This window comes from Pseudoalteromonas sp. AWH4_217 (genome assembly GCF_056161105.1).
Genome location: NZ_JBSWYM010000007.1, coordinates 173,015 through 230,685, shown reverse-complemented (window position 1 = coordinate 230,685; position 57,671 = coordinate 173,015). Strand labels below are relative to the sequence as shown.

Here is a 57,671-nt window from a genome sequence, read left to right as displayed (position 1 = left end):
CATCAGGATATACAAGAGGCCTTCACCGATGCACTCATAGAGGCGGTTGCAAAACTGGTGGTTGGTGACGGGTTAGAGGCGGCTACAGATATCGGGCCGCTGATCAACGCCAAAGCCAAAGACAAGGCGCAGAAGCTGATTGAGGACGCGCTTAGCAAAGGGGCTCAACGGATTTATAAGGGAGTGGATGGAGCCGGAAACTTTATGGCTCCGACCATTTTGCTTGATGTGACCGAAAAGATGGACATTTACCATCAGGAGATTTTTGCGCCGGTTGTCAGCATCATTGCATTTGATGATGAGCAGGGTGTGATACGTCAGGCCAATGGGGTTCATGAAGGACTTGCCGCCTACTTTTATTCTCAGGATGTGTCGCAAATTCATCGGGTCGCAATGGCACTCGAATATGGCATGGTGGGGATCAACGAAGGCGCCATATCAAATCCGGTAGCGCCTTTTGGCGGGGTAAAGCAATCCGGGCTGGGGCGCGAGGGGGCCAAAGACGGGCTGCAGGAATTCCTGGAAACGAAATACCTGTGCCAGAAGTTCTTAGAATAATTGTTCCGCAATATGGAACGTTCTGTTCATTTTTGAGAACCTGAAGCGGATAGAAGTACGATTTTATCCGCATTAAAAATCTATTTTATTCAATTTTATCAATTCTTTATATGTTAATGCGCGGGCGTTGTTCAGCGTTTTTAACATGTACCTGTTATCTCACTTTTTACAACGACTTTTATTTTGTGGCGAAGCTATGTACACTAGCCGTTTAAATTTTGATTGGCTGGAAATTGTCTATGTACACTGGGAAGGAACCGACTCTGGTGATCCTGGCTGCGGGCCTGGGGAAGCGGTTTGGCGGTAACAAGCAAGTTGCGGTATTGCCAGACTTTAACTGCACCATTATGGAACTGAGTATTCAGGATGCACATGCAGCCGGGATCCGTCACGTCGTGCTAGTCATTAACCAACAGGTTAGGCCTCTGATAGAGCAGGAAATTTTACCGCGGCTCTCGTGCGAACTGCAGGTTGAGCTTGTTGAACAAGCCATCATGGATGTGCCACCGCGCTTTAACGGCAAAGCACAATTACGTCAGAAGCCCTGGGGAACCGGCCATGCACTGCTGTGTGCAAAACCTCATATCCCAGGCACCGCCATTGTGATAACGGCAGATGACTATTACGGTCCTGGTGCTTTTAAGCAACTGGTTTGTCACTTTGCAGAGCCAGAGCAAAGTGATATGGCTATTGTCGGCTACCCATTAGAGCAAACCTTGTCACACCAAGGTGGCGTAAATCGAGGAATATGCCAAACTCACAATGGCTGGTTAACAGAAGTCGTTGAATATCTGAATATTCAGCGGGGTGCTGAAGGTCTGTCGGGTAATTCTCCTGAGGGCAGGCGGGTTATTTTACCGACAACTGCGCTGGCATCGATGACCTGTTGGGGCGTAACGCAGACGTTATTAACCCAGCTTGAAGCCGAGTTTTTTCGGTTTATAGAAAATTATGACAGCGATGTCAAAAGCGAGTATTATTTGCCTGACTGTATCCAAAGCTGTATGCAGCAGGGCCTGCTCAGAGTTCGTGTGCATCGTGCCTGTGATCGCTGGTTTGGTATCACTTACAAAGAAGAATTAGAGAGTGTCTCAGGATTATTATATGAAATACGTCACGGATGAGCCTATCACCTGTCACAGTATTGAGAGTGGCAATGAGGTTACAATGAAAAATCGCGCAATTGCAGAAGTCTTGTCGCAGCAATTTGGTTTGCATGGAGAGTCTGTTTCTCTTCGTCCTATCGGCAATGGACATATCAATACAACGATGTTGCTAAAAAGTAAGCAACGCGCTTTGGTTGTGCAAAAACTCAATACAGTTGTTTTTCCAGAGCCTGAGCAGTTAGTCAAAAATGCGAGAAAAATCGAACAGCATCTGGAAAATAAGGCCAAAGATGGAGGCTATGAGTTAGCTATCATTCGTCATGTATCTACAGTCGGTGGGGACTACCTGGTGGATATTGAGGGCGAAGTCTGGCGGGCGTTAGAGTTTATTGGTGGCAGTTACAGTGAAGATGTCGTCGACAGTGAACAGAAAGCCGCAGTTGCAGCGAATGCTTTTGGTCAGTTTGCATCTGCATTAGATGATTTTGATGCAACCCAGCTCCATCATGTGATCCCCGATTTTCACAATCTGGCAATGCGCATTGAGATGTTTGAAGACATTCTCAGTCGCGATCCGCAGGGACGTGCAGCCATATGTCAGGAAGAAATTGCGTTCTGTCGCGCGCAATTCTCACTTGCACAAGAAGTGGCCGATGTGGAAGCGCAATTACCATTGAGAGCTTGTCATAACGACACTAAGATCAACAATATGCTGTTCTGTTCAGAATCAAACAAAGCACGAGCCGTCATTGATCTCGATACCTGTATGCCGGGTTACTGGCTTTATGATTTTGGTGATATGGTCAGAACCTTCTGCTCTCCGGAAGCTGAGGATTCGACTAACCTGGCAAACGTTAGGGTGCGAGAAGAGATTTTTGCTGCGCTGGTGAAAGGTTATAAAGGACCTCTGTCAGCAAGCCTGACTGATACAGAAAAGCACAGTTTTATTCTTGGCGCGAAAGTTATGCCATTTATGATTGGTTTACGCTTTTTGACAGACTACCTGGATGGAGATAATTATTTCGCCACTAAGCATTCTGAGCACAACTTACAGCGTGCAAGAAACCAGTTTGCGTTGTATCAGGATATCGTCGCGAAGCAGGCTCAGCTGAGTCATATTATTGATGCCGCTTGAATGTTTAAAAGATGGGAAAAGCGCCGCAAGGGCGCTTTTTTTACGCCTGGAACACGTATCGCGCCATTGTGGTGATCTTGAACATCGTTTTGTACCGATTAGATATCTGTTTGTCGCAATGCTTTTGCAACCCTGTGTACAATCCGTTAGCGTTCAGGGGAAGTATCTTCGAGGATAATAATAATGACAAATTTAAATCGCCGAGATTTTCTCAAAGCTGCCGGGGTTGCAGCGGCCGCAGGTGTCGTTTCTGGGTGTGCGCAAAGCAAAGCGGACCCGTTGCAACATGTACCAGAGCGACAGGGTAAATCAGTGATTGGCTTGGTAGCGCCAAAAATGGACATTGTTCGTGTCGGTTTCATTGGCGTGGGCCAACGGGGGTATGGTCATGTTAAACGCATGAGTCATATCGACGGGGCTGAGATAGTTGCCCTGTGCGATACGCATGATGCCGTTCTACAGCGTTCAGCAAACTACCTCGCTGAGCGCGGTGCAAAAGCGCCTGCGCTGTATCAGGGGTCTGAATTTGCGTATCGGGAAATGCTTGCCCGGGATGATATTGACATCGTTATCATTTCAACTCCGTGGCGTTGGCACGCACCTATGGCTGTGGATACCATGGAAAGTGGTAAGCATGCCTTTGTTGAGGTGCCATTGGCTCTGACAGTTGAAGAAATGTGGCAACTGGTTGACACCGCAGAGCGTACCCAGAAAAACTGTATGATGATGGAAAACGTCAACTATGGCCGTGATGAACTGATGGTGCTGAATATGGTGCGTCAGGGCCTGTTTGGTGAACTGTTACATGGTGAAGCGGCTTATATTCATGAGCTGCGCTGGCAGATGAAAGAGTTGGAACATAAAACCGGCTCCTGGCGCACTGAATGGCATACCAAGCGTAACGGCAATCTCTATCCTACCCATGGTCTGGGACCGGTTTCTCAGTATATGAACATCAACCGGGGCGACCGGTTTGATTATTTAACCTCAATGAGCTCACCGGCACTGGGCCGGGCAGCTTACGCAGCGCGTGAATTTGCGCCGGACCATCAGCGCAACCAATGGCAATATGTGGCCGGTGATATGAATACAACCTTGGTAAAAACGATAAAAGGACGCTCTATCATGATCCAACATGATACGACGACACCGCGTCCTTACTCCCGACACAATCTGATCCAGGGCACCAATGGCGTGTTTGCCGGGTTCCCTAATCGCATTGCGCTGGAACACGGTGGCACTAAATCGTTTCATGAGTGGGATGAGGATATGAGTGCCTGGTATGCCAAATATGATCACCCCTTGTGGCTGAAGATGGGGGCAGAAGCTGAGCGCAATGGCGGTCATGGTGGCATGGACTTCTTAATGTTCTGGCGGATGATTTATTGTTTACGCAATGGTGAGCCGCTGGATCAGGATGTTTATGATGGCGCGGCCTGGTCAGTGATCTCGCCCTTGTCGGCCCAGTCAGTTGCAAATCGCAGTGAGTCAGTCACTATTCCAGACTTTACCCGGGGTGCCTGGGAAAGTGCAAAACCATTGGGGATTGTTGGCGCATAGTTGCTTGCCAACACAGATCATCCAATCCGGGTGTGGTATCATTTCGAGGTTGACACCTGATAGATACCCACACTCGGAGGTAGGTTTGCGCGGATCATTTAAAACTCATGTCTTTTTGTGTCTGATCTTATTGATCACTATGCTGGCTATGGGCTGTGGTATGACCCCAAACAGCGCCCAGCAAACACGCCATCTCAGTAAGCTTCACCAGCACATAAATAACTACATCGCGACCTATCAGGCGCGCCAGGACTTTGAACACTTTTTATCTTATTATGCCGATGATGTGCAGCTTGAAGACATGATATATGGGTTTGCCGTCAAAGATAAGCAGGGGCTTGCTGAGTTTTTTAACTGGTCAGCGGGAAATGTACAAATTCTGGATGGCTCACAAACCTTTACACTGGACGAGGTCATCGTCAATGAGCAGCAAAGACGTGCTGTTATTCGTGGTACCTACGTCCGCTTTATGTATGAAGGGCGAGAAATGGGGCCCTGGCGGTTTACAACCGTATTGCATTTTAACTCGGACAATAAGATTTCCTATCAGCAGGATTGGATCAACTACCGCCCTCTCACATTGACGGACGGTGGCAGTAATTTAAACCTTCTAAGCAACTAACACCTTTATAACTCTGGCGAGGACTCTGCTATGCAACTCTCTGTTGAGATCAGCAAATACCCATTACACTCGGACTATATTCCGTTTATCAAAGATTTTATTGAGCGGCTGAATCAACATCCGGAACTCAAAGTGGTAACAAATACCATGTCTACCCAAGTGTTTGGCGACTATGATGTGCTGATGGCGGTATTATCTAAGCAAATGAAGCACTCATTTGAACAGTTCGGTAAAATAGTGTTTGTCTGCAAATTTATCAGTGGCGATCTGTCACCTCAGTCATGATGCAGTGGCTTACTGAAACTCTGGCTGGGTTTACCGCTATGTCAATGTGGGAGTACCTGGCAGTTATTTTATCCGCGGCATACTTGCTACTGGCAATTCGGGAAAACTCCTGGTGCTGGCCAGCGGCGTTTGTCAGTACATTTATCTATACCGTGATGTACTGGAATGGTGCATTGCTGATGGAGTCGTTGCTGAACTTTTACTATATGTTTATGGCGGTGGTGGGCTGGTGGATGTGGCGCAGTGGTCGGCAGGACAAGTCACTGCCTATCGTGTCCTGGTCCTTGTTACGCCATGCGGTTATCATTCTGAGTACCTTAGTTGTGGCATTGGCGATAGGGTATGTAATGGACAATTATACTCATGCTGAACTGGCCTATCTGGATAGCCTGACGACTTGCTTTGCTGTGGTTACAACTTATCTTGTTGCCCGCAAGGTACTGGAGAACTGGTTATACTGGGTGGTGATTGATGCCGCCTCTATGTATTTATACTATCTCAAGGGCTATTATCCCACGCTGGTGCTGTTCGGCTTCTATACTGTGATGGTCTGTTGGGGCTATGTACGCTGGTATGAGGTCTATCAAAACAAAGAGGGTAAGCCGCTTGCCGCTTTGTAATGCCCAACTCAAAGGTTTGCTCAGGCAGGCCTTTGAAGATGTTTCAATCCGTACGCTGCGACCACTCGATAAAGGATTAAGTAATAAGAATTACTACCTGGAGGCAGGGCAGCAGAGCTATCTGCTAAAGTGCTACTCCAATGCGCTGCCCACACTGGCATTGGATGCGCAACGTCAGCTGGCAAAGATTGGCGTGGCGCAATCTCCGGTCGCCTATGATGCGCACACCCGGCTGGCCTTATTTGACTTTGTTACGCAGAACGATGAGGCTAATTGTCTCAATGAGGCACTATTAACGAGGCTACACACATTACATCAGTTTGCTTTCCCTGAGATCGGACATCTGAGTTTGAATGCTGCTCTGGCAGAGGCGGGTCAGGTGCTGACACAGTCTGCATATGCTGCACAACTGTGCTCGAAGTTGGCGCAGTTTGAGGCGGATATCTGTTTTTGTCACAATGATTTGGTCAGGGACAATATACTGGCAACAGCTCAGGGACCAGTATTTATCGATTTTGAATATGCGCAGTATAATGATCGGTATTTTGATTTGGCGGCTCTGTGTACGTCATTTTCACTGACCGTACACCAAGGTAATGCCATGCTGAATCAGTATTATACACTGGCGGACATAGCTATGCCTGCTTATGCCCAAGACAAGCTCAAGTGCTATGTTCAGGTTTATCTGTTACTTAGTATCGCCTGGTATCAGCAGCGTGGACTAGAACAGTATATAAGCCCTTTATTGGTACAACAAATAGCCTGGCGGGATTAGTTGCTTCGCTCAGGCATGTCAGCCCGAAACCATTCGGGCAATAAAACAGGCTGAAAACGAAGCAAATGGGAAGAAATGATGGGGCTGCCTTTCGCGGGGCTAAATACCTCCCAACCGTTGTGCCAGTTCTTTGTACTTTTCTACATCTTCTTTATCAAAAATCGGTTCGCCCTGGTCGTCCTGTTGTTTGGCAACCAGCAGGTTTTCGCGTGCCAGTCGTCTGACGCGCTCCACTTTAACATCTAAAAATTCAGCAACTTGTTCAGTGGTCATTGGAGTCATAATACGGTCCTCTCAGATGATGTCATGTTAATACAGGAAGACCAATTTCCCTTGTATTAACAGGTCGTCATTATTGTTATTGTTTTAAGCATAGTTAAATATCGCGAATTTCGCTCTATGTGAAGTCTTTTTTCCAGTTTTAGGCCATAAATTAAGCATATAGACAACAATGACTAGTATTTGCCGTCCGATATGATTATTATTGGCACCACTAAGATGTTGCTCTCGTGGTGAAATGGATATCACGTGGCCCTCCGGAGGCCAAGTTCTAGGTTCGATCCCTAGCGAGAGCGCCATTTTGTGTTGCTTTCTTTCTATCTTCATATCAAACGCTTAAATCCACTTTCTACGTTTAAACAGTATCGCAACTGCGACGGTTAACACCACCAGTGAAATCACAAAGACAGTAAATGACCAGGGGTTCTCTGTGCCGGGGATACCACCAATATTGACACCCAACAAACCCGTTAAAAAGCCTAATGGCAAAAATAAGGCCGCGACAACAGACATGATATACATGCGCTGGTTTAGTTGTTCATTGAGCTGGTTGGCGATGCTTTGTTGAAGAACCTGCGCGCGCTCTATGCTGGCTTCGAGTTCTTCAATATAGCGGCTCAGGGTATTATTGGCTTCACCCAATAACCGCCTCTGCTCAAGGCTGAGCCAGTTTACCTTAGTATCGATCAGGTCATAGATAGCCTGACGCTGAGGTTTAATATAGCGCTTTAACGAAATCACCTGGCGCCGCAGCAGGGTAATCTGATGGTAGTCAGGCTGAGATTCTTCTTTATCCAGCTGCTCTTCAAATTCGTCCAGCTGTTCTTCAACCTGCCATAGTGTATCTTGCATACGGTGTGTCAGACGATCAATCAAAGCACAAGTCAGGTCGCTAATTGTGTGCGCACCTGCACCATCTAGTAGGGCATCACGTAAATCTTCGATAGAGATCAACACTCGCTTACGACAGGTGATCAACAGGTTTTTACTGACAAAACAGCGGACTGAAACCATGTCTTCGGGATTTTGCCTCGGGTTTAGATTAACGCCCCGTAAAAAAAGTAATAAGCCCTGACTGGCCCGGGTCACGCGAGGGCGGGTTTCTTCGGCAAGTAGTGCCTGCCATTCCCACTCCTGTAAGCAATCTAGCTGGCTGAGAAAGTGTTGTACAGCCTCACAGGTATAGTCGAAATGCAACCATATTGGTTGTTCGTCTTGGAGTGCCTGTGCCAGATCAGTGACAGGCACAGCGCCACCCTGACCATTGAGGCTAAGCGCATGAAGTAAGCCTTCCATATTCAATCCCTACAGGTAAACAGGTATGTTTATCATTGGTTAGCAGAGGTGTTTTGGCAAGTGCCACTACAGTATTTTACTGAGCACCTGATTAACCGTTCGGATCACCTCATCACGACATTGATTAATGAAAAAGTGATCGCCATGGAAGTAGTGAATATCAATTGTATGGTCACTGAGGTCTTGCCAACCATGCAGTTGTTCAGAGCTGATATCACTATCCTCATATCCGTGAAATACGGTGATTGGGCAGGGCAGGGCAATTGCTTCGCCCTGATAGCACTCGGCAATCTGAAAGTCGGCTCTGAGTAAGGGCAGCAGCAACTCCATCAGTTCTTTGTGTTCCAGCAGCTCCTTAGGAGTCCCGTTGAGCTTATATAACTCAGCTACAAAGGCGTCGTGAGGCAGGTTGTGGATCCGCTCTTTATCTGAGGACGTATGAGGAGCGCGGCTGCCTGAAGCAATGAGGTGACGTGGCAGAGGCGCATTTCGCTTAGCCAGGTGTTTAGTGGTTTCAAAAATAACCCGGCTACCCAGGCTGTGACCCATCAGAACATAAGGTTTTTCGGTCAGAAACGCCTGATGTGCAAGTAGTTCGTCGACTTTACGCTGCATGTCAACATGGGCCGCTTCTCCCATTCGAGCGCCCCGGCCGGGGAATTGAAGCAAAACCAGCTCTACATCGGGGTGCAGTTCATTACTCCAGGGCATGTATATCGCTGGAGAGCCCCCGGCATAGGGGAAACAGAAGAGTCTGAGTTTTGCATTGGGATTCGGTTTAGGTATTACAAAAAGCTTGTTGTTCATATCGTTATGTCTTTTTCTGGAATTGGGAACTATCCTACCAGACGATATTCAGCCGCGTCATTTTATTCAAAAAATATTCACATAATACTCAGACTTTCAGATGCACAGGACAGAATTGACCTAGTGTTGCACGAAATCCTGATTGAACTTGCCTTCATTGATTGTTAAAAGTGCCAAGATCGGCGAAAATAGTGCACGATTAAAAATGAACCCGCCGGATGACCCTGCAAAGTGTCGTGCGCACACTTTGCGCAGCATGTATGGATCCGCGTATAACCAAAAGAATTGACTAATGGCAGATCAGACTTTCCTCAATGAAATAAATAAGCGACGTACTTTCGCTATCATCTCACACCCGGATGCGGGTAAGACCACCATCACAGAAAAAGTATTGTTGTTCGGTAAGGCCCTGCAACAAGCGGGTACGGTTAAAGGTCGTGGCTCCAACCAGCATGCAAAGTCAGACTGGATGGACATGGAAAAAGAACGTGGTATCTCAGTGACGACCTCAGTCATGCAGTTCCCGTACAACGACAGCCTGGTAAACCTGCTGGATACGCCGGGACACGAAGACTTCTCGGAAGATACTTATCGTACCCTGACTGCTGTGGACTCGTGCCTGATGGTAATTGATGCTGCGAAAGGTGTTGAGGATCGAACTCGTAAGCTGATGGAAGTCACCCGCCTGCGTGATACGCCAATCGTGACCTTCATGAACAAACTGGACCGGGATATCCGTGACCCGATGGAGTTGCTGGACGAAGTTGAGACCGAGCTGAACATCATGTGCGCGCCCATTACCTGGCCGATCGGCTGTGGTAAAGAGTTCAAAGGGGTTTACCACATCCACCGCGACGAGACCATTTTGTACCAAACCGGTCAGGGCCACACCATTCAGGACGTCCGCACCATTAAGGGGCTCGACAACGCCGACTTAGATACCGCCATCGGCGAAAGCCTGGCTGAGCAGCTGCGTGAAGAGCTGGAACTGGTGATTGGTGCCTCACATGAATTCGACAAAGAACTATTCCTGAGCGGCGAACTGACGCCGGTGTATTTCGGTACAGCATTGGGTAACTTTGGTGTAGACCATATGCTGGATGGCCTGACAGAGTGGGCACCGTCGCCGCTGCCGCGTCAGACGGACGAGCGTGAAGTGAGTGCTGACGATGAGAAGTTCACCGGCTTCGTATTTAAAATTCAGGCTAACATGGACCCGAAACACCGCGACCGTATCGCCTTTATGCGTATCGTGTCGGGTAAATACACTCAGGGTATGAAAATGAACCATGTACGCCTTGGTAAGCAGGTGAGCATTTCCGATGCCGTGACCTTTATGGCCGGTGATCGTGAGCGTGCACAGGAAGCTTTTGCCGGTGACATCATTGGTTTGCACAACCATGGTACTATCCAGATTGGTGATACTTTCACTCAGGGTGAAAAGCTCAAGTTCAGCGGTATCCCGAACTTTGCCCCTGAGCTGTTCCGTCGTATTCGTCTTAAAGATCCGCTCAAGCAAAAGCAGCTACTGAAAGGCCTGGTACAGTTGTCGGAAGAAGGTGCGGTGCAGGTGTTCCGTCCGCTGATCAACAACGACCTGATTGTAGGCGCCGTTGGTGTGCTGCAGTTTGACGTGGTTGTGGCTCGTCTGAAGTCTGAGTACAACGTCGATGCCATTTATGAAAGCATTAGCGTACAGACGGCGCGCTGGGTGCACTGTGATGACGAGAAGAAGCTGGCCGAGTTCCGTCGTAAGTGTGAGCAGAATCTGGCGCTGGATGGGGGCGATAACCTGACTTATATCGCGCCAAGTCGCGTTAACCTGAATCTGTCGATGGAGCGTTATCCGGACGTACAATTCCATCAGACACGCGAACACTAAACACTGTGGGCTGTTAAATGCCCGCAAAAGTAATGGTGCGGGTTGATTTGAGCTATGGGCTTACCTTAAGCTGGTGAGTCAGGCCCGCCCGTTCGCTTAACTGAACGAGCCGCGTTTTATGCCGGCGCCTGAGGGCGCCGATGATGTTTGCTCAGTGCACACGCAGGCACTGACCCAAAGGAAACACAATGAACATTAAAAGTATTCTGATTGAAAAAGCTCTGTCTGCGATGGCCGCGGCAGGGATCCCTGAAGGCACCAACCCGGCGGTCACGCAAAGCACCCGCGCACAATTTGGTGACTATCAGATCAACGGCGCAATGGGCGCTGCGAAAGCACTGAAAACTAACCCGCGTGAGCTGGCACAGAAGATCATCGACAATCTGGATGTCAGCGACCTGGCGGCAAAAACCGAAATCGCCGGTCCGGGTTTTATCAATATCCACCTGAAGCCTGAGTTCCTGGCAACCAGCCTGGAAGCGGCCAATCAGGATGCCAAACTGGGCGTAGCTGAACACGCTCAGGCGCAAAATGTGGTGGTGGACTTCTCATCGCCGAACCTGGCCAAAGAAATGCACGTAGGTCACCTGCGCTCAACCATCATTGGTGATGCGGTGGTACGCGCCCTTGAGTTCCGTGGTGACAAAGTCACGCGTCAGAACCATGTAGGCGACTGGGGTACTCAGTTTGGTATGCTGATCGCCCACCTGGAAGATATGTTGGCGCAAGGCATTGACCTGGAAAATGTGGCCCTGGCCGATTTAGAAACTTTCTACCGTGATGCCAAGAAGCGTTTTGACGACGAAGAAGGTTTCTCAGATAAAGCACGTGACTACGTGGTTAAACTGCAAGGCGGCGATGCGCACTGTCAGAAGTTGTGGCAGCTGTTTATCGACACTTCGGTTAAGCACTCTGAAGAAGTGTACAAAAAGCTCAATGTAACGCTGACGCGCGACGACATCATGGCCGAAAGTGCCTACAACGATCGTCTGGCCGGTATTATCGAGCTGCTAAAAGAGAAAAACATTGCGGTTGAAGATCAGGGCGCACAGGTGGTGTTCCTGGATGAGCTGGCGAACAAAGACGGCGAGCCGTCGGTGTTTATCGTGCAGAAATCCGGTGGCGGCTTCTTGTATGCCACAACGGATCTGGCAGCCTGTGACTATCGTTCCAATGAGCTGGGTGCCGAGCGTATCCTGATCTTCGTCGATGCGCGTCAGAGCCTGCACTTTAATCAGGTTGAATTGACTGCCCGCAAAGCGGGTCTGCTGCGCGACGAAACCAGCTATGAGTTCTGTCCGTTCGGTACTATGATGGGTAGCGATGGCAAACCATTCAAGACCCGTACCGGCGGTACGGTGAAGCTGGCGGAGCTACTTGATGAAGCCGTCAGCCGTGCCAGCGAAAAACTGGCCGACCGCGCGTCTGAGCTGAGCGAAGAAGCCCGCGCTGAAATCGCCCGTAAAGTGGGCATTGGTGCGGTAAAATACGCGGACTTGTCGAAGCATCGTACCAGTGATTACATCTTCAACTGGGATACCATGCTGAGCTTTGAGGGCGCTACGGCCCCTTATTTGCAGTATGCTTACACCCGTGTGCGCAGTATCTTCCGTAAACATGGTATGGATGATAGTACGGTAGCGCAGTTGAAAGGCAGCATCAGCATTGTTGAGCCACAGGAAAAGGCGCTGGCGCTCAAGCTTCTGCAACTGGAAGAAGTGTTAGATCTGATGATCGGCGAAGCAACACCGCACGTATTGTGTGGTTATCTGTACGAGCTGGCGAGTCTGTACATGACCTTCTACGAAGCCTGTCCAATCCTCAAAGATGATGTGGCTGATGATGTGCGCCAGAGTCGCTTGTTACTGTGTAACCTGGTTGCCAAAACACTACACACCGGTCTGGAGCTGCTTGGCATTGAGGTGATGGAGCAGATGTAAGCTCCGGGTGAGTTCATACAGCTCATGCAGCGTATTACATGTTAGACTAAGGCCGCAATATTGCGGCCTTTTGTGTTATATAAGGAATGACCACCATGAAACTTGATGATATTCGTCGCGAATATACCAAAGACGGCCTCTCCCGCGAGAAGCTGGATGACAACCCAATTGTGCAGTTTGAACACTGGCTGCAACAGGCGGTGGACGCCAACCTCAGCGATCCGACTGCCATGGTCGTGGCCACGGTGGATGAACACGGCCAGCCGTCGCAGCGTATTGTGTTGCTCAAGCAGGTGGACGATAACGGCTTTGTGTTTTTCACCAACACCGGGTCGCGTAAGGCACAGGAGCTCAAAGGCAATAACAAAATTTCATTGCACTTTCCCTGGCACAATCTGGAGCGTCAGGTAATTGTGTATGGTGAGGCCGAGCCGCTGCCAACCACCGCAGTGGCGAAATACTTTCTGTCTCGTCCCAAGGAAAGCCAGCTGGCCGCCTGGGCATCACAACAGTCGCGTCCGGTGTCTTCGCGTCAGGCTCTGATGCAAACCTTTAACAGCATGAAAGCCAAGTTTGCCAAAGGCGATATTCCGCTGCCGGATTTCTGGGGGGGCTACTGTGTTAAACCCCACCAGATTGAGTTTTGGCAAGGGGGCGAGCACCGTTTGCACGATCGCTTTATGTATCGAAAAGACCCAAGCGGACAGTGGCTGGTTGAGCGTCTGAACCCATAGTGCCGTGCCTTATGCGCTTTATTGATACCCACTGCCACCTGGACTTTGATGAGCTCAGAGACCAGTTGCCACAGCATTTGGCTGATGCGCAGGCGCTGGGCGTTGAGCGCTGTGTGGTGCCGGGCGTGACCTTGGCGCAGTGTCGCACCTTGCCTGCTTTTGCACAGCAGTACCCAGGCGTCAAAATCGCTTTTGGGTTGCACCCGTATTTTATGGCGCAGCATAAAGCGGGTGATATGGCGCAACTGGCCGAGCTCGCACATCAGCATTATTCTGAGCTGGTGGCCATCGGTGAGTGTGGAATTGATGCCATGGTGGAGGATATCGCCGCGCAGCAGCAATGGTTTATTGAGCATATTGCGCTGGCCAATGCGCTTAGGTTGCCGCTGATTGTCCATCACCGCAAAAGCCATCATCTGCTGGCAGCAGCCTTTAAGCAACTGCCCCCTCAAAACGGCGGCGTTATTCATGCCTTTTCCGGCTCACTGCAAGATGCCAACACGTATCTGAAACTGGGGTTTAAACTTGGCGTGGGGGGCACCATCAGCTATCCGCGGGCGGCGAAAACCCGTACTACGCTGGCTCAAGTGCCGTTAGACTCGTTAGTATTGGAAACCGATGCGCCTTCTATGCCGCTTGCGGGTTATCAGGGCGAGCCGAATGTACCTAAACGGGTCGTGGAGGTGTTTGAGCATTTGTGCGCCATTCGCGAAGAATCCCCTCAAGACATTGCAGAGGTAATTTACCAGACGTCGCAGGAAATATTAAGCCTATAACGGCCAGGATGAATATGTTAGCACTGGGATTTAGCTGCACAAATATTGATAGGTTTGATTGTTGCAAAGAGGGGGGCACCCCTCTTGTGAGACTTCATGTGTTGTCTTAGTCTGTTACACAATGTCTGCCTGGCTCAGTATTACAGTTAAAGTCAGACTGTCTGTTACCGCACCAGTATCGACAAGAAACAGGGCGAGTTTCAATAGTTCCGCCTGCCACATTTGGCGTTGCCTGAGCATCTAAATTACGTAGATTAGACAGCACCTTCATATTTTTCTTTTTGATCTGTAATTTCATTTAATTTTCCTTAAACTTGAAATTGTGCCAACGCCGAATTTAATTGCTCGGCGCGGTATGTTAATTACCCATTCTGGTAACTTACAGTTAAAAGTTATTTTAATTTCAATCTGATGTCAACAGTTTTAACTTTTTGTTTTTAAGGTGGTTTGTTGTTCATACAGGTTTTAGGGTTACTGGCAATGCTATTGCTCATCAGCAACGCTATTGCGGATCTGACGTTTCACTTCCCAGCGTTTTAAAGCCCGGCCAATCTGCCAGGTAAAAATACAAGCAATAGCCAGCATCAGCAGCACCACGCGACCCAGCTCGTGGAAATGGCGGTGACTTTCTGCCATGGCAGATTCGGTTAAATACTCGACGCTGACAAAACCTAGGGGCTGTTGCTCCGTATCATAAATGGGCTCAACAATCGGCTGCTTAGACTGAGTCAGCCCAGCTAAATGGCGGGGCAAGTCGGTTATTTCTGGTGGTGCATCCTGGCCATCGTTGCCGATAATAAATTGGCCTTGTTGATTGTAGAGCCTGACTGACAGTACAAATTCGTCACTGGCGAGGTGGTTACACAAAGCCCTGAGCTGTGGCGTATCCATGCGGCTGAGTGGCAAAGCAGCATTCAGCGCCAGTTGTTTAGTCAGGCTACGACCTGTGTGATCAGCATTGGTGTGTAACAGCTGATGAGAGCGAAAGCTGGTATTAAAGGCCAGCCAGGTAACGGTTAAAAAGCACATTGCCGCGACCAGCAGACGCAGTAAACGGCGGTTGCGTGACGAGGAGAGATATTCAAGGGCTTGTGTATTTTTCATAGATCTTGTTTGCCTGCTGACATGCCATGATTAAGATGTTACAAAGGGCGCATACCGTTACCAAACAAGTACTAATACATCGGTTCAGAAGAACCGGATATGACCCCAATCAGGAGTATCCATGTCAAAGTCACTCGCGTCAATCCAGTTGCGTGCCATCGCTGAGCCTGCTCAGCAGCTTCTTACCTTAGCAAAGTGGTACCAGATTGAAAACGAAGATCACCTTAAGCCTGGCGCTTGTTCATTGTCAGAAGGCGGTCAGTACTTGTGCTTCTTTGGTGATGAGCTCAGCGAGGAGATTGTCCTGGAGATTTTAGGCCTGTGCCAGCGTGCCGATATTGAAGTCACCAGGTTAGCGCTGTATCAACCCACAGCTGACATGGTACCCGGACTGGTTTTATATACCCAGTCGACACGCGATGTGCGCACGGCCATTCGCGCATTAGCGGCACAGTGTGGCCTGCAAGGTGCCGCCATCAGCCAGCCGCCGAGCTTGCGCAAGCCCGGTTTACTGGTGATGGATATGGACTCCACGGCAATCAAAATTGAGTGCATTGATGAAATTGCCAGACTGGCCGGGGTGTATGATGAGGTTGCTGCCGTCACCGCACAGGCGATGGCCGGGCAGCTGGCGTTTAACGACAGTCTGTATCAGCGTGTTGCTAAGCTGTCCGGCGTCGAGTTGCCGCTTATTCAGCAACTCAAAGATAACCTGCCGCTGATGGAGGGCGTTGCCCAGTTGTGTGCGGTACTGAAGGCCCATCACTGGCGTCTGGCGATTGCCTCAGGGGGTTTTACCTGGTTTGCCGAGGCGCTCAAAGCGTCGTTGCAGCTGGATGCTGTGTTTGCCAATACACTGGAAATTGCCGATAACAAGCTCACCGGTAAAGTGTTGGGAGAAGTGGTTGATGGCAATAAAAAAGCCGAAGTGCTCAACACTTTGGCTGAGCAGTTTGATATTTCGGCCAATCAAACCGTGGCTATGGGTGATGGTGCCAACGATTTAATTATGATGGCCGCTGCGGGCTTAGGCGTGGCTGTGCATGGCAAACCTAAGGTAGTCGAGCAGGCGGATGCCGCCATTACCCAAGGGTCTTTGACTCAGCTGCTTTATTTAGTGGCTGTACCGGTGTAATCTGTCCAAATTGTTAGGTTGGTATGCTTGTTGGTACATCATAAGATAGTGAAGGAAATACGTGATATGAGAGCTGTTTTACTGGTGTTTTCCGCTGTTTTGTTATCTTTTTCGTCGGCCTCGTTTGCTGCTGGCTGGACTGGATACGGCAAGGTGAAGGAGTTAGGACAACAACCTAAAAACGCGCCCACTGATATTGTGGTTGTTGCGGATATAGCGAGTAATAGCACCAAATGTGCCGTGAAGGACAAGTTTTTGTTTGATATCCAGGATAGTCGTGATGAGCGGGTTTACAGTACTTTGCTAACGGCACTTGTGGCACAGAAGGAAGTGCGCTTTTTCTTAGAAGACGATTGTTCTGTGTGGGATATGCCAAAAATTACTGGGATATATATCCGTTAGGTTATTGGTTAACCCCACTAGGTTTGGCTTTGAAGCGCATTTTAAATAGCAGCCATAGCGACTTAATGAAGTCGCTATGGCTGAACTAGATCGATATGGAGATCATTAGCGCTCAGTTATAAGTGTGCTTAACTCTCCTGCCAGATCTCCCGATAGTGTCTGTCTTCCAGCCACTGGGTAAAGTAAGTATCAAACAAACGTTCCCAGTCACCCAGCGTGATGTCATAGCGCTCCGTCAGCGCGATAAAGTTGTCCTTATCATACGGGTCCATCGGCATAAAATAGGCTTCAAACAGGTACTCGTCGTAGCCGGGACGTGATGACAATAAGCCCTGCATAATGACCTGCTCTTTGCCTTCACGTTGGGCCGCGTAGGCTTCACAGGCACCAATAAACTGCGCTTTATCGGTGTGCGTAAAGTGTAATCCTCGCTCAGCGGCAAAGTCATAAAAGGCCTTTATGCTCAATGGCGCTGGGTTAGCCACGTGATAGACACGATTGCGCTTTTGTGGGTCACTCATGCCAGCGACAATATAGGTAGCTGCGCGGTCAACCGGAATAATATCCAGCATGTAGGGGCTCTCAGTCGGGCGCACCTCTATGCTGAGCATCATTTTCAGAATACGGTGGAAGACATCATCCGTGTTGCCAATGCCGGTTTTAGATGACCCCGAGATTTCTGAAAAACGATAAACCGTGTAGGGCACACCTATGTGTGATGCCTGGCGAATGTTTTCTTCCTGCACCCATTTTGACTGACCATACCCGCTGCACAGCAAGGCTGCTTCGTCTTGTGGAATAAAGGATTCACGCGGATTAACCGAAAAGTGCGAGTCTTTGATCTGGGTGCTGGCGGTGGTGCTGGAGACAAAGTGGATCATCTTCAGCGTGTCCGTGCAGCACAGTGTTAGCAGGGCATTGGTACCAGCCACCGACTTTTTAAAGGCAAAGTAGGGCTGGATATGGTTCACATACGAGGCTGTATGCACTACGTGTTGGATGTCCCGGCACAGCAGTGCCCAGTGCTCATCGGATACGCCTAATCGGGATTGCTCCATATCTCCCGGGACAGGCACGATGCGTTCCAGATCCAGAGTCAGCGCATACTGTTTAGCATTATCGGCAATACGAGTGAGGGCTTGCTCTGTGTTGTTGGCGCGTACCAGACAGTATATTTTGGCTTTGGTGGTGGCCTGCAGCTCTGCCAGCAGGTGACTGCCTAAAAAGCCGGTTGCTCCGGTGAGTAGCACATGACGAACATCGCCTTCATAGGCATGCACTATCTCATCGGGCAGCGTCGGCAAGTCAATGCCCGCATCGACAATAAACTCAGGTAACGACGGGTCGTCCTCATGCTGAACCTGGCCATGGGCCTTGTCGATTTCGTCGATCAGTGCCTGAATGGTATTCATGTTCTTAAAGGCATCGGCCTGAATATCAATATTGAGCCGGGCTTTGAGCTGCTGGAAGGTTTTCAGCAATGAGATGGAGTCAAAGCCGTAATCATACAGATCGCAATTCAGATCCAGCTCATCGGGGGCTATTCCCAGCACCTGGCCAACAATGCTTACCACAGTGCCAGCGATATCCTGAGGTGCGTCAGGCGTGTCTTCCGATACTTGCTCCAGACGCGTGTGCGTCAGGCGCTTGCGCTGTAATAGTGCTGCTGTGTTATGCACGATGCGCTCCGGCTCTGTGGTGCAGATGGCAGCCAGGGTACTGCGCTTGGTGCTGAGCAGCTTGGGCAGTTGCGCAAAGGCATTCGACATTTGGATCAACTGATAGCCCTTTTTCTCGGCAAAGCTGTTTTCAATGCTTTTTAGCGGATCATTTGAATGCCAGTAGCCCCAGTTAATTGCCAGGGTCTGACCATAACGCTGCCGCTTATTCACTTGCTGGTTTCGGGCCCGGGCAAAGGCATTCTGAAAACCGTTGGCGTATGAGTAAGACAGGTGATTCAGGCTGCCAAACACGGCCATGGAAGAGAACAGCACGAAAAAGTCCAGCTCACAGCTGCTGAGCAGAGCGTCCAGCTGCTGCGTGCCTTGTACTTTGACCTGCATTGAGCGGGCAAAGTCGGCCCAGTTGTTTTCTTCTTCCGTGTAGGTGGTGCCGAGGTGAAACACGCCGTTGAGCTCTAGTGACTTGTCGTTCAGTAGGGCACTGAGTAGTGCCAGCTGTTGGGCGTCGGCAATATCACACGCCAGGTAATGCACTGTGCCTTTACCTCTGAGCTGAGTCAGTTGTGGCTGTACGGCTTGTTCATCGCGCCTGCCCAGCAAAATGAGGGTCGCAGCAAAGTCTTCCAGCAAGTGCTGGCTCAGTGCCATGCCCAGTTCGCCCAGTGCCCCTGCGATCAGATAAGTACCGCCGTGCCGTATTTCATACTCAGGCTGAGTTGTGTCGCTTGCGTCTGGCAGTTGCGTTAGTTGCAGTGCAAAGCGCGCACCATCGCGGTATTGCACCTGATTTGGCTGATGCTCAGATGTGTTTAGTAAGGTACTGGCAAACTCCTGCAGCAACAATTCGCCCAGGCAAGCAGCCTCATCGAGCTGCTCGACTAACGTCCAGCTATGCTGCGGATTGCGCAGGTTGTAGCAACGCAGCAGGGCACTCAGATCGTCTCGGGTTTCAATTTGCGAGTCGGTCTGAGTGGCATAAAACAGCTGCATCGCGTGAGTGTCGTGACGGGCGGTGAGCTGCATCAGCTCGAACAGGGGTTTTATCTGCTGCTGCGGCTCAATCAATGAACCACTGCCCAGCACAAAAATGGTATCCGGCAGATCTTCTGGATCCAGCGCTGAGTGGTCCAGTTGTTCAAAGCACAGCGAAGTCACCTTACAGCCACTTGCGTGTAACGGCTTACTGAGGGTTTCAAATTCGGCCTGGGTGTCTGAGACCAGCAAAATATGCCTGTGTGCCAGCTGTGCAGTTAGTGACGTTTGCCAGTCCTCCGGCAGAGTCAGAGCAGCCGGTTGAAATTGGTTGTCGAGCAGCAGCCAGGGACTTATTTGTTCAGCCTCAACCGCGTTTTTGCTGATAAAAGACGTACCAGGCAGGTGCAGTTTTGGTAAAGGAGTCGGGTAAAGTGGTTGCCAGCTCGATACCTGGCCGGATTGCCACAGACGCACAATGGCTGCATATTCCTGGGTTTGATGCAAAGTCAGCAACTGCTCTGCTGTTAGCTGCTCGCTGGTGTTATTGCTGATCTTGGAAGCCTGATCAGGCACGGCCTCGCTCAGGGCTGCGCGCAGCTCGTCCAGTGAGGACACTACCCAGCCGAGTCTGTATGCCTGAGCGGTGCGGCCCAGCGCTAAGGTCGCGGCCAGCTGCGTCAGTATTTGTGGTGTGTCTGGCAAAGTCGCGATGTGATTGGCAAGCTCAGCGACTTTTTGTGCCAGTGCTGCTTTGCTGGTGGCCGAGAGCACCACCATCGCCGGGGCGTCTGGCAAAGCTGTGTGTTGCTCAGTGATGTTCGGCTGATACTCTTCGAGTACCACATGAGCATTCACGCCACTGATCCCAAAGGCGCTGACGGCAGCTCTGCGCGGCGTATCGCCGTGCTCCCAGGGCTGCGCCTGGGTTTGTACCGCAAGCGGCGTATCTTCAAGTGCCAGATAGGGGTTAAGTGCCTGCACATGGAGCGACGGCACCAGGGTCTGATGCTTAAGTTGCAAAACAACCTTGATAAGCCCTGCGATACCGGCGGCAATTTCGGTATGACCTATGTTGCTTTTCACTGAGCCCAGCGCACAGTGGGCTGGCCACTGATGTGTATTAAAGGCAGCCTTGAGCGCATCCAGCTCAACCGGATCGCCAAGCGTGGTGCCGGTGCCATGGCATTCGATATAGCTGAGTGTAGCCGGGTCGATGTTGGCGTTGCGCCAGGCTTTGTCCAGCAGCTGAGTTTGTGCTCGGGCGTTTGGTACGGTAAAGCCCTGTGATTTTCCGCCATGATTAACCGCCGACCCCAGCAAGGTGGCGTAAATGGCGTCCTGATCGCGCTCGGCTGCCGAGCGCTTTTTCAGCATGATCATGCCAACGCCCTCACCCCGCACTATACCATCTGCATCGGCTGCAAAGGTTTTGCATCGCCCGTCCGGCGACAGCGCACCTATCTCCTGCATCGCCACAGAGGCGGTGGGGGTGTCTATGATATTGACGCCGCCAACAATGGCCTGCTCACACTCTCCCATGCGGATCGCCGCCATGGCCTTGTGCACGGCAACCAGAGATGAGGAGCAGGTGGTATCTACCCCTTCGCTCGGGCCGTGCAGGTCGAGGAAGTAGCTCATGCGGTTTGGCGCAAATGCCGGGGAGGTGATCAGCCCTTCGTGATATCCAGACTGACATCCAATAAATAACCCGGTGCTAGTGCCTGCCAGCGATTTGGGATCGTATCCGGCATTTTCAATACACTGCCAGACATGCATCATCAGCAGGCTTTCCTGCAACTGAATGCGCTCACACTCTGCCGGGGCAATGTTGAAGAATAAAGGGTCGAACTCGGTGTCGCGTCGCAGGCGGCCCAGCCAGTTAATTTCGCCGGGCCAGCTGAGCTCACTGTCTTGCGGCTGTGGCCAGCTGTGGCGGGTCACACAGTCTTTGCCTGTGCTCAGGTTGTGCCAGAATTCGTCGAGGTTACTCGCCTCGGGGAAGGCGGCGCTGATCCCGACAATGGCAATCGCTTCGTCATTTGAGGCATTCACCGGGGCTTGCTTTGCTAATGTATCTGTTGAGCTTGTTTGTGTCTCGTTAGTCGTGGCGATCAGCACATCGCCATACTCGGCGATAATATGGGCTCTGAGGCTGTTCAGGGTCGAGTGCATAAACAGCACGCTGGGTGACAGCTCAAGCTGATAGCGGCTGTTGAGCTGATTGATAAAGGTAATAAAGGCAATGGAGTCTGCGCCAAACTCGCCCAGATCGGTATCTCCGTCCAGTGTATCCGGTTGCACGCCAAGTAAAGCCGCCACCATAGTGCTCAGCTGCTCTGTCAGCGCAGCGTCCAGCGCGGCTTCACTGGTAAACTGGGCTGCTGGTGTAGCGGTGTCACTGACTTGCTCATGGTTTGTGTCCGCCGGGGTATATTGCACCAGCGTCTGAGGCTGTTGCAGTGCCCGGTAAAAAGCGTCTATGCCACTGTTGGTGGGCATGGCCGCATCCGTATGGGCAAACTGGGCATTGCGCTGCATACCGCCGTCTTGCCAGAAAGGCCAGTCAATACTGGCGCTCAGGCCATGGCGCTTACCGCTGGTAACCTGGGCATGACGCTGTTGCATATAGCTGTCGAGAAACGCATTGGCCATGGCATAGTCGCCCTGAGAGGCCGCGCCCTGTACGCCACTGAGCCCGGCAAAACAGGCGAAGAAGCGCAGCGGCATATCCGCAGTGGCCTCATCCAGCGCCACCACGCCCGTGACCTTGGGCGCCAGCACTTGCGCAAAGGAGGTCGGGGTTTTGTTGCACAGCAAAGTATCCTGCACTATGCCGGCCGCGTGGATCACGCCATGGAGCGCGCCAAATTCGCGCACTATGTCGCGCACCAGCAACAAGGTATTCATCTTCTGCGCCACGTCGAGCTGACGATAAACCAGCTGAATCTGACCCTGCTGAAGGTTGCGCAGCTGCGACTCGACCTGAACGTCATCAGCGGCTCGGCGACCTGTCACGACCACTGTGGTGGCAAACGGCAAAGCGGCAAGTTCGGCAATAAAGTGACGACCAATTCCCCCGAGCCCGCCGGTGATAAGATACACGCCATCGGGTTGCCAAGCACTGACCGGGTTCATATCGCTCACAGGCTGATAGCCCAGTACTGTGCGGCTTGTACCCTGATAAGCAATGACGGAGTCGGGCGCATTGCGGTTATTGGTCAGCAGAGTGTGCAGCGTATCTGAACTCAGTGTCGGGTCTACCAGCAACAGCTGTGTGCGCAGCATAGGGTGTTCAATGCTGGCGGTTTTCAGCAGGCCGTGCAGGCAACTGTTGAGGTTAGCCAGCGGCTCGGCCTGAGTGTTGCCTATCACCAGCTGTAGCAAGGTCGGCTGTCTGGTTTTCGCGAGCGACTGTATGATGTCGAGCAGCTGAATGCCGTAGTCACTGACTTGCTGCTCCGGTGCGTAATGGCTTGAGCTAAGCACCTGGGTGATAGCACCGGCGACTTCCAACTCCGGCAGGCCGCACAGCACCACACAGTGTGACGCAGTGCTGTCGGGCGTAGCTGTCTCACTGTCTGTAATCACAGGCTGGGGGCGCCACTTGGGTACACTCAGCGTGCATGGGGCCAGCTCTTCTGATTGAGTCTGGCTCAGGCCGAGCGTGTATGGCTTTAGATCAAAGGGGTAAGTGGGCAGGCTCAGTTTGCTGATTGCCTGACCCTGATACATAAAGCCCCAGTCCTCAAAGCCGCTGTCCAGCCAGTGGCTCAGAATAGCCTGATAGTTGCCCTGTGCCAGCCAGCTGGCCGGTGTACCTGTGGGAACTGGGTTCAAAGATGTTTGTTCACTACTTGCCTGGTAATGCGTCAACTGAGTTTTAAGCTCGTTCAGAGAAGACACCACAAAGCCTGCGCGATGCGCCATCACCTGGCGACCGGTTTGCAGGGTGTAGGCCAGGCTAACTCTCAGCGCATCATCGCACAGGGTGCGCTCAAGCCAGTTCAGCAGCTCGCTCACCTGACGTTGCAGTACTTCTGGTGTTGCTGCCGACAGCACTACGATAGAAGGCTGGCTGCTTAACGCACTCTGTGTTTGCACCACCGGAGCTTCTTCCAAAATGGCATGGGCATTGGTGCCGCCAATCCCAAATGAGCTGACTGCGGCCCGCCTTGGTAACAAAGGGGTTTCCCATAAGCGCGTGCTGTCGACGACATAAAACGGCGAGTTAGCCAGGTCCATATGTGGATTCGGCTCACTGTAGTGCAAGGAGCCAGGCAGCAGTTTGTGGTGCAGCGACAAGCTGGTTTTCACCAGTCCGGTAAGCCCTGCCAGGGTATCTGTGTGGCCCAGGTTCGATTTTACGGCACCCAGCCCACAATATTGTTTTGCTTCGCTATGCGGCTGATAAACCTGTTGCAGCGCAGCAAATTCAATGGGGTCGCCCAGCGCGGTGCCGGTGCCATGGGCTTCGACATAACTGATACTCGCCGGTGAAACATCGGCGCTTTGCAGTGCCCGGGTGATCACCTGCATCTGGCCTTCCGTGCCCGGGGCAAAGAAACCGGCCTTGTCGTTGCCATCGTTGTTCACCTTTACCGCCTTAATCAGGCTGTAAATGTGATCGCTATCCTGGGTTGCCTCATCGGCCCGTTTGAGTACCACCACAGACACGCCATTGCCGCCTATCATGCCATCGGCTTGGGCATCAAAGACTTTGCAGCGCGCATCGGGGGCAAAGTTGAGGCCTTTTTCTATTTTGTATCCTGTGCTGCGCTGCGGGAATAAACAGGCTGCGCCGACAATGGCATAGTCAATGTCACCGGCTTTGAGTGCCGAACAGGCCAGTGCCAGTGCGCTCAGGGATGAAGAACAATTGGAATGCACAAACAGACTTGGGCCGGTCAGACCCAGATGATAGGAAATACTGGTTGCCAGCGTGCCGGGCTGATTCAGCGTCGATGCAACATAGTCCTCGGCATTAAGCACAAACTCCCCGTTGCTGAACTTATCGTGCAGGTTAAGATCGGTCAGGTCGCCGCCTGAGGCGGAAATATACACGCCGGTGTTGGGCATTTGGTCACAGCGATAACCGGCGTCTTCCACCGCTTTCCAGGTATGCAGTAGCAGCTGGCGCTGTGCATAGCTCATGGTGCGGGCTTGTTTTTCCGAGAGACTAAAAAAGCCGGGGTCGAATGCATCCTGACCCTCTACCCAGGTATCGAGCCAGATCATAGATGAGTCTGACTCGGTGCGCTGGCTGTGGCGAACCAGGTTGTTGCCTTCAATGAGGTTTTGCCAGAATGTCTGCGCGTCGGGGGAGTCCGGGTAATGACAAGACAAGCCTATCATGGCAATGGCCTGACTGGCGGTTGTCTGCTTTGCAGAGCCCACCGGCTCTGGTGCTTGAGCAGGCGCTGCAATCGGGCTGGTAACTTTGGTCGATAAATAGTCGCACTGGGCGTTAATGGTGCTGTACTGAAACACCTCAGTCAGCGGCAGGTCGATATTGAACCTGGTGCTCAGTTTGGTGGCCAGTACATTGGCCAGCAGGGAGTCGCCCCCAACCGTGAAAAAGGGCGCATCCGGCGCAACCTGACTCACGTCCAGCACCTCACACCAGACGGCCGAAATCTCGGCCTGTAAATTTCGCTCTGGTACGGCTGCGCTGAGGTTTGCTTCCAAAGTTGAAAGCCCGGCCTGCGCGGTGTGTGAGTTAAACGGCAGCTGGCTGAGCAGCGCCTGTTTATCCACTTTGCCATTGTTGGTCAGCGGCAACGCGGGCACTGAGACAAAATACGCCGGCACCATGTACTCGGGCACAAGCTTTAACAACTCGCCACGAATGGCTTCATCGGAAAGCGGCATTTGGGTGACCAGGTAAGCCACCAGTACGTTACCATGACGTTTGCTGGCAGCCAGCACGCAGGCATCCTCAATGGCCGGGTTGCTCAGCAGGGCGTGTTGTACTTCGCCAAGCTCTATGCGGTGTCCACGGATCTGAACCTGATCGTCGCAGCGGCCCAGATATTCATACTGACCCTGTGCATTCAGGCGTGCCAAGTCGCCGGTACGATAGAGGCGCTCCTCGCTTTGCCCGGCAAGCGGATTAGGAATAAAGCGCTCTGCGGTCAGTACCGCTCTTTGATGATAACCCCGGCTGACGCCGCAGCCTCCGACATACAACTCGCCGGGCTGACCCGCCGCGACAGGACTTTGCTGTTCATCCAATAAGTACAGGCGGTAGCCAGGCAGTGGCTTTCCAATGATGCTTTTACCCGGGTTCTGTTCGACCAGCTCGCGGGTAATTTCCATCTCTGTGACGTGTACTGTGGTCTCTGTGATGCCATACATGTTGACCAGCTTGGGTAGCGGCTGTGCTGCCTCAAACCAGGGCGTGAGCTTACTCAGCTCCAGTGCTTCACCGCCAAAGATCACAGTACGCAGAGAGCGTGTCAGCGCGGGGTGTGCCAGCAAATGCGTCATCAGCGGATAAAACGCCGATGGCGTCTGATTTAAAATGCTTACCTGATTGTCGTGAATAAAGCGTGCGAATGCAGCACTGTCTTTTTTGCAGGCATCGTCTACGATCACCAGTTTGCCGCCATGGGCCAGCGCGCCCCAGATCTCCCAGACCGAAAAATCAAACGCAAACGAGTGGAACAGGCACCAGGTATCCTGGGCATTAAACCCAAACCCAGGCTGGGTGTTGTTCAGCAAAGCGGTAATGTTGCTATGCTCAACCAGCACCCCTTTGGGCTGACCCGTTGAACCCGAGGTATAAATGATATAGGCCAGCGCCTGAGGTGCCAGCGCTATGCCCGGAGCGGTAACGGGTGCAATCGTGCTGCTTTGCAGGCAGTCACTGAGGCGATATACCTGGCTGTGCGCGACAGGCAGTGTTAGCTCGTCGCTCATTAGTACCAGCGCCGGATCGGCATCGGCCAAAATAAAGCGGGCTCTGTCCTCTGGTGAGCTGGGGTCCACAGGTACGTAGGCACTGCCGGTTTTCAGCACCGCCAGCATGGCAACTATCATCTCCACACCCGGGCGCAACAGCAGGGCAACCCGGCTGCCGGGCCGCGCACCTTTGGCGATTAAGGTATGGGCCAGCTGGTTGGCCTGCTGCTCCAGTGCCTGATAACTCAGCGTGGCACCGGCATACGATAGTGCCGTCTGGGTTGGGTGCTGCGCGGCCTGTGAGGTAAAGCTGTCAACCAAAGTGGTGGCTTTTGCAACTGGTGCCTGTGGCAGGCCATCGGGTGGTAAGTCACCGCTAAGCAGCACATCTTCCAGTAGTTGCAGATAATTATCTGCCAGGGTTTGCACGGTATGACGTTCATAAGCGCGGGTCGCGAATTTAAAGGCCAGCTGATGGGTGCCACCCAGCGGGGTAACCTCCAGGCTCAGGTCCAGCTCGGCATCTTGCTGGAATTCCTGCCACAGAGCCCCCAGCAGTGCCTGATTGTCCTCTACCCAGTCGGCCTGAATAAAGTTATGACAGGCATAGCCTATCTGAAACAGCGGGTGAACACCCGGTATACGCGGCGCATTGACGGCGCTGAGCAGCTCAGACAAGGGCAGGGCGCTGTGACTGATCACGGCGTCCAGTTGTGTCTGATTCGCCCGTGCCTGGCTGACAAAATTTGTGCTGCCATTGCGGGTCAGTGGCAGTGGTAATTGATTCACAAACAGACCCAGTGACTGCGCCATACTGGCTTTGGGTCGTTGCATCACAGGCGTACCCAGTATCAGCTGATTGCGACCAGTGAGACGGCTCAGTAACGCCTGAAACACGGTTAAGAAAAACACTGAGGTGCTGAGTTTGTGACGGGTTAAAAACTGCCCGAGTTGCTGCTGCGTGCTGGCTGGCAAATTGAGCGTCACGCGCGCACTGTTTGGCTCGTCCGGGCTTACTTGCGTTGTGCGTTTTCCGGGCATGGCCAATGGCGCTTGCACAGGGTTCAGTGACTGCTGCCAGAAGTGTTTCAGCGTGTCTGCACTTGGGCTGGCCAGCAGCTGCTGCTCCCAGTCAAGGTAGTCGAAAAAGCCCTGGTCGGGCGCTGCCGTTGGTACGCCTTCATGATAGGCCTGCCATAGCTGAGACAGCAGCTGGGTGGCGGAGACCCCATCGATGATCAGATGGTGCAGCACGATCACCATCACATGGCGTGACTGAGCGCCCGACGCCACTTGCCACGCACTTGCGCGCAGCAATGGCCCTGACAGATCAAAAGGCACTGCAATAGTCTGTTGTATTGCATCAGTCAGGGCCGCCTTAGAGGTTGGTGCCAGAGACGTTTGCTCAATCCGGATTGTGTCCGGGTGGATCTGTTGCGTGGGTCGGCCATCCGTTTCGTGAATACGCAGGCGCAGCACCGGGTGGCGCTGACAAAGACTGTCCAGCGCTTGTTGCATACGGGCAACATCCAGACTGGCAAGCTCGAATACCAGCGGGATATTGTAGCTGCACAGCGTCGGGTTTTGCTTGTGCAGCAGCCACAGACCTTGCTGGGCTTTTGATAGTGGCAGTTGCCCTAATGGCGCTTGTTGGCTGAGCGGCTCTTCGTGTGTTACCTGCACCGTGGCGATATTGGGTTGCTGTTTAACAAGGTAAGCATGCAACTGGTTGAGGGTTTTCACCTCAAATAACAATGCTGGTGGCAGAGCGTCCAGGCCAAGCTGAGGATCGGCCTCAAGCTGCTGTACGACGGACATCAGCATAATGGAATCAAAGCCCATATCCCGGAAGTCGAGGTCGCTGTCGAGTTCTTCCATCGGCAGTTTACTGACTTGCGCCACCACGGCTTTAAGGTGGTCCATTAACGCACTATCACTCAGCGCAGCCATGTTATGTGATGCCGGTATCTGGGTGTCAACCTTGGCTTGCGGGGTTATCCAGCGAGTGAGCTTGTCCGGGTTACCGTATAAAAAGCACTGTTGTGCGTGGGGCTTGGCATACAGCTGATAAAAGGCTTTCAAACCTATGTTATCAGGCATAGCAGCAAGGCCCTGCGAGCGCAGCAAACTTTGCTTAACGGCGTCCATTTGCATGCCGCCTTGTGCCCACAGCGGCCAATTTACTGACAGGCTTAGACCATGGCGCTGACCTTGCTCACCCCATTGCTGACGCTTGAGCATATAGGCGTCCAGGAAGGCATTGGCGGTGGCATAATCGGCCTGACCCGGGTTACCAAAGCACGCTGCAATGGATGAAAAGCAGATAAAGAAGTCCAGCGGAAGTGCTTTGCTGGCCTCATCCAGTGCCATCACCCCGCAGACTTTAGGTGCCAGCACGCGCTGGACCGCCTGCGGAGTTTTGCTCGCAATCAGTTGGTCTTCAATCACACCGGCGCTGTGCAAAATTCCGGTCAGGGCACCGTGCTGCGCACCAATGCGGTTAAGCAGCTCAGCACACTGGGTTTGAGTGCTGATATCGGTTTGGTAATAATGAATTCGGCTTGTATCTCCTGGCATCCCGAGCGATTCAGGCGCGGTGCGACGACCTGTGATAATCACCTGAGCATGGCGGGTTTGAGTCAGGAGCTCTTTGGCAAAGCACTGACCCAGCTGGCCAAGGCCGCCGGTGATCAGATACAAGCCATTTTCTTTCCACGGCATCAAAGCGGGCACATCGCTGTGTTGTGGCGTCAGCGTTTGTATCTCGCACTGACCCTGAATAAAACGCAGTACTTTGTGTTGGGTATACTGGCTTGCCTGAACAAGGTGCGCCGCAGATTGTGCAGGTGTATCGCTTAGTATCAGCTGCACATTCAGCAGGTGATGTTCCAGTGCGGCGGTTTTCAGCACCCCTGCCAGCGCCATCAGCAGCGGTTCGCTTGCTGGCACGAGCAGCTGGATAAGCAAAGGCTCAGTGGTGCTGGCAAGCTGTTTGAGGTGTGCAATCAGGGCGATGGTCAGCGCTTCAATACGCTGTGCTGTGTCACCCGATGTATCTTGCAGCACAATGGCATCTGGCATGTCGTTGTGTGGCGCCAGCGCGATGACCTGGCGTTTGCCAGACCAGCTTGCCTGTGAAGTCACATCCAGCGGTTGCCACTGCGGGATGAGGTGTAACAATGAATCTTCTGCGATGGTAGTCGGGGCCGGTTGCGGGTTCACCTGGGTGAGTTTGGGTGCCCCGCTGAGCCAGAATGGTGTGCTGGCAAACGGATAGGTCGGCAGGCGCAGTAAGGTCGGCTGAGAGGCGTAAAATGCAGACCAGTCGAGTTCGGCACCGACCACCCATAAAGCGAGTAGCTTGTTCAGCTCACCAGCTTGCGTCCAGCGGTTAAAATCGTCTTTATCCAGCGCCGCTAAAATGGCTTTACCTTGTTTACTGTTGCCCTGTTTATAGGTACCGGCTTGTTGATTGGCAAAGTCACTGAGCTGGGTGTGCATCTGGGCCAGCGTGTGGGCAACAAAGGCCATACGACAGTCCATAGCTTCGCGCGCACTTTGCAGCGTATACGCCAGCGCTTCAAGCGCGCTGTCATTCAGTTGCGCCTGAGCGAGCCAGTCCGCCAGTTTACGGGCTTTGTCGCGCAGCACCTCGGGGGATTTGGCCGATAAGGCAATGATCACCGGCTTAGCGCTGCCTGCTTGCACTGCGGTTTTTGTCGGTTGATATTCTTCGAGGATCAGGTGGGCATTGGTACCACTGAAACCAAATGAACTGACACCGGCGCGCCGTGGCTGGCCATCCGGCACGCTCCAGGGTTGGGTTTCCTGGGCGACGTAAAACGGCGTATCCTGCCAGTCGATATGGCTGTTACCCTGCTGATAATGCAGTGAAGCCGGAATGGTTTTGTGCTGCATGGCCAGCACCGTTTTGATCACACCGGCGACGCCTGCGGCGGTCAGGCAGTGGCCGATATTGGTTTTGACCGATCCCAGAGCACAGAACTGGCTGCGCGGAGTTTCCGCACGAAATGCCCGGGTCAGGGCCTGAAATTCAATGGGGTCACCGAGCTTGGTCCCGGTGCCATGAGCTTCAATCAGGCTCAGAGAGTCAGGGGCAATATCAAATTGCTCATAAATGCGGCTATGTAACTGTTGCTGAGAAACTGAGCTAGGCGCGGTGATCCCGCTGGTGGTGCCGTCCTGATTAGTGGCAGAGGCTAAAATAACCCCAAGAATGTGATCGCCATCACGCTCTGCATCACTCAGGCGTTTTAACACCACCACACCGACACCTTCACCCGGCACAAAGCCATTGGCTCTGTCGTCAAAGGTATAGCAGGTGCCATCGGCACTGAGCATGCCCGCCTTACCGGCATGTTGTGAGAACTGCGGGGTGCACAAGGTGGCAACGCCCCCGGCCAGTGCCGCGTCAATTTCGCCGTTTTTCAGCGCCTGACAGGCACTGTGTATGGCCACCAATGACGACGAGCAGGCAGTGTCTATGGCCAGCGCCGGCCCCTTGAAGTTCAGGTAATAAGAAACCCGTGCCGGGATCACTGAACCGGCATTGCCCCAGAACAACTGCGCTGGAGCATCCTGGGGTGCCAGCGAGGCGTAGTCGCCCTGCGCGCAGCCCAGATAAACCCCGGTATTGCTGCCCGCGGCCTTAGTGATCATATTGGCGTCTTCCAGCGCCCGGTAGGCCTCTTGCAAAAACAGTCGCTGCTGCGGATCCATCACTTCAGCTTCTTGCGGTGTGATGGAGAAAAACGGCGCGTCAAAGCTGGCGATGTCATCCAGCAGGCTGGCGTAGCGACACCAGTTTTGTGCGTCGGGCGATAAGTCGCTTAAATCCCAGCGCTGCTGCGCACGCACCGAGGTACGTTTGTTGCTCAGCATCTCCCAGAACTCGTCGACATTGCTGGCATCACCAAACTGACCACTCATACCCACGATGGCAATTTTGCCTGCGTTGTTATGACTGGCTTTGTGAGCCGGTTTTACTTCATCTGTAGCGGGTTGAACCGACTTTGGCGCAGCCTGTTGCGAAGTCGCCATGGCTGGCTGCACTTTGTGCATGAGAGCCATTGCCTTATCGCTGTGCTCAGCCACTATGTGTTTACTCAGCGTCGCGATGGACGGAAAATCGAACAATAAAGTTGGCGGCAGACTTAGGTTGAAGTGGGCATTGATCTCATCGAGGATCTGAATGGCCAGGATCGAATCCACGCCGTAATCGGCAAATGAATCATCCGGGTCTAATTCATCCGCCGTCATGCTCAGCGCCTGGCTGGCGATCCCCGCGAGGGTTTGGGCGACGAAATCGCTCAGGGTTGCGTTGTCTGTTGCTGGCTGCGAGTCGGTCTGTGTCTGTTCGGGTTGTTGCATTGCCGTATTGTGGTTTGAAATTGGTGTTGTTTGTTGAGCCGGTTTTGCGTGTTGCTGCACCAAACGGCCATTGCTTTGCGCGCACAGCACTTGCTGTGGTGATTGAGCGTCTGTGGCAGAGGCTGCCAGCGCGAAGCCATTGCTGCTCAGTAACTGTTGCCAGCGTGGCTGCGACAATAAAGGAGAGCCTGGCAGGCGCAGTGTGGTGTCTTTGCTCAGCCACCAGCCTTCGAGCAGGCCAAAGGTCAGCTGAGTAAACAGCGACGGCTGAGTGACTTCGTTGATCAACAGCAGGCCACCGCGCTTCAGGCAGGCCTTGGCGTTGTGCAGTGTGGTTAACATGTCTGCGGTGGCGTGCAGCACATTGGTGGCAATCACCACGTCATAGCTGGCTAAGTCAATGTGTTGCTCAGAAAGTGGCTTGCTGACGTCAAAATAGGCGGTCTGCACAAAAGGATAGTCTGGCTGAAATTGCGCTTTGGCATGGCTGAAAAAGGCCTGCGACAAGTCGGTGTAAGCGTATTCAGTGACATTAAAATCACGCAGTGCGGGCAGTACAGTGCGCGTGGTGCCACCGGTGCCTGCGCCAATCTCCAGAATCCTAATGGGCTGCTCACCTAAACTTGCCAGATAGTGGGTAAGCTGAGTAACCAGCGCCTGATTGGCGTGCATGGCCACCGGGTTATCCCGGTATACCGATTCAACCAGCGCCAGTGAGCCGCCGGGAAACAGCACATCAGTGGCTTTACGCTGGCCGGATAAGATCTCGGGCAGCGTCGTCAGTGCCGCGTTGAGCAGCGCATAGTCATCCTGTTCCAGTACGGTCAGATTGGCTGGTGGCTCGGGCAGAGCCAGCACATCGTCTTGTAGTAAACCGGCCTCGCTCAGGTAGCGCGCGGTTTCCTGCCACCATAATTCAAAGTAATCCGGCAAGGCTGATAGCGCCTTGGAGCGCTCAGCCGGATGCTGCCAGCCTGCACTGATAAGTGCCTGGCACAACGCATAAAAGATCTCGGTGTCAGCAGGTTGGCTATTGAGTGCCAGCGCAGGAGCAGTTTGTTCAGACTGAAATGCGGTATAGCTGGACTCTGAAGAATAACTGCTACGTACCAGCGCCGCCTGTGCCCGCTCTGGTGTCATTTTCACTACACCGACCTGCGTCAGCGTTGAGGACATGAACTTTGCCAGTGCCGCCATGCCTGATTGCGCGTCGACAGAGCCAATCCCGACCTGGCGCATTTTTCGCTGATAATACGGGTCGCTGACCCGGCCAACGCCGCCCCAGTAACCCCAGTTAACCACCTTGATGGGCAGTTCAGTACTGGCGGAGCGGGCCAGACTGTCCAGATACTGACAGCCCGCAGCATAGTTACTCTGGCCGGGGGCAGGCGAGAAAGACTGCATTGAAGAGAACAGCAGGACGAAGTCGAGCGACAGGTCTTTACACACGCTAAGCAGAGTTTCACCACTGGCCTGTTTGGCCTGATAAGCTCTCAGGAACTGGGCGTCGTCCATGTTGGCCAGGCTCTGATCTTCCAGGTGTAAGACGGAATGCACCACGCCATGGAGTTGCCCATAGTCTTGCTCAATGGTGTGCATCACGGCACGCATGGCCGCTTCATCGCAGGCATCGGCCGGAATATACTGCGGTGCAGGGCCCAATTCACCCAGCCGCGCGATGGCCTGCTCAATGTCTTCATTCAGCGCACGGCGGCCAACCCAGACAACTTGTGCCTGATGCTGGCGGATCATCCATTCACTCCAGACCTGACCCAGGCCCCCTGCGCCGCCCAGCACCAGATAGACGCCATTCTTGCGATAGGCTGACTCACCAGCATCCAGGTAGGTGTGCTCGCAGGCGCTGAAGGTGTGCCAAATGTCGCTACGATGTGCATAAAAGCCCGCAGGCAAGCGCGTCGCCTGTTGCCAGTGGCTTGTGTCTTCTTTGCATTCAGCACTCAAGTCGACAATGCGCACATGCCAGCGCGGATATTCCTGGGCCGCGCTTTGTAGCAATCCAATCAGTCCGGCGCCGTGTGCCTCAACCGCTTCGTCATACACTTGCTGCGTCTGGAAGGTAAGTAAAGTGATGGCCAGCGGCTCTGTGCCTTTACCTTGTTCGATCAGGGTTTTTAGGTGAGTAAACAGCTTAAGTGGATCTGCGTACTCGTCCTTGGCGGCCCACAACAGGTGATCAGCAGGCTCCGCTGAGTCTGTGCACCAGGCTGGCATAAGTGACGCAGGACCCTGATAATCAAAGCGGTATTGAGTCGTTTCAGCAGGTGGCAGTGCTGTCAGATGCTGCCAGCCAGGGAGTACGGAAAACAGCTGGGTCGTATCGGTATCGTGCGCCATTGAGCGGGTCGAAAAACCGCGCAAACGTGCATACACCGCACCTTGTTCATCGCAGATATCGACATCAAACTTCTGGCTGCTGGCATCAGCATGGGTGGTTTGAGTCGCACAGGCTATCAGTGTTTTACCCGATGGCAGCGGCGTGAGTAATTCAGCCTGTTCCAGTGCAAAGGGCAATCCCGGGCGGGCATCTTGTGCAAAACCCAACAGGGTATGCAGGGCGCTGTCGAGTAGCTCGGGGGCAAAGGCAAAGTCGGGGGCAATAACCGGGTTGAGCTCGCCTTGTGCCTGTTGGTCTGCCACAGATAATGTAGTGATGCGCTGAAAAGCCGGGCCATAGTCAGCGCCTGCGGCGCTAAATTGCTGATATAACTCAGAGGCTGCGACTGTGCGGGCGTCAGACTGTGCTTCGATGGCGCGCGTTGTGACGCTGTGCTCTGTAACCTCAGCCTGGCCGCTGGCATACACCTGGCGCGCATCGTGTGCTTCACGGTATAACTCAAATGTTACCCGATCACCGGTTTGTTTTAGCGACAAATAAACCGGGCCGCTCTGCGCGTCGACGGTCACCGGTCTGCGCCAGTTCACCTGACTCAGGCGCAGCGACTGGTTATCCGCCAGCTGGCCCGACAAGGTCATGGCGGCATGGACCATTTCAAGCGTACAGACGCCGGGCAGCATAGCCTGGCCCTGCACCTGATGGTCACGTAAAAAATACTCATTGCCTGTAAAGTCACTGACAAAGATCAGCTCACCCAGCGCCGGTATACTGCGATGCAGCAGCGGGTGCAGGTGTGAGGGCTGCGCTTGGTCATCTGTATCGAGCCAGTAAGGCTTATGCTCAAACGGGTAGGCAGGCAGACTAATGCGTTGCGGGCAGAGGTTGCTATAGCTGGCCTGCCAGTCGATGATATCGCCCTGTACCCAGCCGGTTATGCGCGCGGTGAGTGTTTCGTGAGTGACTTCGCTTTGCTCTGCAGTAGCGGCAACTTTACTATAGTGCCAGTCGCCAGCCTCACTTGAGACAAACTTGCTCAGTTGTGCTTTGACAGAGGCCAGCGAGTTTGCCGCAAATCCCATCCGGTGTCTCATCGACTCCCGGCCCTCCGTGAGCGTATAACTTAAATCCAGCAGCTCAACCGGGTTATCCGACTCAAGGTAGGCAAGCAAGTCTGCGGCGCGCTGCGTGAGCGCGGTCCGGGTTCTGGCCGACAGCACTATCGGCAGGGCGGAGTCTAACGCTGGGCGCTCTGGGTTGAGGTATTGTGGTGATTCTAAGATCACATGGGCATTCACCCCGGCAAAGCCAAAGGAGGATATGCCGGCAAGGCGCTGCTCGCCTGCCCATGGCATACACTCGGTAGCTAACTTAAATGGCGATTTCTCCAGAGAGATTTTCGGATTCAGCGTCTCAAAGTTTTGCAGCGGCGGCACCTGTTCATGCTCAAAGGCCAGCAAGGTTTTGATCACCCCGGCAATACCGGCGGCTGACTCTAAATGGCCGATATTGGTTTTCACGGTGCTGAGATAGCAAGGCGCATCGGGCGTTTGCTGTTTACTGGCGCGAAAGGCGCGTTTCAGGCCCTGGATCTCCAGCGGATCGCCCAGTACGGTGCCGGTGCCATGTAATTCGACAAAGCCAATCTGATCAGAGCCAACTCGGGCATGGTCGATGGCCTGCTGGATCACCCGCGACTGTGAAAACGGGCTCGGTGAGGTCAGGGTATTGGTTTTACCTGAGTGCCCCACAGCGCTGCCCTTGATGATGCCATAGATGGTGGCATTCAGCGCTTTGGCGGTCTCTACCGGCAGCAACAACACCATGCCAACGCCTTCGCCACGGACATAACCATCGGCCTCGGCATCCAGGGTTTTACAGCGCCCCTGCGGTGACAGTACGCCCAGCTTACTAAAGCTGACATAGCGGTTTTTGGTGATCAGCAGATTAACGCCACCAACCAGCGCGGCACTTATTTCGCCTGAGCGAAAGTCATTCATGGCCTTGTGAATGGCCACCAGAGACGAAGAGCAGGCGGTATCGACGGTTTCACTGGGCCCCTGAAAATTAAAATAGTGCGAGATGCGGTTAGCAAACACCCCGGTCGACATGCCGGTCAGAAAGTGCGGGTCGATATTACCGGTCGAAAACTCCTGATAGTCGGTATTACTGCACCCCAGATACACACCTGTGGCAGTATTTTTAAACTGCGATGGCGTGAGCCCCGCATCTTCAAAGCAGGCCCAGGCCAGCTCCATACTCAGGCGCTGCTGGGGATCCATGCTCTGCGCTTCCTTGGGTGAGATAGCAAAAAAGCCGGCATCAAATCCGGCGATATCGCCAATAAAGCCGCCCCATTTGCTGATGGACTTTTGCGCCTGTTTATCAGGCTTTGGGTCGTAGTATTTTTTCCAGTCCCAACGCTCAACGGGCACTTCGCTGATACTGCTGATTTTTTGACTGAGGTTGTGCCAGAACTGATGTTTGTTATCGGCGCCCGGAAAACGCAGAGACAGGCCGACGATGGCAATATCCGGTGTCTTGTCTGGCAAAGAGGGAGTCTGCGGGTTGTGTTTGCTTGTCATGATCTGTCTCGATAAACGTCTAGTCGGGCTGCGCGAACGCTGTTGTCGATGCGTTGCGCGGGTCTTTCTCAATCGGGCAGCCACGTTTATGGCGTGACTGCCACAGGGTTACTTCTCGTAAATGGTGTTGTTGATCACCAGCACATCAATGCCGGACATCAAAAACACCGCCAGCATGTCCTCAACCGAGTGGACAATGGGCTTACCCATAATGTTAAAGCTGGTGTTCAGCAGTACCGGCACACCGGTGATTTCACGGAAGCTGTCGATCAGCTTATAGTATGGCGCGTTCCATTCTTTCTTCACGCTTTGCAGGCGGCCGGTGTTGTCGACATGCACCACGCCCGGCACCTTGTCGCGCACCGCTTCTTTAAACACCAAAGTACGCTCCATATAAGGAGATTCCTGATAGTCCTCAAAGTACTCGTCGCCATACTCATGCAGGATAGACGGCGCAAAGGGGCGGAATTCTTCGCGGAACTTAACCCGGGCGTTCACTGTGTCTTTAATGTCGACCAGACACGGGTTAGCCAGGATTGAGCGGTTGCCTAAAGAACGCGGACCAAATTCAGCGCGGCCCTGTGCCCAGCCGATGATTTTACCTTCAGCCAGAAACTCTGCGGTTTTCTTATAAACATCTTCGCCGTAATCGGTGGCCTTAAGGTGGCTGTAACGGTGCAGTTTATCCAGTGATTTTTGCTTCACCTCAGAGCCGGTATAGGGGCTTTGAATTTGCGTAGAAGGCTGCCAGCTTGGGTTGTCCTGCTGATAGCACAGCAAGGCGGCACCAATGGCATTGCCATCATCTGCCGGGGCTGAGGGTACAAAAATGTTGTCGAATTTGGATTTCGCCAGCGCGGTGCCCATAAAGGAAGAATTCAGTGCGCAGCCGCCGGAAATTGCGAGGTTTTTCGACGGTGCATGCTCGTAGATGGCATCGATCAGATCCATAAAGATCTCACTGAATACCAGTTGTCCGGTGTAGGCAAAATCTTTGTAGGCTTCAATGGACTCGCCCGGCTCACGCGCCATGGCCTTGATCTCTTTCATAATGGCATTGAGGTTTTTCGGCACCACGAAGTTGCCGTTTTTCACCTGCAAAGAGGCGCGCAGCAGGTCGTAGATTTTCTGGTCCTTTTTACCATAAGGCGCCAGGCCCATGACTTTCCATTCTTCGCCCTTGAGCGGATCAAAGCCCAGGTTTTCACAAATAATGGTGTAAAACAGGCCCAGACTTTTGAAAGAGCGCTTCACCTTGATTGGCGCCGGGGTGATCTTGCCATCTTTATAAGTGAAGTAGTCGATACTGCTTTTCTCGCCCATACCGTCTACCACCAGGCAGGACGCTTCGCTGAATGGGCTGTTAAAACAGGCATTGGCTGCATGGGTGAGGTGGTGGTCAAAATAGCGTACTTCAGTGGGCTTTTTATTGCGGTAGTTACCCACGATAAAGTTGCGGCACGAGGCTTCAAAAAAGCGCGACAGGGTACGCCCTGCAGCGGCCTGTGAGGCTCTGGCAAAGTAGAACTGATCCTTGATGTCACGGGTGTTCACGTCGATATTAAACGAGAAGGTTTCGAGAATGCTCAATACTACGTTTTCGAGAATGTTGGTGCTTTTCTCGCGGCCTTTACTCCAGGTTTTGGCTATCACCAGTTCAGTACAGTCGCTGCAATAGGTCTTGAGGACTTCCTCGATGTAATAGGGATTATCCGGCAGGCAGTACAGGCCCCGTTTGTAGCCCAGAAAACGCTCGGCGTCTTCGGCAAAAATCACGTCACCCTGCTGATTGACAATCGCAATGGCAGGATCATGAAAGGAAGTGGCAAGGCCAATATAGTATTTCATCGTTTCAGTCCAAAAGTTGGGTCATTATTCTGTGTCCGGCCTGGGCCGGGGCATATTCTTTCTCTGTTACAGCGCTGTGGCTTCATCCAATGCGATATAGCCCTGCGCGCCTTCCACATACACCGCAGGTCGGTGGCCAAACAGCAACATGGCTGGGGTACGGGTGCGCATTGGCTCGCTAATATGGGCGACTTTGATTGTTGTGCCGACGCCATGCGTTTGATTCCACTGTTCAACCTGCTGTGCCAGCGTTGGGGTATCGCTTTGTGCGTACTCAGCTGCGTGTTGTTTGATCTCCGCCACCAATTTAGTGAGGACCTTCTTCGGGCCCAGCTCGACAAATGTCATGTCACCTTGCGCCAGCAGGTAGGTAATCGTTTCGGTCCAGCGGACTGAGTGGGTCAACTGCGCGACCAGCTGTGACTGGATATTGTTGCTCTGGTGGGGCAGAGCGCTGACGTTGGCAATCACGGGGATTGCGGGGGCTTTAAATTCAACCTCTGCCACGCAGCGTGCAAAGTTTGCCTGCACATCGGCCATATAACGGGAATGGAATGCGCCGCTGGTGTTAAGCCGGATAAACCGCCCGCCGGTTTGCTCTATGGCATGCTGAGCGCGGCTGATGTCGTCGCTCAGGCCTGAGATCACGCTTTGCTGCGGACTGTTCAGATTGGCAATGTCCAGTGCATCCAGCTGGTGCTCTGCCAGAGTCGCTCTTATCGCGGCCTCGTCTAACGCCAATACCGCGGCCATTGCACCGCCACTCACCTGGCTCATCAGGGCGCCGCGCTGTTGCACCAGTCGCAGGCCATCTTCAAAAGACAGCGCACCGGCGGCAAACAACGCGGTGTATTCGCCCAGGCTGTGCCCGGCCATAAAGTCCGCAGGCGCCGGGTCGCGCTGCTGGTGTGCCAAAAATGCCAGCGCACTGACCACATACAGGGCAGGCTGGGTGTACTCGGTCTGGTTCAGTTGTTTATCTGGGTCGTCGAGACACAGGGTTTTAATGCAGTAACCCAGCATGTCACTGGCTGTCTGGGTTTGCTCGGGAAACAAGTCAAACCAGGCCTTGCCCATACCAACGTATTGCGCGCCCTGTCCGGGAAATAAATAACTCTTCATTGTTGCCTCACCTGTGGTTAATCGACGTGTGCTGGCGCCAGCCAGTGCCGGGTTTGGGTTGTCAGCACGGTGGCGGTCTCTGTCATCAGCAGCTGAGCAATATTGGCAACATGGCGCTGTTGCCACGGCTCAAGGTCAGTGCCTTTCACCCATTGATTAAACGCCCCCAGCGCCGGTCCGGTATGGACCTGAAAATTGACCCGCTCCTGAGTGGTTCCGGCAAACGCCAGTTTCATCGAGTGGGCAAAGTACCAGCGAAACACGCGGGCCATCTTGTACTTAGGGTCCTGCTCTGCACGCACGACTTCCTCACTGCGCCCTTGCTGGTGTAAGTACTGACGGGTCTCTTGCCAGATCTCAGCAAAGGTTTTTTTAAATACTTTGTCTTCCAGTTGCGCACGCTGCGCCGCGGGGATGGCATCCAGTGACGGGTAGTGCTGATAAAGCTGGTAGAGCTTTTGCGCCCGGGCGGGAAAAAACACGCCTTTTTTCAGCACCTGTACTTTGGCACCCAGTTCAAACATATCTCCGGCAGGGGCATAGTCGGTGTCCTGAACATTAATGTCCTGCAGCAGAGTTTTCACTGCTGCTGAGGTGTCGGCTTCGACCGTACACTGATTAATTGAGCCGGTCAGGATAAAGTCTGCGCCCATCATAAAGGCGGCCGCTGCCGAGGCAGGCGTGCCTATGCCCCCGGCCAGACCGACGCGCGGTATAATGTTGAAGGCATGCTCAGCGCTGAGGGTATCGCGCAGTAGTTGCATGGCAGGCAGTAGCACCGCTGGCATACCCTGATCGGTATGACCGCCGGAATCGGCTTCCACACACAGATCGTCACACATGGCAATCTGCTTACTCAGCTCGGCCTGCTCTAAAGTGATGTGTTTATCTGCCAGTAATTGGGCAACGATATTGTCCGGGGCCGGACTTAAAAACACACTGGCGACTTCGGGGCGTGACACTTTGGCCATCATCTTATTGGTCGACACTACCTGGCCCTGCTCATCTCGCACCAGACCACGCAGGCGATACAGTACCAGCGCCGGGGTAATACGAATAAAGGCCGCGGCTTCCAGGCAACGAACCTGGCGCTTCAGGCACAGCTCAACCAACGCCGTTTCCTGCTCAGGTTGGGTCAGATTGCAGACCAGGTTCAGGCCAAAGCGTTGGTCTTTTGAGAGCGTGTTTTGTATCTCACTCAGTGCCTGGTCAACGGCATCGACAGGCAAGCCACCCGAGCCAAAAAAGCTCAGCAAGCCGGCCTGTGCCATGGCGATAACCAGCTTTGCCGAGGCAATGCCCCGGTACATGCCGCCGCTGGCATAGGCATAGTTAACGCCATAGTCACGCCGAAACGATGCAGCACCCAGCTGTTGCGCTGAAATGGCTGGAAACTGGTTTGGGCTGGTGCCGCCTGAGAGTGTATGAATCAAGAGTCAATGCCCGAGTATGATAATTACACCGAACCGTAATACATAATTATGAAAACATAATGGAGAAGAAGGAGAGGTTGGAGGAGTTCAGGGTGTACTAGTTTGGCAAAGTGTAAATAGTTATTTTGATTTTTTGATTCTTTATTTACCTTTTGTTATCTTTCGAGTTTCGATTTACATCGATTTCAATTAGGGAAAATGTTATGAAGTTTATTTTTTATGTGGGCATGACGCTCGTACTACTCTTAAACTCTCTCAGTGCTTTATCCAGCGAGGGATTGTACTTTAAAACGAGACTGGGTGAGGAAATCAGGCTGAGCCCATCATACGTTAACGGTGAGCTTGGCAGTATTTCATTTGAAACTTTTTGCTATTCGAACAACGGATATTGTACAACATACGCACATACCAGCGATATAATGGAAGCCTTCGTCGACAGTGTTCTGAACAATAAACTCTATACTTATCGTTATGTGCCCTATGACCCTTGTATGGACCCACGCAATAACTGTGTTCCGTACGGTGTGGAGCCAATTGAAAGTGATGTCAGCTCAGTATCTGCATCGCAACGGGCTATTGAAACACCTAGCAGAAACTATCGTCGACAGCGTTCAGAAGCACCACAGCAGGAAAAGGGACCAGTAGAGACCATGTTGAACAGTGCTGCGCAAGAAATTGGCACCCAGGCTGTAAGAGCGGTCTCAGAGCATCTTATGAAGAAAAATGGTACGTCGAATATCCCCACTATGCAGGTTCATGCCTATAAAAAATCTGGCGGTCGAGAGATCCCCTGGACGGTGTGTGAGGTGAAAGAACACGGGTGTATCACCTATGAAGATGTGGACATCCAGATCGTTCCGCCAAACAAGGTTAAGGTAAAATACAGTGCGGAAGTAAACACAAGACAGCAACACGAGAGGCTTTTTGCATTGGACAACTCATTCCGAAAGTTTTTCGATAATACTGATTACGTCTGTACATTCGGCTATACGGGGACGATTCCTGACCTGCAAAGACAAGTGGTGTGTCAGTGGGTACCCTAACTGACGCAATGAATCAGACAGATGACAAAAATCATACAATAGTAGCGTTATCAAGTTAAATAATGCAACGATCAGTAAAGAGAGGTGATTAACCTCTCTTTACTATTTCTAATCATAGAAACTCACTCAGTATTTGGTCAACGACATCGACAGACAAGCCGCCTGAGCCTAAAAAGCTCAGCAAGCTGGCTTGCGCCATGGCGATAATCAGTTTTGCCGAGGCAATGCCCCGGTACATGCCGCCGCTGGCATAGGCATAGTTAACGGCATAGTTGCGTCAAAACGATGCGACGCCCAGTTGTTGTGCTGAAATGGCTGGAAACTGGTTTGGGCTGGTGCCGCTTGAGAGTGTATGCATCAAGAGTCAAGGCCCGAGTATGATTATTACACCGAACCGTAATACATAATTATGAGAACATAATGGAGAAGCAGGAGGTTGAAGGAGTGTGTCTGCTCATCGGATCAAGTGAGTATGTGCCAAAAACATCACTATACTAGTCTTACGACTGCCTCTTTGGTGATTTGAGGGTTCTTTAAGTATTCGAGGGAAAGTAAATGAGCCTAGTTAGTTGCCCTGAATGTGGCAAACAAATATCTGATTTATCTCCTAGCTGTATTCATTGTGGTTGTCCTCTTAGTAGTAAACCAGAGGTTAAAAACCAAAGTGGTGGCGATCGCCGACGTTCAGAAAAGATGGAAAGTGTGGTTAGGCAAGGTGTAGATGTGCTGTTTGGCTTTATATATATCTATTTGGTGTACATGTTATTTTTTACTGAAAATGAATTGGATACTGAAAATGAAGCTGTCATTTTGGGTTTAGCGATTGGTTTTGCAATACTGTGTTTTGCTCAAACACTGGTGCGTTCAGTGCTCGGCACAATCGCAAAAGCCATTGACGTATTACTTAGCGGTAAACCCTAAGAGCTAATCGATTTTGCGATAGCGAATATTCAGGAGTGGATAGAGGAACAATAATTAATCAAGGAGATGATTAAATTGCAGGGTTGTTAAATTTATTGGTTAAGTGTTAATTTGTTGGTTTGTGGCTTGCGTGGTTTGCTGTTAGATCTCAGCTCGGTAGTAACGCAGTGCCGCAATAACAGGGGCAGTCTATGACTGCTGAAAAACATTGGATCATTTCAAGGACTAGATCATGACAGTATTATCGCGTTTTTTCTTTTTTACGGCACTTTCCTATAGCCAGATAAGCCTGGCAAGCACGCAACTGGTGGATAACGCCTGCAGTACCGCGTTGAGTGAACAGCACGTCTTACAAAGTACACACACCGCCAGTCAAGCTGATTTTAAAGCCGACCCTTCATTACGTTTTCTTGGTTTCGATATCATAGACAAACAGGGCGAACCCCATCTGCGGGCGCGCTTTGCTGCAAGCCAATTGGGGTTTGCTTATTTTGATGTCTATACAGAGCATAGCTACTTGCATTGTGGGACCTTTATGCCCGAGCGTCAGCAAAGTGACAGGCAGGCCTGGGCGGCAGATCTGCCCGTGCGTGAGGCACTGGCGCGGCTACAGGACAGCAATACGCTGGGCATATGGGTAAATAGCGAGCGCTGGGTTGATGGCAAGCTGCAAAATTTTGTAACCGACTTATCTTACAGCCGAACTGCACTGTTGAAGTTATTACAACATCATGATGCAACACGCCTGCCTTATGCTCTGAAAATGCAGCATCCCAGCGACCTCAATCAAGCCTCGTCGGACAATAACATTGTATATTGTCTCAACTCACGGTCTGGGGAATGCGATTACAGCCACCCAGGCTATGGTGAACCTGAACACCTGATCTTGCCTATCAAGGGTGAGGTGATACTGGATGGTTATATCACCCGCTTGTTATTCAACGAGGATATTGTGCAAAATGGACTGGCTGTTGCCGCAACCGACTTTGGTATCTGGAACTGGGAACATCCGGTTTATGAATTGGGGTCGCTGCGTGGTAATGCCAAAGCCTTTTTAGCACCCTTTTTTAAGTTAAGTTACCGAAACGCGCCAGGCTCAAAACAGATACAGACCAAAATTGCCTGGGACATTCCATTGCAGTACGGGGCATTTCTCAACCCGAATACCTATGCCCGCGATTATGAAACTTATTGGCTAATGAGCTTGGCGTTTGAACATAACCCGCTTGGCAGCCCTGAGCAGGCCAAACGCCTTGGTTATTCGGAGGATCACTACCAGAGCCAAACCCAAACCAGCTTTATTGCGTTAACGGGTCTCAATGAGGCAAAGCAGGGCGCGTTTAAACTGGCACCACTAACAGTAACTTATCCTTAACCCCCTAAACTGGCTGGGTCTTATTGGACCCAGCCGAGTAGTTATTGCATGCTGGCAGCTGCCAGACAACCGCAAATTTTGTCAGCATTTATTCAGCTCAATGCAGTTACTTTGCCGTAATGACATATCGATATTTATTACCATTCATTATTCTCGTCCCTGTGCTTGTGAATGCTAAAACCAGCACCTGTTATGGCACAACGGCACGAGGCGCGTTGAGCGATGGGGTCGAGCTACCGCATTCAGGGAATAACTTCGAAGGCTACAGCCGGCTTGCGCGTCTGGCCGGGCGTACCTATGTGCATTCAGAAGTATATGAAATTGTGACAGCCGCCTATCAGACGCTGGAACAAACGCACCCGGATAAAGTGTACAAGTATGCTGAGACAGGTTTTGCCGCAGGCGGACAGTTCAGGCCACATAAAACCCATCGTAATGGTCTATCGGTGGATTTTATGACGCCCGTTATCAATACAGCAGGTGAGTCGGTACACTTGCCAACACATCCATTCAATAAGTTTGGCTACCTTATCGAGTTTGATGAACAGGAGCAGTTTGATGGCCTGAGAATAGACTATGATGCGATGGCGGCGCACATTGTCGCGTTACATCAGCAGGCAATACGTCGCGGTCATGATATCTGGCGTGTTATTTTCGACCCTAATTTGCAACCGAACCTGTTCAGCACGCAGTATGGGGAATATCTGAAAACTCAGGTTCAGTTTTCTAAAAAGCCGTCCTGGGTCCGTCATGATGAACACTATCATGTTGATTTTGACATACCCTGTGAACCAATGACTGAAACCGGATAACGTGGTTTCAGTCATTGTGTTAAATGTGAAATAAATCTATCAGAAGTCAATTAGTGGCATAAAGGTGGCGGATGCCTGCGCAAATGCTTGTGGATCAGATGCCTTTAGCTGCATGATATCGGCCTCTGACATGACCTCTGGCAGGCCATCAAAAGCATCGGTCGTACCGAACAGCACCAGGCTTGCCATAGAGGATGCGTCAAAGTTAAGCCCCTGCAAATCTGCGATACAGCTGGTATCTGGCTGGCTCCAGATATCTTCAATAAAGTTTTGCATGATTGTCGCACCACAGGTGTTGGCGTTTACGTCCCTGGTCTGGCTGACAAAAAGTACCCCATGATGCATCCGCGGCAGCTCAACATAACGCTGATTAATGTTAGTAAACGCGTTTTGGATCAGCGGTATATAGGTATGCGGTGTTTGTGGGTCCAGGTCGCCATTGAGTACCAAGGTCGGCATGTAGTGGTGCATTGGCTGATAGATATAAGGGTCGCTGTAACGATTGCTCCAGATCTGCTTATCTATGTGTATACGATAGCTCATAAAGTCAGGGTAGCAGGCAATGGCATCCTGACAATAAGCCAGCTTGGTTGGCAAATCGCGTTGCACATGATTAATTTCGTTGTGGGTAATAAGTTTTGAAACAACTTGCGAAAAGCCCAAAGGATCTTTTTCCCCAAGTGGCAGCACTTTTTTACCCAGGCCTTTAAAGACAAAATTATGCAGGTTATTCAGGGCCACGACGTCATCGTTATTACACCGGTTCAGGCGATGTAGCGCGGGCAACAATATCTGCTCCACAGAGCGAGACAAGCCGAGGGATGCCAGGATATGCAAAGCCCGGCGGTCAAAGTCCAGTCCGGGGCAGTGCTGGGCGGTAAAAATATCAATAAGGCGCTGTTTGAGCTGCGACAGCGAACTGAAATTTAACCGCGACTGACAGCTTGTATCAAGCTGGCAGTAGGCGAGCAAATCGTCCAGTGTTGCGTTAAAGTTCTCATCCCACAGGTCATTACCAAATTCGGCAGGTGGCAGCACTGAGTCGAGGATAATGGCCTGAGCACCGGTTGGGGCAACCTGACTGAACCTTTGTGCCCACAGCGTGCCATAAGAAACGCCATAGACATAGCTGGGTTGCCAGTTTCGCACCTTACTTTTGCCGATCACATAATCCAGGTCACGTGCTGCTGCTGTGGTATTAAACTCAAACAGACCATCACCCCATTGCTGATGGAGATCATCAAAACAGGTTTGGGCATACTGAGCATAATCGGCGTCAAGCGGATTGCTGCACGCCAGATGAGTAGACCAGCCAACGCCGCGATGTTCCAGCACGTATAAATCATATTGCTCGGTAAAAGGCGACAAAGTGGTATTTAATTGCTGCACAAAAAAGCTGCCAGAGCCACCTGGCCCACCCTGCAACAACCAAATTTGCCCTTTACTGTTTGCCGATTTTGCAGGGTATTTAGAGACCAGCACGGAGATTTTCTTACCGTCTGGCTCCTGCCAGTTCAGAGGCACATCGGCCAGTGTACAGGTGTTTTTACCATCTGTGGATTGAAACTGCGTCGGACACGCGCCCCAGTTAAAATCCAGATAGCGGTTAAAGTGTGATTCTGTGAGGGTGGTGGCCTGACTGGTACTTGCCAGTGTTAGCGCACTCAGTGCGACTATTGATAGCTTCATTGTTTTCTTATTTCCCTTTACTTTTTGTTAGCCTTGTTGGTTTGAAATTAACATTATCTTATTCCCGTTTTGTTGTGTATCGCTTTTTACCTGAAAAAGGTTCAAGTTGATAAATGCAGTTAATGTAGAAACAGGCCGTTCGGGTAAAGCTGGGCATGGGGAGATTGGCTATTAGCTGACCTACTATTAGGGTTTGGGTTTTAGAGTTGGCTGTGTCGTTAAGGATCACTCTATGCGTCATTACACCGAGCCGAACTTTGAAAACGACAGTTAACATTCAGACGCGCTGAGATTATATATCAGTCCGAATTTAGAAACAGGTATCTGAGCTAAGTTGCCTGTTCTGCATGTATGAACATTAAACTCCGTTGCTTTCTAGCTAACCCACAGTTTCTATGTAAATATTCATAAAGAAAGCGCCGAAAAAGCGCTTTCTTTATCAGTTTGGAGTGTTGTTTGTATTTGTTGGTGGGGGGAGTACCTGCGCTTGTGGTGGTAGGTCTGGACTGCCTATTCCACCCAAACCACCGAACACTTTTACTAAGTAGCTGTTATTTAATACCTTCATGTCTTAAATAATCCTCTTCCCTAATTCCAGCTCTTACAGTGTAAGACATCAATGCGATGCAGAGCAGTACATGCAAAGCGAGCATGATATTGTCTCTAAAATACAACTTAAATAGTGCGGTACTAATGAAGTCGTACTTATAGGCTAGTACCTCTAGCCATGTGAGCATGTTTGCTAAACATGACACTGTAATAACTAAAATGATTGAACATTCCTGCGACGAAAGAGCTGTTTTTCTTTCGTACACTTGGCGAAAATAATTGATACCTGTCACGTTGTAACAATGATAGGCAAGGCTCCTACCATAAACGATGGGTAAAACAAACGCAATGCTCATGACTATGCAGTACAAGTAGTAATGTGTGTTCCAGCTTAGTGCCATTGGAAGGAGGTTCAAATCAATCAACTCTAAAACACCATAAGTAAGTAAGAACCAGCGTGCGGTTAGCACTTTCCAGTGCATAATTAACCCCAAGACTATAATACTAATGGGCGTGTATTCCATTATTGAATATACGATATTCATGAGTTACTCCTGCTCCTGTTCTTTATCTGGTGAAGTGCCTTTGGTTTTTCGACTGTGGATTTCGATTAGGGAAATCAAATCTTTACCGAAAACCAAGCACATCTCAAATAGCTGACCATAGGTCATATCGGTTTTACCTGATTCATAATTACTGATGGTGCTTTGATCCACATTCAATTTCTTGGCTAGTTGTTCTTGTGACCATCCCCTTTCAATCCTAAGTACACGAATCGATCTCTGAACGAATCGTTTGAAGCCATCAACTTCAGCCTGTCGCTTAACATGATCATTTTTCACACGTGACAATCTCCCTACCTTTACGTGTGGCTAAAACTAGCAATTAAGAAATATCGCATCAATCTTTTTGTAACAAATGTTTATTTGAGTCATGATTTTATGAAAATAATAATAACTGTCAGGGGGGCATTCGCTGTTTCACACAAAACCTGAGAAAGGAATTAACTTCAATTAGATGGTACGAGGTCAGCAAGATTGGCCTTATTACATTGCTTGATTTGAAGTTTTGTGCTCTCACTTTGATGACTGCCAAAGGAAAAGCATAATTGCGACCTCAAGCTTTCAATACAGGAATTTTTATCAAGTGAAGAAAAAATACATAATTAGATCAAGGGGTTGTGCATTTTGGATCCATGTTATATTTGCTGGTAATTTCTTTGGCATTTAATCCATCGATTTCGTGAAAAAAGAATGGTGCAAAATCGGCACCCCTGAGGTCTTGTTTTTCGGAGAGTACTAAGTTATTGAAAACACTAAATCCACCACCTGATACTGCAAAACATATGAGGGCAGCTTCAAATTCCCGTTTCTTCGCTTGGTCAACTTCCAAATCAGCAAATATTAGATCGATGCTTCGTGCAATTGTGCGTGGTGAAGAAGCGTCGAGGTGAGGTTTATAATACTGGTCTAATTGCTGTAGAAGTAGGTCAGTTCTGCCCGTTACTAAAAATGCGGAACAATATGCAATAGGTACAAGAAGTAAAACTGAGGCTATTTTGAAAAGTCCTCTCGACAACATTATATGATCTTCGATTCAGTTAGTTGCCCCTATATTAACATGTAGAGAACAATAGGCTCAACGAGCTCCACAAAATTCTGTGCTGAAGGACGTCTAAGTTAAGGTACGTATGTACACATACCAATTAATACGGCGTAACTTAATTTTCAAATATGACGGGTCTTTTTCATCTCTATGCTCATCTGGTCTGACCATTTTATTTTCCTTTTTTAAATCATCTAACTTGTATAAAGTTTAGACACTTTGTGATGGCGTTTTTTGAACTACTTTTAGCCGCAAAGCGCCGATTTTTGACAGTTGCGCTTGATTTTGATAACGTAGTGCTCAAATTTGGTATGACCAATTTACCTTTAGGGTTGGCCTTACCGGATCTGTTTAAGTAAAGAGTGAGCTGGATCAGTATCTTGCCGGTGTTTTGGCGGGCAGGAACAGAAACAGCTGGCTTGGGGTTTCACCTATAAACTCGGCGTTTAATCAATGTCTTTAAAGATAAAAGCAGCGAAACTATCAGATGTCATTCTGGAACAACTGGAAAATATGATCCTCGAAGGGTCGTTGATGCCAGGGGAAAAGCTGCCGCCGGAGCGTGAACTGGCCAAGCAGTTTGAAGTGTCGCGGCCATCGCTGCGCGAGGCAATTCAGAAGCTTGAAGCTAAAGGACTGGTTACCCGACGTCAGGGTGGCGGTACCTATGTAAAAAATCAGCTTGAAGAAGGTCTGACTGATCCCTTATTCGAGTTGATCAGTAAACACCCCGAGTCGCAGTTTGATTTGCTGGAATTTCGTCATGCCCTGGAGGGTATCGCAGCGTATTATGCCGCCATGCGTGGCACGCAAACGGATCTCGATAAAGTGGAACAAAGCTTTGATGACATCGCCAGCGTTGGCGATGACCTGGTGCAAAAGGCCAGAGCCATCAATACCTTCCACTTTACCGTAGCAGAAGCCTCACACAATGTGGTGTTGTTGCATCTGATGCGGGGCATGCAGTCTTTACTGGAACAAAATGTATTGCAGAACTTAACGGTGTTAGTGCAAAAGCCGGATGCCAGCGCACAGCTTGCCCATCATCGCGAGGTGTTAAAAAACGCCGTGATCGAAGGTAAGCCAGAGCAGGCAAGACTGGCCAGTAACGCGCACTTAGCCTTTATCGAAGAGGCGTTGCTGGAAGCCGGGCGGGAGCGGTCGCGTATTGAGCGCAGCTTGCGTCGCACCAAAGCACAGTAGTACACAAACAGAGCCATAAGCTAACGCTATAGAATAAATTCGTATTTTAAACATAAGGAACACTCCATATGTCTGAAGTCAATAAATTTGACGTAGACGCGCTAGAAACCCAAGAGTGGTTGCAGGCGCTTGAGTCGGTTGTAAAAGAAGAAGGCGTAGAGCGCGCACAATTCCTGCTTGAGCAGGTACTTGAGCAGGCGCGTCTGGACGGCGTTGATATGCCAACCGGTATTACGACCAACTATGTCAACACTATCCCGGCTGATCAGGAACCAGCCTATCCGGGGGATGTGAATCTGGAGCGTCGTATTCGCTCTATCATCCGCTGGAATGCGATCATGATCGTATTGCGCGCTTCTAAGAAAGATCTGGAGCTGGGCGGACATATGGCGTCGTACCAGTCGTCTGCAGCGTTTTATGAAATGTGTTTTAACCATTTCTTCCGCGCACCGAACGAAAAAGACGGCGGCGACCTGGTTTACTATCAGGGCCACATTTCACCGGGCATTTATGCCCGTGCATTCGTTGAAGGCCGTTTGAGCGCTGAGCAGCTAGACAACTTCCGTCAGGAAGTAGACGGTAAAGGTCTGTCTTCTTACCCGCACCCTAAACTGATGCCTGAATTCTGGCAGTTCCCAACTGTATCTATGGGTCTGGGTCCAATCGCGTCTATCTATCAGGCACGTTTCCTGAAATACCTTGACGGTCGTGGTCTGAAGGACACTGCCGAGCAGCGTGTATACGCCTTCCTGGGCGACGGTGAAATGGATGAGCCGGAATCTCGTGGTGCGATTTCTTTCGCGGCGCGTGAGAAGCTGGACAACCTGTGTTACCTAATCAACTGTAACCTACAGCGTCTGGATGGCCCGGTAATGGGTAATGGTAAGATCATCCAGGAACTGGAAGGTCTGTTCAAAGGCGCTGGCTGGAATGTCATCAAAGTTGTCTGGGGTTCAGGCTGGGACAAGCTACTGGCGAAAGACACCACAGGTAAGCTGCTACAGCTGATGAATGAAACCATCGACGGTGACTACCAGACGTATAAAGCTAAAAATGGCGCATACGTACGTGAGCATTTCTTCGGTCGTTACCCGGAGACCGCGGCACTGGTTGCTGACATGACTGACGAAGAGATCTTCGCGCTGAAGCGTGGTGGTCATGAGCCGTCTAAATTGTTCGCAGCGTTTAAAGCGGCACAAGAAACCAAAGGCCGTCCGACGGTGATCCTGGCTAAGACTGTAAAAGGTTACGGCATGGGTGAAGCGGCGGAAGGTAAAAATATCGCCCACCAGGTGAAGAAAATGGACATGACGCACGTTGAGCACCTGCGTTCACGTCTGGGCCTGGAAGACCTGGTATCTGACGAGCAAATCAAAGACCTGCCTTACCTGACACTGGAAGAAGGGTCTGCAGAGTACGAATATCTGCACGCACGTCGTAAAGCACTGCACGGTTACACGCCGCAGCGTTTGCCTAACTTCACGCAAGCACTGACGCTGCCAGAGCTGGATGCGTTCAAGCCGCTGCTGGAAGAGCAAAAGCGTGATATTTCAACGACTATGGCCTATGTTCGTGCATTGAACATCCTACTGAAAGACAAGGGCGTAGGTAAAAACATCGTGCCTATCATTGCCGATGAAGCGCGTACTTTCGGTATGGAAGGTCTGTTCCGTCAGATTGGTATTTACAACCCGCACGGTCAGAACTACACGCCTCAGGACCGCGACATTGTTTCTTACTATAAAGAAGCGACGTCTGGTCAGGTACTGCAAGAAGGTATCAACGAGCTGGGTGCAATGTCTTCATGGGTGGCGGCGGCAACGTCTTACAGCACCAATGACCTGCCAATGATCCCGTTCTACATCTACTACTCTATGTTCGGTTTCCAACGTGTTGGCGACATGGCGTGGATGGCGGGCGACCAGCAGGCACGTGGCTTCTTGCTCGGTGCAACCGCAGGTCGTACAACGCTCAACGGTGAAGGTCTGCAGCACGAAGATGGTCACTCGCACATTCAGGCGGGCACGATCCCTAACTGTATTTCTTACGACCCAACGTTTGCGTTTGAAGTGGCGGTGATTCTGCAAGACGGTATCCGTCGTATGTACGGTCCTGAGCAGGAAAACGTGTTCTACTATCTGACGCTGATGAACGAAAACTATCATCAGCCTGCTATGCCAGAAGGCGCCGAAGAGGGTATCCGTAAGGGTATCTACAAGCTGGAAAGCTACACTGGCGACAAGGCTCAGGTACAGCTGATGGGCTCAGGTACTATTCTGAACGAAGTACGTAAAGCGGCTCAGATCCTGAGCGACGATTACGGTATTGCGTCAGACGTATTCTCTGTCACCTCATTCAATGAGCTGGCGCGTGACGGTCAGGACGCTGAGCGTTTCAACATGCTGAACCCGGATGCAGAACAAAAAGTATCTTACATCAGCACTGTGCTGGGTGAAGCCCCGGCAATTGCGGCCACTGACTACATGAAGAGCTATGCCGATCAGGTTCGTGCCTTCATGCCAAGCGTTTCTTACAAAGTGCTGGGCACTGACGGTTACGGTCGTTCAGACAGCCGTGAAAACCTGCGTCGTCACTTCGAAGTGAATGCAGGCTATGTCGTGGTTGCTGCACTGAGCGAGCTGGTTAAGCAAGGCAAAGTTGAAAAATCAGTAGTAACAGACGCTATCAAGAAATTTGATATCGACACAACCAAAACCAACCCACTTTACGCATAAGAGGCTAAGTGATGGCAATCGAAATTCATGTACCAGATATTGGCGCCGATGAGGTTGAAGTAACCGAGATTTTAGTCAGCGTTGGCGACACGGTAGAAGAAGAGCAGTCGCTGATCACCGTTGAAGGCGACAAAGCGTCAATGGAAGTGCCTGCTGCGCAAGCGGGTACGGTTAAAGAAATCAAGATCAGTGAAGGCGACAAAGTGTCGACCGGTTCACTGATCATGGTCTTCGAAGCAGCGGGCGATGCGCCTGCTGCTGAGGCAGCACCTGCGGCGGCTCCGGCTGCTGCGCCTGCCCCAGCAACCGCGGAAGTAAAAGAAGTCCACGTACCAGACATAGGTGGTGACGAAGTTGAAGTCACTGAAATCCTGGTTGCGGTTGGCGACAGCGTTGAAGCCGAGCAGTCTTTGATCACGGTTGAAGGTGACAAGGCGTCAATGGAAGTACCTGCACCATTTGCCGGTACTGTGAAAGAAATCAAAGTTGAGATTGGCGGTAAAGTTGCCACTGGCAGCTTAGTTTTTGTGTTTGAAACTGCGAGTGCAGCAGCACCGGTTGCAGCAGAAACTGCGCCTGCCGCAGCCCCGGTTGAAGCAACGCCTTCACTGCAGGAAGTACAAGTACCAGATATCGGTGGTGACGAAGTTGAAGTCACTGAAATCATGGTGGCAGTCGGTGACAGCGTTGAAGAAGAACAGTCTTTGATCACCGTTGAAGGCGACAAGGCCTCAATGGAAGTGCCTGCGCCATTTGCCGGTACTGTGAAAGAAATCAAAGTTGCTGCTGGCGACAAAGTGTCAACGGGCTCACTGATCTTCGTATTTGAAACTGTTGCAGCTACAGCACCAGCTCCGGCAGCACCTGCTGCACCTGCTGCGCCTGCAGCTTCGGCGGCCAAAACGGCTCCGGCAGCGGCTCCTGCGCCAAGTGCAGCCAAAGACGAGTTTGTTGCTAATGATGATTATGCCCATGCTTCGCCTGTGGTACGTCGTCTGGCGCGCGAGTTTGGCGTTAACCTGGCACGCGTTAAAGGTACTGGCCGTAAGAACCGTGTACTGAAAGAAGACGTGCAGAACTATGTGAAAGAGCTGGTTCGTAAGGTTGAGTCTGGCGAGATCAGCAAAGGCGGCAGCACAGGTGGCGGTGAGCTGGGTCTGATCCCCTGGCCGAAAGTTGACTTCAGCAAGTTTGGTGAAGTAGAAGAGAAGAAACTGTCTCGTATCCAGAAGATTTCAGGCGCTAACCTGCACCGTAACTGGGTTCAGATCCCGCACGTGACGCAGTTCGACGAAGCCGACATCACCACGCTGGAAGCATTCCGTAAAGAGCAGAATGTCCTGGCTGAGAAGAAGAAGATGGGCGTGAAGATCACTCCATTGGTATTCGTGATGAAAGCAGCGGCCAAAGCACTGGAAGAGTTCCCGACCTTTAACTCATCACTTTCAGAAGACGGTGAAAGCCTGATCCTGAAGAAGTATGTAAACATCGGTGTGGCAGTTGATACGCCAAATGGTCTGGTTGTGCCTGTCTTCAAAGACGTCAACAAGAAAGGCATCATCGAGCTGTCTCGCGAGCTGATGGACGTATCTAAGAAGGCCCGTGAAGGCAAGCTGACTGCGGCTGATATGCAGGGCGGTTGTTTCACTATCTCAAGCCTGGGTGGCATCGGCGGTACGGCATTTACGCCTATCGTGAATGCACCGGAAGTGGCTATCTTAGGTGTCTCTAAGTCTGAGATGAAGCCGAAGTGGAATGGTAAAGAGTTTGAGCCGCGCCTGATGGTGCCGCTGAGCTGTTCATACGACCACCGTGTTATTGACGGTGCGCTGGCAGCCCGCTTTACTGTGACGCTGGCCAATTACCTGAGCGACATTCGTCAGCTGGTAATGTAAGCCAAAGCAAAACCGCATGACCTCAGGTTGTGCGGTTTTGTCATATTTTTACTGTCCTGTCTGATATTTGGGCGGGACATCTGTGGGTGCGAATGATACACTTTCGCGCAACAAAAAACTCTCTCTGGTTGTTGGTGGCAGCGCTTGCCGATGATCAGGCACAATTGGGTGCGGATACTCACTCGAGTAGAGTCCCGTTCGAATAATAGTTAAGGTAATAACATGAGCAACGAAATCAAAACTCAAGTTGTTGTACTAGGCGGTGGTCCTGGTGGTTACTCTGCAGCATTCCGTGCAGCAGACCTAGGTTTAGAAGTTACATTGATCGAATCTCGCGATACCCTGGGTGGTGTGTGCTTGAACGTAGGTTGTATTCCTTCAAAAGCACTTTTACACGTGGCTAAGGTAATCGACGACGCAGCTGAAATGGCTTCACACGGTGTAACTTTCGGTGCTCCTCAAATCGACCTGGACAAAATCCGTAGCTGGAAAGAGTCTGTAATTGGTCAGCTGACAGGCGGTCTGTCTGGCATGGCGAAAATGCGTAAAGTGAAAGTAGTTAGCGGCTACGGTAAATTCACCGGCTCTAACTCTATCGCGGTTGAAGGTGCTGACGGCACTACGACTGTAAACTTCGACAATGCTATCATCGCTGCGGGTTCTCAGCCTGTAAACCTGCCTTTCATCCCACAAGATGAGCGTATCATTGATTCAACTGGCGCACTTGAGCTGAAAGACGTACCAGAAAAACTACTTGTTCTGGGTGGTGGTATCATCGGTCTTGAGATGGGTACTGTGTACCGTGCACTGGGTTCTCAAATCGACGTCGTTGAGTTTGCAGACCAACTGGTTCCTGCGGCTGACAAAGACGTTATCAAGATTTACCAGAAGTACGTGAAAGACAAGTTCAACGTGATGTTGTCTACTAAGGTTGTTGCGGTTGAAGCGAAAGAAGACGGTATCTACGTTTCGTTCGAAGGCAAGCAAGCACCAGAAGGTCAGGTACGTTACGACAAAGTATTGGTTGCGGTTGGTCGCACGCCTAACGGTAAGCTACTTGACGCAGACAAAGCGGGCGTTGCGGTTGATGAGCGTGGCTTCATCAACACTGATAAGCAAATGAAGACGAACGTAAACCACATCTACGCGATTGGTGACATCGTAGGTCAGCCTATGCTTGCGCACAAAGCGGTTCACGAAGCACACGTTGCTGCTGAAGTGATCTCTGGTAAGAAACACTACTTCGATCCTAAGTGCATTCCTTCAATCGCGTACACAGATCCAGAAATCGCATGGGTTGGTGTGACTGAGAAAGAAGCGAAAGAGCAAGGTCTGAGCATTGAAACTGCGGTATTCCCGTGGGCAGCTTCTGGCCGTGCAATTGCTTCTGCACGTACTGAAGGTCAGACTAAGATGATCTTCGACAAAGAGACTGGTCGCGTGATCGGTGGTGCTATGGTTGGTATCAACGCTGGTGAAATGCTGGGCGAGATCGGCCTGGCAGTTGAGATGGGTGCAGACGCAGAAGACGTGGCACTGACTATCCACGCTCACCCAACGCTGAACGAGTCAATCGGCCTGGCGGCTGAGATCTTCGAAGGTTCAATCACTGACCTGCCTAACAAAAAGGCAGTAAAGAAGAAGTAATTAACGCTTCTTATTGAACTAAAAAACCCGGCTTAAATTGGCCGGGTTTTTTGTGTCTGTTGTTCGCAATATTGTGTGACTTTTACATCATATCATCACATTCAGGAGACCTGGCATTATCCGATTCCATCGGCATACAGTGCTTCACCGTTTTTGGAAACTTACAGATAGCCTCACTGCGTTCCTGTGAGCGACAATACCTGCTAGATCTGCGTGGTGTTTATCCTCAAGACACCCTCACACCAAATTACCCGGTTAAAAACAACACAACATTGTGAGTACCTGGCCAGTATGTTAACGTGGATGGACCTATAAAAATAACTATAACAAGGACTTCGTCATGGGAATTAAGCCGTATTATGCAGGTATTTTGGGGTTGGCAGTGAGCTGTCATGTACATGCAGATAAAAGTGATTTTGATGCCACTTTGGCGTGTTATACGCAAGCTGATCAACCCGGGATCGCCGTGCGTATTGAGCAGGGCAGTAAGCTGTTATACAGCGCTGCAAACGGCCTTGCTGATATCGAAAGTAAGCAGCCACTGCATACTGAGCAGGTGTTTCAGATTGGCTCCATCACTAAGCAATTTACGGCTGCGGCCATTTTGCAGTTGGCTGATAGGAAGAAGCTATCCATACAGGATCCACTGGGAAAATTCATTCCAACATTGCGCTCTGACTATGCCAAACTGACGATTGGCCGGGTACTGTCGCATACGGCAGGTTTACCGAACTACAACGAAGGCCCAGAGATTGGCGCCAAAATGGCACACTATCGTACACTTGATCAGATCCTGGCAGAGATTGTACAAGCACCTGTACTTTACCCTGCGGGTGAAGGGCATAGATACTCTAACACAGGCTATTTGCTGCTAGGTAAGGTCATCGAGCAG

At 51.3% G+C, this 57,671-nt stretch carries 37 protein-coding genes and 1 tRNA gene (2 of these 38 running past the window's edge); 24 read left to right on the top strand and 14 right to left on the bottom strand.

Features of this window, described 5'->3' with window-relative positions; genetic code table 11:
- The 8 genes from ACXAH1_RS10770 to ACXAH1_RS10735 all read left to right on the top strand — a co-directional run.
- A protein-coding gene (locus ACXAH1_RS10770; RefSeq protein WP_475196628.1) for an NAD-dependent succinate-semialdehyde dehydrogenase crosses the window boundary here: on the top strand, positions 1–558 show its 3' end. 879 nt of this gene lie to the left of the window's left edge; 558 of the gene's 1,437 nt are visible here — the last part of the coding sequence; the start codon falls outside the window, past its left edge; the stop codon is at positions 556–558.
- 239 nt (positions 559–797) lie between these two features.
- Complete coding sequence (locus tag ACXAH1_RS10765) at positions 798–1,682, top strand: nucleotidyltransferase family protein (protein ID WP_475196627.1); 885 nt, start codon at positions 798–800, stop codon at positions 1,680–1,682.
- 43 nt (positions 1,683–1,725) lie between these two features.
- The gene (locus tag ACXAH1_RS10760) at positions 1,726–2,799 is read left to right on the top strand and encodes a phosphotransferase enzyme family protein (protein WP_475196748.1); all 1,074 of its coding nucleotides are present in this window, start codon (positions 1,726–1,728) and stop codon (positions 2,797–2,799) included.
- 183 nt (positions 2,800–2,982) lie between these two features.
- Complete coding sequence (locus ACXAH1_RS10755; RefSeq protein ID WP_475196625.1) at positions 2,983–4,359, top strand: Gfo/Idh/MocA family protein; 1,377 nt, start codon at positions 2,983–2,985, stop codon at positions 4,357–4,359.
- A gap of 85 nt (positions 4,360–4,444) precedes the next feature.
- Entirely contained in the window at positions 4,445–4,981 is a 537-nt protein-coding gene (locus tag ACXAH1_RS10750) for a nuclear transport factor 2 family protein (protein WP_475196624.1), read from the top strand.
- A 30-nt stretch (positions 4,982–5,011) separates the two neighbouring features.
- On the top strand, positions 5,012–5,266 hold the full coding sequence (locus tag ACXAH1_RS10745) for a hypothetical protein (RefSeq protein WP_138551093.1): 255 nt from the start codon (positions 5,012–5,014) through the stop codon (positions 5,264–5,266).
- A complete protein-coding gene (gene pnuC, locus ACXAH1_RS10740; protein ID WP_475196746.1) occupies positions 5,266–5,886 on the top strand; it encodes a nicotinamide riboside transporter PnuC in 621 nt (206 codons plus the stop codon). Before ACXAH1_RS10745 ends, pnuC begins: the two co-directional genes overlap by 1 nt.
- Positions 5,873–6,661 (top strand): phosphotransferase, encoded by a 789-nt coding sequence (locus tag ACXAH1_RS10735; RefSeq protein WP_475196623.1) that lies wholly within the window; start codon positions 5,873–5,875, stop codon positions 6,659–6,661. Before pnuC ends, ACXAH1_RS10735 begins: the two co-directional genes overlap by 14 nt.
- A gap of 99 nt (positions 6,662–6,760) precedes the next feature.
- On the opposite strand, the gene ACXAH1_RS10730 is transcribed toward ACXAH1_RS10735, so the two are convergent.
- A complete protein-coding gene (locus ACXAH1_RS10730; protein WP_054015953.1) occupies positions 6,761–6,943 on the bottom strand; it encodes a helix-turn-helix domain-containing protein in 183 nt (60 codons plus the stop codon).
- Between the two features lie 221 nt (positions 6,944–7,164).
- Here ACXAH1_RS10730 and ACXAH1_RS10725 point away from each other — a divergent pair.
- A tRNA-Arg gene (locus tag ACXAH1_RS10725) sits at positions 7,165–7,239 on the top strand.
- A gap of 37 nt (positions 7,240–7,276) precedes the next feature.
- On the opposite strand, the gene ACXAH1_RS10720 is transcribed toward ACXAH1_RS10725, so the two are convergent.
- Both ACXAH1_RS10720 and ACXAH1_RS10715 read right to left on the bottom strand, forming a co-directional pair.
- A complete protein-coding gene (locus ACXAH1_RS10720; RefSeq protein WP_475196621.1) occupies positions 7,277–8,236 on the bottom strand; it encodes a zinc transporter ZntB in 960 nt (319 codons plus the stop codon).
- A 66-nt stretch (positions 8,237–8,302) separates the two neighbouring features.
- On the bottom strand, positions 8,303–9,043 hold the full coding sequence (locus tag ACXAH1_RS10715; protein ID WP_475196620.1) for a thioesterase II family protein: 741 nt from the start codon (positions 9,041–9,043) through the stop codon (positions 8,303–8,305).
- A gap of 292 nt (positions 9,044–9,335) precedes the next feature.
- On the opposite strand from ACXAH1_RS10715, the gene prfC reads away from it, so the two are divergent.
- From prfC to ACXAH1_RS10695, 4 genes are all read left to right on the top strand, one after another.
- Positions 9,336–10,925 (top strand): peptide chain release factor 3, encoded by a 1,590-nt coding sequence (gene prfC, locus ACXAH1_RS10710; protein WP_475196618.1) that lies wholly within the window; start codon positions 9,336–9,338, stop codon positions 10,923–10,925.
- 188 nt (positions 10,926–11,113) lie between these two features.
- Positions 11,114–12,865, top strand: coding sequence for an arginine--tRNA ligase (gene argS, locus ACXAH1_RS10705; protein WP_475196617.1), 1,752 nt, complete (start codon positions 11,114–11,116; stop codon positions 12,863–12,865).
- A 95-nt stretch (positions 12,866–12,960) separates the two neighbouring features.
- On the top strand, positions 12,961–13,599 hold the full coding sequence (gene pdxH / locus ACXAH1_RS10700; protein ID WP_253047825.1) for a pyridoxamine 5'-phosphate oxidase: 639 nt from the start codon (positions 12,961–12,963) through the stop codon (positions 13,597–13,599).
- 11 nt (positions 13,600–13,610) lie between these two features.
- A complete protein-coding gene (locus ACXAH1_RS10695) occupies positions 13,611–14,375 on the top strand; it encodes a TatD family hydrolase (protein WP_475196616.1) in 765 nt (254 codons plus the stop codon).
- A gap of 106 nt (positions 14,376–14,481) precedes the next feature.
- Here ACXAH1_RS10695 and ACXAH1_RS10690 read toward each other — a convergent pair whose 3' ends face one another.
- Positions 14,482–14,673, bottom strand: coding sequence for a hypothetical protein (locus ACXAH1_RS10690; protein WP_475196615.1), 192 nt, complete (start codon positions 14,671–14,673; stop codon positions 14,482–14,484).
- 185 nt (positions 14,674–14,858) lie between these two features.
- Complete coding sequence (locus tag ACXAH1_RS10685) at positions 14,859–15,479, bottom strand: AhpA/YtjB family protein (protein WP_138544733.1); 621 nt, start codon at positions 15,477–15,479, stop codon at positions 14,859–14,861.
- Between the two features lie 121 nt (positions 15,480–15,600).
- Here ACXAH1_RS10685 and serB point away from each other — a divergent pair, with 121 nt between their 5' ends.
- On the top strand, positions 15,601–16,614 hold the full coding sequence (serB, locus tag ACXAH1_RS10680; protein ID WP_475196614.1) for a phosphoserine phosphatase SerB: 1,014 nt from the start codon (positions 15,601–15,603) through the stop codon (positions 16,612–16,614).
- A gap of 66 nt (positions 16,615–16,680) precedes the next feature.
- On the top strand, positions 16,681–17,016 hold the full coding sequence (locus tag ACXAH1_RS10675) for a hypothetical protein (protein WP_010384066.1): 336 nt from the start codon (positions 16,681–16,683) through the stop codon (positions 17,014–17,016).
- A 128-nt stretch (positions 17,017–17,144) separates the two neighbouring features.
- Here ACXAH1_RS10675 and ACXAH1_RS10670 read toward each other — a convergent pair whose 3' ends face one another.
- The 4 genes from ACXAH1_RS10670 to ACXAH1_RS10655 form a co-directional block, all read right to left on the bottom strand.
- Positions 17,145–36,902 carry an amino acid adenylation domain-containing protein gene (locus ACXAH1_RS10670; protein WP_475196613.1) on the bottom strand — a complete coding sequence of 6,586 codons (19,758 nt, stop codon included), beginning with the start codon at positions 36,900–36,902 and terminating at the stop codon, positions 17,145–17,147.
- 108 nt (positions 36,903–37,010) lie between these two features.
- On the bottom strand, positions 37,011–38,750 hold the full coding sequence (locus ACXAH1_RS10665) for a carbamoyltransferase family protein (RefSeq protein WP_046003637.1): 1,740 nt from the start codon (positions 38,748–38,750) through the stop codon (positions 37,011–37,013).
- Positions 38,751–38,816: 66 nt separating this feature from the next.
- Positions 38,817–39,872: an ACP S-malonyltransferase gene (gene fabD, locus ACXAH1_RS10660; protein ID WP_475196610.1), complete on the bottom strand. Its 1,056-nt coding sequence runs from the start codon at positions 39,870–39,872 to the stop codon at positions 38,817–38,819.
- A 17-nt stretch (positions 39,873–39,889) separates the two neighbouring features.
- Positions 39,890–41,305: a PfaD family polyunsaturated fatty acid/polyketide biosynthesis protein gene (locus tag ACXAH1_RS10655; RefSeq protein ID WP_475196608.1), complete on the bottom strand. Its 1,416-nt coding sequence runs from the start codon at positions 41,303–41,305 to the stop codon at positions 39,890–39,892.
- Positions 41,306–41,508: 203 nt separating this feature from the next.
- Here ACXAH1_RS10655 and ACXAH1_RS10650 point away from each other — a divergent pair, with 203 nt between their 5' ends.
- Entirely contained in the window at positions 41,509–42,348 is an 840-nt protein-coding gene (locus ACXAH1_RS10650) for a hypothetical protein (RefSeq protein WP_475196607.1), read from the top strand.
- Between the two features lie 112 nt (positions 42,349–42,460).
- Here ACXAH1_RS10650 and ACXAH1_RS10645 read toward each other — a convergent pair whose 3' ends face one another.
- Positions 42,461–42,586 carry a hypothetical protein gene (locus ACXAH1_RS10645; RefSeq protein ID WP_475196605.1) on the bottom strand — a complete coding sequence of 42 codons (126 nt, stop codon included), beginning with the start codon at positions 42,584–42,586 and terminating at the stop codon, positions 42,461–42,463.
- A gap of 317 nt (positions 42,587–42,903) precedes the next feature.
- On the opposite strand from ACXAH1_RS10645, the gene ACXAH1_RS10640 reads away from it, so the two are divergent.
- The 3 genes from ACXAH1_RS10640 to ACXAH1_RS10630 all read left to right on the top strand — a co-directional run bounded on the left by ACXAH1_RS10640 (position 42,904) and on the right by ACXAH1_RS10630 (position 45,456).
- Positions 42,904–43,269, top strand: a complete 366-nt coding sequence (locus ACXAH1_RS10640) for a zinc ribbon domain-containing protein (RefSeq protein ID WP_475196603.1) — start codon at positions 42,904–42,906, stop codon at positions 43,267–43,269.
- A 232-nt stretch (positions 43,270–43,501) separates the two neighbouring features.
- Complete coding sequence (locus ACXAH1_RS10635; RefSeq protein ID WP_475196601.1) at positions 43,502–44,644, top strand: hypothetical protein; 1,143 nt, start codon at positions 43,502–43,504, stop codon at positions 44,642–44,644.
- Between the two features lie 119 nt (positions 44,645–44,763).
- Positions 44,764–45,456, top strand: a complete 693-nt coding sequence (locus ACXAH1_RS10630; RefSeq protein WP_475196600.1) for a penicillin-insensitive murein endopeptidase — start codon at positions 44,764–44,766, stop codon at positions 45,454–45,456.
- Positions 45,457–45,495: 39 nt separating this feature from the next.
- On the opposite strand, the gene ACXAH1_RS10625 is transcribed toward ACXAH1_RS10630, so the two are convergent.
- The 4 genes from ACXAH1_RS10625 to ACXAH1_RS10610 all read right to left on the bottom strand — a co-directional run bounded on the left by ACXAH1_RS10625 (position 45,496) and on the right by ACXAH1_RS10610 (position 49,275).
- Positions 45,496–47,145, bottom strand: a complete 1,650-nt coding sequence (locus tag ACXAH1_RS10625; RefSeq protein WP_475196598.1) for an alpha/beta fold hydrolase — start codon at positions 47,143–47,145, stop codon at positions 45,496–45,498.
- Positions 47,146–47,696: 551 nt separating this feature from the next.
- Positions 47,697–48,239, bottom strand: a complete 543-nt coding sequence (locus ACXAH1_RS10620; protein ID WP_475196597.1) for a hypothetical protein — start codon at positions 48,237–48,239, stop codon at positions 47,697–47,699.
- A 3-nt stretch (positions 48,240–48,242) separates the two neighbouring features.
- Positions 48,243–48,536 carry a helix-turn-helix transcriptional regulator gene (locus tag ACXAH1_RS10615; RefSeq protein WP_475196595.1) on the bottom strand — a complete coding sequence of 98 codons (294 nt, stop codon included), beginning with the start codon at positions 48,534–48,536 and terminating at the stop codon, positions 48,243–48,245.
- 328 nt (positions 48,537–48,864) lie between these two features.
- Entirely contained in the window at positions 48,865–49,275 is a 411-nt protein-coding gene (locus ACXAH1_RS10610; protein ID WP_475196594.1) for a hypothetical protein, read from the bottom strand.
- Positions 49,276–49,752: 477 nt separating this feature from the next.
- Here ACXAH1_RS10610 and pdhR point away from each other — a divergent pair, with 477 nt between their 5' ends.
- The 5 genes from pdhR to ACXAH1_RS10585 form a co-directional block, all read left to right on the top strand.
- Positions 49,753–50,502, top strand: coding sequence for a pyruvate dehydrogenase complex transcriptional repressor PdhR (pdhR, locus tag ACXAH1_RS10605; protein ID WP_046003630.1), 750 nt, complete (start codon positions 49,753–49,755; stop codon positions 50,500–50,502).
- Between the two features lie 68 nt (positions 50,503–50,570).
- Positions 50,571–53,237 carry a pyruvate dehydrogenase (acetyl-transferring), homodimeric type gene (gene aceE / locus ACXAH1_RS10600; RefSeq protein WP_475196592.1) on the top strand — a complete coding sequence of 889 codons (2,667 nt, stop codon included), beginning with the start codon at positions 50,571–50,573 and terminating at the stop codon, positions 53,235–53,237.
- Positions 53,238–53,248: 11 nt separating this feature from the next.
- A complete protein-coding gene (gene aceF / locus ACXAH1_RS10595; protein ID WP_475196591.1) occupies positions 53,249–55,132 on the top strand; it encodes a pyruvate dehydrogenase complex dihydrolipoyllysine-residue acetyltransferase in 1,884 nt (627 codons plus the stop codon).
- A gap of 222 nt (positions 55,133–55,354) precedes the next feature.
- Complete coding sequence (lpdA, locus tag ACXAH1_RS10590; protein ID WP_010384093.1) at positions 55,355–56,779, top strand: dihydrolipoyl dehydrogenase; 1,425 nt, start codon at positions 55,355–55,357, stop codon at positions 56,777–56,779.
- A gap of 340 nt (positions 56,780–57,119) precedes the next feature.
- Positions 57,120–57,671, top strand: partial view of a serine hydrolase domain-containing protein gene (locus tag ACXAH1_RS10585; protein ID WP_475196590.1) — the start only. 789 nt of this gene lie beyond the right edge of the window; the window shows 552 of its 1,341 coding nt (coding positions 1–552); its start codon is at positions 57,120–57,122; the stop codon falls past the right edge of the window.

Coding starts and splice junctions, on each gene's coding strand:
- ACXAH1_RS10765 (WP_475196627.1), top strand. CDS start 798: ATGTACACTGGGAAGGAACCGACTCTGGTGATCCTGGCTGCGGGCCTG.
- ACXAH1_RS10760 (WP_475196748.1), top strand. CDS start 1,726: ATGAAAAATCGCGCAATTGCAGAAGTCTTGTCGCAGCAATTTGGTTTG.
- ACXAH1_RS10755 (WP_475196625.1), top strand. CDS start 2,983: ATGACAAATTTAAATCGCCGAGATTTTCTCAAAGCTGCCGGGGTTGCA.
- ACXAH1_RS10745 (WP_138551093.1), top strand. CDS start 5,012: ATGCAACTCTCTGTTGAGATCAGCAAATACCCATTACACTCGGACTAT.
- pnuC (WP_475196746.1), top strand. CDS start 5,266: ATGCAGTGGCTTACTGAAACTCTGGCTGGGTTTACCGCTATGTCAATG.
- ACXAH1_RS10730 (WP_054015953.1), bottom strand. CDS start 6,943: ATGACTCCAATGACCACTGAACAAGTTGCTGAATTTTTAGATGTTAAA.
- ACXAH1_RS10720 (WP_475196621.1), bottom strand. CDS start 8,236: ATGGAAGGCTTACTTCATGCGCTTAGCCTCAATGGTCAGGGTGGCGCT.
- ACXAH1_RS10715 (WP_475196620.1), bottom strand. CDS start 9,043: ATGAACAACAAGCTTTTTGTAATACCTAAACCGAATCCCAATGCAAAA.
- prfC (WP_475196618.1), top strand. CDS start 9,336: ATGGCAGATCAGACTTTCCTCAATGAAATAAATAAGCGACGTACTTTC.
- argS (WP_475196617.1), top strand. CDS start 11,114: ATGAACATTAAAAGTATTCTGATTGAAAAAGCTCTGTCTGCGATGGCC.
- pdxH (WP_253047825.1), top strand. CDS start 12,961: ATGAAACTTGATGATATTCGTCGCGAATATACCAAAGACGGCCTCTCC.
- ACXAH1_RS10695 (WP_475196616.1), top strand. CDS start 13,611: ATGCGCTTTATTGATACCCACTGCCACCTGGACTTTGATGAGCTCAGA.
- ACXAH1_RS10690 (WP_475196615.1), bottom strand. CDS start 14,673: ATGAAATTACAGATCAAAAAGAAAAATATGAAGGTGCTGTCTAATCTA.
- ACXAH1_RS10685 (WP_138544733.1), bottom strand. CDS start 15,479: ATGAAAAATACACAAGCCCTTGAATATCTCTCCTCGTCACGCAACCGC.
- serB (WP_475196614.1), top strand. CDS start 15,601: ATGTCAAAGTCACTCGCGTCAATCCAGTTGCGTGCCATCGCTGAGCCT.
- ACXAH1_RS10675 (WP_010384066.1), top strand. CDS start 16,681: ATGAGAGCTGTTTTACTGGTGTTTTCCGCTGTTTTGTTATCTTTTTCG.
- ACXAH1_RS10670 (WP_475196613.1), bottom strand. CDS start 36,902: ATGACAAGCAAACACAACCCGCAGACTCCCTCTTTGCCAGACAAGACA.
- ACXAH1_RS10665 (WP_046003637.1), bottom strand. CDS start 38,750: ATGAAATACTATATTGGCCTTGCCACTTCCTTTCATGATCCTGCCATT.
- fabD (WP_475196610.1), bottom strand. CDS start 39,872: ATGAAGAGTTATTTATTTCCCGGACAGGGCGCGCAATACGTTGGTATG.
- ACXAH1_RS10650 (WP_475196607.1), top strand. CDS start 41,509: ATGAAGTTTATTTTTTATGTGGGCATGACGCTCGTACTACTCTTAAAC.
- ACXAH1_RS10645 (WP_475196605.1), bottom strand. CDS start 42,586: ATGTACCGGGGCATTGCCTCGGCAAAACTGATTATCGCCATGGCGCAA.
- ACXAH1_RS10640 (WP_475196603.1), top strand. CDS start 42,904: ATGAGCCTAGTTAGTTGCCCTGAATGTGGCAAACAAATATCTGATTTA.
- ACXAH1_RS10635 (WP_475196601.1), top strand. CDS start 43,502: ATGACAGTATTATCGCGTTTTTTCTTTTTTACGGCACTTTCCTATAGC.
- ACXAH1_RS10630 (WP_475196600.1), top strand. CDS start 44,764: ATGACATATCGATATTTATTACCATTCATTATTCTCGTCCCTGTGCTT.
- ACXAH1_RS10625 (WP_475196598.1), bottom strand. CDS start 47,145: ATGAAGCTATCAATAGTCGCACTGAGTGCGCTAACACTGGCAAGTACC.
- ACXAH1_RS10620 (WP_475196597.1), bottom strand. CDS start 48,239: ATGAATATCGTATATTCAATAATGGAATACACGCCCATTAGTATTATA.
- ACXAH1_RS10610 (WP_475196594.1), bottom strand. CDS start 49,275: ATGTTGTCGAGAGGACTTTTCAAAATAGCCTCAGTTTTACTTCTTGTA.
- pdhR (WP_046003630.1), top strand. CDS start 49,753: ATGTCTTTAAAGATAAAAGCAGCGAAACTATCAGATGTCATTCTGGAA.
- aceE (WP_475196592.1), top strand. CDS start 50,571: ATGTCTGAAGTCAATAAATTTGACGTAGACGCGCTAGAAACCCAAGAG.
- aceF (WP_475196591.1), top strand. CDS start 53,249: ATGGCAATCGAAATTCATGTACCAGATATTGGCGCCGATGAGGTTGAA.
- lpdA (WP_010384093.1), top strand. CDS start 55,355: ATGAGCAACGAAATCAAAACTCAAGTTGTTGTACTAGGCGGTGGTCCT.